Genomic DNA, 48,212 nt, shown 5'->3' with positions numbered 1-48,212 from the left:
CGACAGAACCCCTCAGCAAGGTTCATCGTTCCAGGTCAGGAAGGCACTTTCGCGTTTTCCGACCCAGCCAGCCGTACGCAAATGAAACGGCGAGGGTAGGCGCGTGATTCCGGCTGGGACAGCGAAGCGAAGGCGGCGAGGTAGACGGCCCGTTTGAGCTGCTTGTTGCCACGGCGCGAAGGGTGCTCGCCGTGGACGGACGACCCTGAGCTTCCTGGTCACCGGTGCCAGGCCGGCGTAGGCGGCAAGGTATCCGGGGGTGCGGAAGCTGCTGCCATCACCGACGTCGATGAGGATGACTCCAGCTCGCAGTTCAGGGCGTGGGTGAGGAGTTCATCGAACTGCGGGTGCTGGGTGGGCTCGCCACCGATGAGCTGCACCTTCTCGACGCCGATGTGAGCGGCCTCGGTGATGACCCGCGTCCAGTGCGCGGAACCGCCGGGCGAAGCGGGGGCGACTTCCGACGGTGCGGCACCGAGGGCCGCCGATCGGTGGGCGTGCCCCGGCCCGGTGCCGGGGCGCGCGTGATCAGTTGCTGAAGGCGCCCAGCTTCACCTTGTCGGGTGCGCAGGCCATGAAGGACGCCATCTCACCGCCCTCTCCCGCTCGCTTGACCTCCACGCTGCGGGTGTCGTCCAAGGGCAGGGCCACCTGCACCTCATGGGCCTCGAGGGCGCACTCTTCGCTGCCCGTGCCGTCGTTGTTGTGATCGATGTACTTGACGGTGGCCACGGCGGACTTCCCCGGTGCCACGTCGACGGCGTCCACGCCCGTACCCGTGTTGTCGATCTCGACGGTGGCGGGCTTGCCCGTGATGTCCTTCGCCATGAAGACCGTGACGCCGACAATGGTGCACGTCCTGGAACCGGTGTTGGTGACCCGAAGTTCGGCCTTGGCGTCCTGCCGATCGTTGCTGTGCTGGACGACCACGAAGCCCAGCTCCGTGTTCTTGGTGGTGCAGGACTCTGCGACCTCGGAGTCACCGGAGCCTCCGCCCGAGCCGTCCTCCTTGCCCGAACCGGTGTTGTTGCCCGAGCCGTTCTCCTTGCCCTGACCGCCGGTCTTGCCCTCCGACGAGGCAGCATCCGAGGACGAGGAACTCTCTCCGTTGTACGCGGCCTTGCCCTCCTCCGGCCCGCAGGCGGTGAGGCTGACAGCCGCCAGTAGTACGGCACCCGCGGTGATGGTGCCGGCGCGACGTCGCATGGGGGTTTCTCCCTACCGTTCGTTGGTCTCCGGGCCAGGCCCCTTCGCGTGCTGGTGGTGGGCATGACCACATCACGTAGGCAGGAGTGCGCCCCGGGGCTCTTGGTTGGGAGCGACCCGAGTCCTTCACCTAGGCTCCACCCGGCCCCGACCGTTCCGGCACACCGCACTGGGCACCTGGTGGGGCCGCCGGGCAGACAAGGGACATGCGCTCACGCGGCAGGGAACCGACGTCCGCTCCACCACCGTAGTGAGGGTGTGGAAGCACCGGATTCGCTCGGACCGCTGCCGACTGGTGGCCACTTGGGGACAGGAGCGGCCCTTCGGAGTGCCACGTTCGTTCGGCCGGATCCTGCTCGCCGACAGCATGGCGCCCTACGTACGGCGAGCGGTGGTCAACAGGGCCCGCTCGGTGCTGAGGCGGCGCCGAGTGGCCAACGTGTTCCGCCCGGAGCGGCCGCTGGGGCGCGGCATGCTCGCCGGGGCCGTGTCCTCGCGCGACACGCTCACCGAAGGACTTCGTTGGGGACGCGCCGGAGCCTCGCGCCGTCCGGTCACCGGCCATCGGCGGCCGGCGTTCGGGTCGCGGGCCCACATGTACTGCTGCTCGGGTTCGACCGTCATGCCGTAGTCGTAGAGATCGGGGGGCCCTGGGCGGTCCACTGGTCCCAGGCTTCTTCGAGTTCGTCGGCCAGGCGGCGGGGGCCGCCTTGGTAGGCCAGGGTGTGGCCGTCGCCGGCGGCGGACAGGGTCGCCCAGGACGTGGCGCCGTCGTGGAGCCAGGCGTTGATGCCGTCAGCGTCGGCCGCGGTGACGATGTCCACCTCGCAACGCTTCTTCAGCGGCTCCTCCCACGAACCGGCCCCTCCAGTCCGAGCTCACCAACTGCGGCCGGGAAACACAGCGGAAGCGCACGGAATCGCCTTGCCCGGCCGGACTCTGCAGGCCAGCCGCCGTCCCAGAGGTGACGGAGACGGCGCTGCGTCTGCGAGACAGGCAGCGGCGGCTGAGTGAAACCGCCAGTGCTGCGCCGGGCAGGAGTACGTACGGGCCGTGACCTACGCCGGTGCTCCAACACTGCTTCAGCTCTCGCGTTTTCGCGCTGGTCAGCGCAGCTGCCCCGTCCTCACCGCGGTCGATCCGGGCACGCTTGACCCAGCCGCGCAGGCTCTCCGGGCTCACCCCCAGATCCCTCGCGACCTCCGTGACCGTCTTGCTGGAGGAGCGGGCCAACGCGATCGCGTCCCGCTTGAACTCCTCCGAATGCCGCTTCGAGTACTGACTACTCAAGGGGAAGCTTCACTTGCAACGTTCCGCCTCGCTGCACACGCCGTGATCGGCGTCGAGCAGAAGGAGTTGGGAGAGGCCACCACGACGTGTACGGCGAATCTGACGGAGCGTACGGGCAATCTGCTGAACGGCTGACCCGGACGAGCTGTTCGCGGAAGGCGCGCCGCAGAACCGGCCGAGGCCGCACGCGTGGTCTGCCCCGTACGCACAGAGTCGGGCACCCGAACTGCAGGCATACACCCGGTTGCGACCTGGTCGAGCCATGGATCAGGTACTCGTGGCTCTCGACAGAGTGTCTGTTTCAAAGCGTAAGAATTTACAAGGTGTCTATGTTCCGGTGATCAACATGCGTGCACCATTGTCCGAGCTACCGCACCGCGGCCGGGTGTCGGCAGGACCCGATGTTGTTGGCTGCTCGAACTCTTGAAACAGCCCGGCCTAAGTTACCCGGAGGAAACTTGTCCCGCAAGAGTAGCGACTCAATGCCTCGTGAGTCTCTGATGCCGATGCACTGCCCGCGTACCACCGGACCACTCGGGCCGCCTTTCCTTACCGAACTGTCCACCGGGACTTCGGTCTGGGTTGTCCAGCGCCATGCGGACGTACGACAGGTGCTGTCCGATCCGCGGTTGAACCGGGCCCATCTCTTCTCCCCTGACGCGCCTGCGCTCACCGCCTACCCGAATCTGTTAGACAATCCCGACATTCTGATCAACCTCGACGGCTCCGAGCATCGACGGCTGCGCCGCACCGTGGGCAAAGCCTTCACGCCGCGAGCCATCAAACGCTGGCGTCCCTGGGTCTCCTCGGTGGTCGACGACCTGATTGACCAGCTCGCGCGGGAGGACCGACCGGTGGACCTCATCGCCGCTTTCGTCCGGGCGCTGCCCGTTGCGGTGTTCGGTCGGCTGATGGGGCTTGACGGACTCGACCGCGAGCGCCTGGCTTACTGGAGCGACCACGCTTTCGCCACCACGGCCTTCCCGTCACAGCAGGTGCAGGAGGCGATGATGGACTTCGCCACCTTCGGCGCAGACTTGGTGGCCCAGCGGCGCGCTGAGCCAGGCGAGGACCTGGTCAGCTCACTGGTCCAGGCTGCCGATGAAGATGAGGAATTGACGGAGCAACAAATTGTGTCGCTCGTCATCCTGTTGGTGGTGGCCGGACACGAGGTCACGACAACCGTCCTCAGTAATGCTCTGGTCTACCTGCTCACTGATGGCCGTGACACCTGGCGGGCGCTAGGCGCCGACGAGGGGCTGACACCGGCGGCTACCGATCAGCTGCTTCGTGGCATTTCGATCAGCGACCGGGACGTGCTTCCGGGGTTCATGCGCCGGGCGGTTGAGGATGTGGAGATCGGTGGAATTCTGATCCCGGCAGGGAGCATGGTTGCGGCGGACGCAGTGACGGCCAATCTGGATCCCGAGGTTTACCCGGAGGACTGGCGTACCCATCCCTTCAGCCCGCCTGACACTCCGCACCTTGCCTTCGGTGCCGGCCCGCACTACTGCCTGGGTGCCTGGCTGGCAAGGATGGAACTGGAGCTGGCACTGCATCGGCTGCCTCAGCGGCTACCTGAGCTGCGGCTGGCTGTGTCCACGCAGGAGATCGACTGGCGTTCGGGCCTGCTCACCCGTAGCCCCAAGACCTTGCCGGCTACCTGGTGAGGTGACGAGGGGGCGTCCTCACGTGCCCCGCAAGTTCTGAGCCGCCAGCCACTGCACTGATCACCGTCCGGTCGGGACGAAAGGCGCATTCTCGACCGTCCGTTGCAGCGAATCAGATCTCGCTTGGGCGCTTTGGCAGGCACCTGACGGGAGAGCGCTTCGCCAGGGGCGAGTACGACGACGGTTGGCGGCAACAGGGCGCTGCACCTGACACTCGCGTGATCGCCGCCTGCACCTTCGGCGGTTGTCCCGCAGTCCGAGAAGGCGCAGGCGGCGAAGCAGACCCGCAGGCTCACGCCTGGCCTTCGATACAAGGCCCGCAGGCTCACGCCTGGCCGTCGATACGTTGCAGGGGTCTCCCATAAGTCTGCAAACTCTGGGCGCGAATCGCCGTGCGCGCGCGGTCACGCGAGCGTGGAGGCGCGCGGGCATCGGCGCTGACCCCGGCCAGAACGAGGCCTTTCGTCGTCCGGTCAGGCACGTACCGCGTGCGCCTGTTTCGCGCATCGGATGATTCTCGAACTCACAGACGGTCGCGAGGGTTCTACGGACCTTTCCGCGTCAACACAAGCGCTCAATTTACGCAAGAATCAGGGCGTTTCGCACTCGCCCGTCAGGCTGGTTTCGACGGGGGATGAAACCAAGGCAAAGCAGGGTGGAGCGATCCTCCCGAAACGAAACGTTCCGCCCTGCCTATCAAGTCACGGCCGGATTCCTGATGCCATATGATGGGACTCACTAAATGACTCGCACCTTAGTCGAATCGCTGCTCACGCATGCTGCGCAACAGTCCGATCGCACCGCCTATCGGTTCCTCGTCACAGGAGACTGTGACGGCGAAATCCACGAGATGAGCTATGGGAAACTGGCTCTTCGTTCGCGGGCCATCGCGGCCTGGCTGCAGCAGCGTGGTCTTACCGGTGAACGCGCACTGCTCCTGTATCCGCCCGGCGTGGAATTCATTCCGGCGTTCATGGGCTGCCTGGCCGCCGGAGTCATCGCCGTGCCGGGAGTTCCTCCGCAGGGACGGGCGCAGAATCATCGGGCCTTGAACCGGATGAGGCGGCTGATCGCGGATGCCGACGCCAAGGTCATCCTGGGCAGCCAGGGGTTCATGGATATCGTGGAGCTTTTGGCACAGCAGGCGCCCGAGTTGGATGGGACCGTCCGTGTCGCCACCGAGGACATCTCCGAGGAGCAGGCGGGCTCCTGGCGGCAACCCGATCTCGCTGCGGACACCGTGGCGTTCCTCCAGTACACCTCCGGTTCCACCTCGGCCCCTCGGGGCGTGATGGTGACCCATGAGAACCTGGTGGACAACCAACGAGTCCTGACTGAGCGGATGGGACACACTCCCGACTCGCTTGCCGAATACGGCAACGAGCTGTTCGTCAGCTGGCTGCCTGTGTATCACGACATGGGTCTCATCGCGCCGGTCCTGAATACGATCCATCTCGGCGCGACGTCCACCCTGTTTGCCCCACTCCACTTCCTGCAGCAACCGCAGCGCTGGCTGACCACCATCAGTCGATTCCGGCCGCACACCAGCGGCGGCCCCAACTTCGCCTATGAGCTCTGCCTGAAGCACGCCACACCGGAGCTGCTCGACAGCCTGGACCTCAGCGCTTGGCGGGTCGCCTTCAACGGCGCCGAGCCGGTGCGCGCCGCCACGTTGCGGCGCTTCGCCGACACCTTCGCCCGGGCCGGTCTACGTCGAGAGGCCCTCTACCCTTGCTACGGCCTGGCCGAGGCCACCCTGATGGTCACCGGTGGCTGCGTGGACACCCCGCCGACGTTGCACACCGCCGCAGAGGGGGCACCGAATGCCGGGGAGGCGGACGCGGCCGCGGTGAGCTGCGGTCGTCCCGGCCCCGGTGTGACCCTCGCCATCGTCCACCCGGAAGGACAGCACGAGCTGCCCGAGGGGGAGGTCGGCGAGATATGGGTCGGCGGAGCGAGCGTCGCCAAGGGCTACTGGCGCAACATCGTCGCCACCCGCGAGATACTCCGCGCCCATTTGCCCGGCCACCAGGGCCGTTTCCTGCGCACGGGTGACTGCGGCTTCCTACGCGACGGCGAGCTGTACGTCACCGGGCGGCTGAAGGACCTCATCGTCATCGACGGCCGCAACCACTACCCGCAGGACCTGGAGCTCACCGCCGAACTGGCTCACCCGGCCCTGCGGCCTGGCTGCACCGCCGCGTTCTCTGTGGACGCCGGTGCAGAGGGCGAAGAGCCCGTCCTCGTCGCCGAGATCGTCCCGCAAGCCGCCGGTGAGACGGAGCGCATCACCGACCTGATCCGCAGTGCCGTCGGTGATTCCCACAGCTTGCCCCTGAACGATGTCGTCCTGGTGCATCCCGGCACCATTCCCAAGACCTCCAGCGGCAAGATTCAGCGCCATGCCACCCGGACGGCGTACCTCGAGGGCACCCTGTCCCTGGTCACCGCGCTCGGCGCGGGCTGACACCGCTGGCCGCGGACGCGACGGCAGCCCGGCCCCAGCTTGTGTCGAAACGTTCCGCCCCGCGCGCCGAACCGGGCGTACCCCGCACTTCGTCCTGCCGTGCACCCGATGCGCGGTACGGAGTCCAGCCTGATCCGAGTTCACGAGGACACCCGCCCTGATGCCTGCAAATGAGTCCCCGAAGAGCATGCTCCAGCCATCCCTCACGACCTCCGAGGACGTCCGGGCCTGGCTGGCGTCCGCCGTCGCCGAGGCAGCCCGCATCGATCCGACGTCCGTCGATCCGGACCGGCCGCTGGCCGAATTCGGCCTGGGGTCCCGACAGTTGGTCGCCATGGCCGCCGGACTCACCACGCACACCGGCCGCGACCTGGAGCCGTCCCTGCTCTTCAACCACCCCACCATCAACGCTGTTGCCCGGGCCGTCTTCGTCACACCACCGAGCGCGGCGCCGTCAACGGCCCCGACCGTGAAACGGGCCACCCCCGGGGACGAGGTGGCGATCATCTCCATGGCCTGCCGCTACCCCGGCGGCGCCGATGCCCCCGAGGGTCTGTGGCGGCTGCTGGCCGCGGGCGAGGACGCCACCCGCGAGCTACCGGTCGGCCGGTGGGACAGCGGGCTGTACGACCCCGACCCCGAAGCCACCGGCAAGGCGTACAGCCTGCGTGGGGGGTTCCTCGACGGCGGCATCGACCGCTTCGACGCGGCCTTCTTCGGCATCTCCCCGCGAGAGGCCGCCGCCATGGACCCCCAGCAGCGGCTCCTGTTGCAGATCGCCTGGGAGACCCTCGAACGCGCCGGGGTCCCCCCGGAGTCCCTCAACGGCAGCTCAACGGGCGTCTACCTCGGCATGTACGACAGCGGCTACCTCGCCTCCGCCTCGCTCGGTCAGCTCGACGGGCACATCGGAACCGGCTCGGCTGCCAGTGTCGCCTCCGGACGCATCGCCTACACCCTCGGCCTGCAGGGCCCCGCCGTCACCGTCGACACCGCCTGCTCCTCCTCGCTGGTCGCCCTCCACCTGGCCGCACGCGCGCTGGCGAGCGGGGAGTGCGATCTGGCCCTGGCCGGCGGCGCCACACTGCTCGTCACACCGCGCGGCCACGTGGAGTTCAGCAGACTGCGCGGACTCTCCCCCTCCGGCCGGTGCAGCCCCTTCTCCGCCGCGGCGGACGGCGTTGTATGGGCCGAGGGCTGCGGGCTCGTCGTGCTCAAGAGACTCGCGGACGCCCGCCGGGACGGCGACCGGATCCTGGCCGTCGTCAAGAGCTCGGCCATCAACCAGGACGGCCGCAGCCAGGGCCTCAGTGCCCCCAACGGCCCCGCTCAGGAACGGGTGCTGCGTGCCGCTTTGGACGCGGCTGGGCTCACTGCGCAGGACCTGGACTACGTCGAGGCGCATGGCACTGGTACCCCGCTCGGGGACCCCATCGAACTGCGCGCCCTTGCCAACGTGTTCGGGCCGAGTCGCCCGTCCGGCCGTCCGCTCGGCATCGGCTCCCTGAAGTCCAACATCGGCCACACCCAGGCGGCGGCCGGTATCGGTGGTGTCATCAAGACCGTCCTCGCCCTCGTCAACGAGTGCATACCGGCGTCCCTGCACGCCGACACTCTCACCGACCACCTGGACTGGACCGGCAGCGGACTGCAGGTGCTGGCCGACGCGGAAGTCTGGCCCCGCGGCACGGGCCGGGTGCGCCGAGCCGGTGTCAGCGCGTTCGGGATCAGCGGAACCAACGCCCACGTCATCCTGGAGGAGGCCCCCGAGCTCCCGGTCAACCCCGCCGCCTCCGCCGGCTTTCCAGCCCCCACCCTCTTCCTGCTGTCCGCCCGCAGTCTTCCCGCCCTCCAGGGGCAGGCCGCCCGGCTGCTCGACGCCCTCGAGGCGAGCCCGGAGCTGCCGCTCCCGGCGGTCGCCTCAACCCTGGCCCACCACCGCACCCACTTCGACCACCGGGCCGTCGTCCGGGCGGCCGACCGTCCCCGGCTGCTCGCCGCCCTGCGCGCCCTCGCCGACGGCCTGCCCGATCCCGAGCAGACGTCCGGTCCCCAACGGAGGGCACCCCTGGGCAAGGTGGCCTTCGTCTTCCCGGGACAGGGCGCCCAGTGGACGGGCATGGCTCGCGACCTGCTCGACTGCGACCCGGTGTTCGCCGAGGAGCTCGACCGCTGCGACGCCGCCCTGCGTCCGCTCACCGAGTGGTCCGTGGCCGCCGTGCTGCGCGGCGACGCCGACGCCCCCTCACTGGACCGCGTGGACGTCGTTCAGCCGGTGCTGTTCGCCGTCATGGTTTCCCTGGCCGCCGTCTGGCGGTCCCGGGGCGTCAGGCCCGACGCCGTGATCGGGCACAGCCAGGGCGAGGTCGCCGCGGCCTGCGTTGCCGGGGCGCTCAGCCTCAACGACGCGGCTGCCGTGGTGGCCCTGCGGAGCAAGGCCCTGACCGGGGTGTCCGGCAACGGCACTATGGCCGTGATCGCGTTGCCCCACACCGAGGTGGAGGCCCTGCTCGACGGTGGCGTTTCCGTCGCCGCAGTCAACAGCGGTCGAGCGACCGTGGTCGCGGGCCCCGTGGAACCCCTCCAGGTTCTTCTCGACGACCTGGAAGCGCGCCAGGTGTTCGTCCGCCGCCTCGACGTCGACTACGCCTCCCACAGCGCACAGGTCGAACCGGTGCGCGCCGAGATCCTCGATGAACTCGACGGCGTCACCACACGGTCGACGGACATCGCCTGGTACTCCACCGTCACCGCCGCACCGGTGACCGACGAGCTGGCCGCCGACTACTGGTACACCAATCTCCGCGAGACCGTCCGCTTCGCCCCCACCGTCGAGCGCATGCTCGCTGACGGCTACCGCTGCTTCGTCGAGCTCAGCCCGCACCCCTCCCTGCTCACCGCCCTGGGCACCACCGGCGAGGACACGGACCACGACCTTGTTGCCGTCGGGTCGCTGCGCCGCGACGAGGATGGCCCCGCCTGCCTGGCCCTGGCCGCCGTCGAACTTCACGTCAACGGACAACGGATCGACTGGCGTCGCCTGATCGCCGACGCCGACCCCGCCGACCTGCCGACCTATGCCTGGGACGAGCGGCGGCACTGGATCGAACCCGAGAGCGGCAGCGGCGACCCCGGCGTGTTCGACCGCGCCGCGCACCCGCTCCTCGGCATCCAGCTCCAGTCCGCCGACGAGACACGGTGGACCTTCCGCGGCGAGTGGTCCCCGGCCACCGCCGCCTGGCTGCCCGACCACACCGTCTTCGGCCGTACGGTGGTCTCCGGCACCACTCTGATGGAGATGTGCCGTGCCGCGCTCGCCGTGGCCCGCCCGGACGCCCCGGCCGACATCACCGACCTGCTTCTGCTCAGCCCGCTCGTGCTGCAGGATTCCGGCACCGTGGAGGTCTCCGTCGAGGTGGTCACGGCGGGCGCCGCTCTCGAGATCACCGTGCACAGCCGCCCACGCGGCCAGGACGGCACCAACTGGTCCCTGCACGCAACCGCCTCCGCGGCCGACTCCGGCCCGCTCACCGCCGACCGGCCCCCAGTGTGGCCCGAGAGTGCCGAAGAGGCCTGGACTGCACAGACATACGAGCGGCTCGCCGCGCTCGGACTCGGTTACGGGCCCGCCTTCCAAGGCGTGCGATCAGTGGTCCCGACCGGCGACGGCGAACTCCTCGCCCGCCTGTCCCTGCCGTCGACCGCCCGTGACGCGGCCGACCCCTACCCCCTGCACCCCGCCCTGGTGGACGCCGCCCTCCAGGTGACCGCCGCCTTCGACCTCCCTGACGGCCGCGCGCTGCTCCCCGTCGCCGTCGGCCGTTGCACGCTGCCCTCCGGCGGCGCCGCCGACCTCACCGCGCAGGTGCGGCGCACTGGCGGCTCCGCCACGGACCTCACCCTCGACGTGACCCTATGGGACGCCGACGGGCTCCCCGCCGGACGCCTGGAGGACGTGCGTCTGCGCGCCGCCGACTCGGCCGACCTGGACGCGGGCTCGGAAAACGCACATCACCTGTACGAGGTGGCCTGGACGGTCGTGGCCCCGGCCGGCGGCGGCGCACCGGACATCACCTGGGCCGTCACCGGCGACCCGGAGGACCCGCAGGTCGCGGCCGCGCTGCGCGGCCTTGGGCGTCGAGAGACGGCCACCGACGTGGTCGTACGGTTTTGGCCGCGCCCCGCGCCGGACGCCGACCCTGCAACCGTCGCGCACGAGCTGGCCGCCGAGGCGCTCGCCGAACTGCGGACGCTGATCGAGTTGTCGGGCGAGCAGGCGCCCGCCCGGACCGTCTGGGTGACCCGTGGCGCGATTGCCGCGACCGACGGGGACCCGGTGCCCGGCTACGCCCAGTCGGTGCTCTGGGGGCTGGTCCGCAGCGCCCGCGCAGAACATCCCGACCTCGGGCTGACACTGATCGACCTCGATGACACCGACCCCGTGTCCATCCTCAGGGCCAGCGCCGGACTCAGGGAGGAACCAGAACTCGCGGCTCGGGAAGGGGAGTTGTTCGCCCCGCGCCTGGCGCGCGCCGGTGCCGCGGACTCCCTTCGTGTCCCGGCCGGGGGCCAGTACGAGCTGACCGGGCCCCCCGGTGAGCCGAGCCTGAGTGCGGTGGAGTCCCGCGAGTTGGCGTCTGGCCAGGTACGGATCCAGGTGCACGCCCTGGCGGTCTCGGCACCCGGCAGCCCCGTCACGTGCGCCGGCGTTGTCTCAGAGGCCGCGGCCGACGTCACCGACCTCGTCTCCGGCACCCGGGTATTGGCAGTCACCGACAACGCTCCCGGCTCCGAAGCCGTCGCTGACGCGGAGAACCTCATCCCCCTCCTCAGCACGGCGGCCTTCACCGCAGTCGTGGCGGAGTTCATGAGCCCGGGCGCTCACGAACCGGTTCGCGCTCACGTCTTCCCCATCGTCGCCGCCCGCGCTGCGCTGCGCCGACGGGCCGCCGCCACCCGCCCGGTCGTGCTTGACCTCGTCGGGACTCCCGCCTTGGCCCCCACCGATGGGACCGTGCTGATAACCGGCGGTCTGGGTGCCGTCGGCCGGCACATCGCCCGTCTTCTGGCCGAGCACGGCGTTCCGAAACTACTGCTGGCGACACGCAAGGGCATCGAGGATCCACGCGCTGCCGAGACCGTCGCCGAACTGGCCGGACTCGGTGCCGAAACCACGGTTGTCGCTTGCGACATCGTCGATCCGGTCGCCGTCGCCGACATGCTCGCCCACGTTGACGGGGAGTTGCCGCTGCGTGGTGTTGTGCACTGCGCCGGGATCCTCGACGACGGGGTGATCGCAGAGCTGACACCGGAGCGGTTGGCGCGAGTCCTGCGCCCCAAGGTCGATGGCGCTGTGAACCTGCACCAGTCCACCGCGGACGCCCCGCTGGACCTGTTCCTGCTGGTCTCCTCGGCCGCCGGAGTCGTGGGCAACGTCGGCCAGGGGAACTATGCGGCTGCCAACGCTTTCCTCGACCAACTTGCCCACCATCGGCGAGCCCTGGGCCTGCCCGGCAGCTCCGTCTCCTTCGGCGCCTGGGCCGGAGAAGGTCTCGCCGTGGCGCACGGCGACCTGGACCGTATGGCGCGGCGCGGCCACCGCGCCCTCGCCCCGGATCAGGGCCGCGACCTCGTGGCCCTGACCCTGCGGCGGGACGCCCCCCATATGGTCGCCTGGGCCCTCGACCCTCCACGTCTTCGCACCAGTGAATTCGCCGGCACCGCTCTGTGGCGCTCGCTGCTGCCTGCGCCGCACCCCGCGGACCAGGGGGAGACCCTCGCCGACCGCCTGGCCCGGCTGCCCGAGCCGCAACGGGGCGAGCGCGTCCTGGCGTTGGTGCGCGACGAGGCCGCTCGCGCCATGGGCCTGCGCTCGGCCGATTCCGTACGCCCTGACCAGCCACTGCGAGACCTCGGCATGGGCTCCGTCACCGCCGTCGAACTGCGCAACCGCCTCGGCGCCCGCCTCGGCATCCGGCTACCGGCCACCCTCCTGTTCGACTACCCGACCGCGGCGCGGCTGGCCGACCATCTGCTGGCCAGCCGGCTGGGCCGCACGCCGGGGGCGTCACCCGAGGCGCGGCACCCCGCTTCCGCCGTCGCGCCCGCCACGGAGGAGCCGATCGCCATCGTGGCCATGGCCTGTCGGCTGCCCGGCGGGGTGACCGACCCGGAGGACCTGTGGCGGCTGGTCGCCGACGGCCGGGACGCCGTTGGCCCGTTCCCCGCCGGACGCTGGGACGTGGAGTCGCTGTACGACCACGACCCGGACGCCCTCGGCAAGTCCTACGCGCGTGAAGGCGGTTTCCTGGACGACATCGAGTCCTTCGACCCTGCATTCTTCGGCATCACCCCGAAGGAGGCGGCCGCCATGGACCCGCAACAGCGGCTGCTGCTGGAGACGGTATGGGAGGCGCTGGAGCGCGCCGGAATCGTTCCCGCGCGACTCGAGGGCAGCACCACCGGCGTGTACGTCGGCATGTTCGGTAGCGAATACCTGGCCGGCTCCCGACTCGACCAGATGGACGGCTACGTCGGCACCGGCTCGGCGCTCAGCGTCGCCTCGGGCCGTCTGGCGTACGCGCTCGGCCTGCACGGTCCGGCGCTCACCGTGGACACTGCCTGTTCGTCCTCGCTGGTCGCGACGCATCTGGCGGCCCAGGCGCTGCGCGCCGGCGAGTGCGACTTGGCGCTGGCCGGCGGGGTCACGCTGATGGTGACACCGCAGGTCTTCGTCGAGTTCAGCCGGCTGCGCGGCCTGTCCCCGACCGGCCGCTGCCGCTCCTTCTCCGACGATGCCGACGGTGCGATCTGGGCCGAGGGCGCGGGCATGCTCGTCCTCAAGCGACTGAGAGACGCCCGGCGCGACGGCGACGAGGTGCTGGCGGTGCTGCGCGGCACGGCGGTCAACCAGGACGGCCGCAGTCAGGGCCTGTCCGCGCCGAACGGACCCGCCCAGGAACAGGTCGTCCGGCGGGCACTGGAGCAGTCCGGCCTCGCACCGGCCGACATCGACTACGTGGAGGCGCACGGCACCGGCACGACCCTCGGCGATCCGGTCGAGGCGGGCGCCCTGGCCCGGGTCTTCGGCGATTCCCGCCCGCAGGGCCGGCCCCTCCACCTCGGCTCGCTCAAGTCCAACATCGGTCATGTGCAGGCCGCTTCGGGCGTGGCCGGGCTGATCAAGGTCGTGCAGTCGCTACGCCACCAGACCCTGCCGCGGACCCTGCACGTCGGCACACCCAGTCGGCACGTCGAGTGGGAGGGCAGCGGGTTGCGGCTGCTCCAGGAACCGGTCGCCTGGACGGCCACGGGGGAGCGGGTCCGGCGGGCTGGGGTCAGCGCGTTCGGCATCAGCGGGACCAACGCCCACGTCATCGTGGAGGAAGCGCCCTCCCAGCCGGACCCCGAGCCAGGTGAAAACCCTGACGGCAGGCAGCTGTTCGTGCTGTCCGCGCGCAGCGAGACCGCGCTGCGCGGGCAAGCGGCCCGGCTCGCCCGGTACGTTACCGCGGACACCGTGCTTCCCGACGTCGCCTACGCCCTGGCCCGGCACCGCAGCCACTTCGAGTGGCGCACAGCCCTCGTCGGAGGCGGCCGGGACGAACTGCTCTCCTCTCTCACGGACTTGGGCAGCGGACGCAAGCCCCTGACCGCGCCCCGCGAGGAGCAGCCCGGCAAGGTCGCCTTCGTGTTCGCCGGACACGGCGGCCAGTGGACCGGCATGGGACTGGAGCTGCTGTCCCACTCCGAGGCGTTCCGGGCGGAGCTCATCCGTATCGACGAGGCCGTCCGGCGGCACGCCGGCTGGTCACTGCTCGACACCCTGCGCGCGCCACAGGAGTCCTCCCCCCTTGCCCGTACCGAGTACCTCCAGCCGGTGCTGTTCGCCGTCAACGCGGCCCTGGCCGCCGCCTGGCGGGAGCTCGGCGTCACCCCGGACGCGGTCGTTGGCCACAGCCTCGGCGAGATTGCCGCCGCGTACAGTGCCGGTGCCCTGACCCTGGACGAGGCGGCAATCGCGGTCACCGGGCGTGCCGAGGCAGTGGTGCCGCTCGTCGGGCACGGCGGAATGCTCGCCGTGGAGCTGCCGCTCGCGGACGTCGAGGAACTGCTCGTGCCGTACGCGGGCCGGCTGTTCGTCGGCGCGGTCAACGGCCCCAGCGCCACGGCGGTCTCCGGCGAGGCCAACGCGCTCTCCGCACTGCGCGCCCAGCTGGAGGGGCGGGGAGTCCCCGCACGCGGCCTGACGACGCCGTTCGCCTCGCACACCCCGCTGATGGAACCGCTGCGCGCCGAGCTCCTCGACCGGTTCTCCCGCGTCCGGGGCACCCGCACACCGACTCCGATCTACTCGTCGGTACAGGCCGAGCCGGTATCCGGGGACTGTCTCGATGCCGGGTACTGGTTCGCCAACCTCCGGCAACCGGTCCGCTTCGCGGACACCATCCGCCGGATGCTGGACGACGGCTACCGCTACTTCGTGGAACTCAGCCCGCACCCCTCGCTCCTGTCATCGATCGAGGCGGTCGCGGCGCAGGCAGGGACCGACGCGATCGGCGTCGGCTCACTGTGCCGCGGACAGGACGGCGAGGACGTCCTCCTCGCCCGGGTGGGCGAGCTGTACTCGGCAGGGCACACGCCCGACTGGAAGGCGCTGTTTCCGCGCGGCCGTCGCGTGGACCTGCCCACCTACGCCTTCGCCCGCGAACCGCACTGGCTGGCACCCGTCCCCTCCGGTGCCACGAGCGGCTCCCCGCTTCTCGGCACCCATGTCCAGGCCAGCGACGAGCCTGGCCGGGACCTCTTCCAGACCGAGATCGACCTGAGCGACAGCCGCTTCGCCTACCTGGCCGACCACCAGGTCGCCGGCGAGGTCTGGCTGCCCGGCGCGGCCTTCCTGGACATGGTTCTGGAAGCCGCGGCCGCACTCGACGACAGCGGCCAGGCCGAACTGGCCGCCGTCCGTTTCCTGCAACCGCTGTGTCTGGACGCCGATCAGCCCGTACGGCTGCAGCTCGTCCTTCGGCCCGCCCAAGACGGCTTCCGGGACTTCACGGTCGCCTCGGCCACTGCCGGCGAACGAAGTCCAAAGTGGGAGAGACACGTCACCGGGCGAATCGTCGTCACCCCGGCAGCGGTCACGGACGACGGTCCGGCACTCGCCGAGCTGCGCGAGCGGTGCCCCGAACGCGTCGACCTGCCCGCCGTCTATTCCGCCCTCGCCGCCCTGGGCATCGACTACGGCTCAGCCTTCCGTGGCCTGCAGGAAGGCCACCGGGGCTCCGGCTCCGCGGTCGCCCGCCTCGCCGCCCGGCCGTCCGCCGGGCACCTGCTGCACCCCGCCACCCTGGACGCTTCATTCCACTCGGCCGCTCTGCCCGCCCAGGTTCCCGAGGGCCGGGCGTTCGTTCCGGCCCGGATTGGGCGGATACGGTTCACCGGTCTGCGCACCATGCCCGCCTGGGTCGGCTGTGACCTGCGCTCCGTGGACGGCGACACCGCGACTTTTGACCTGCGCCTGTGGGACGACAGTGGCCGAATCGTCCTCGAAGCGGAGGACTTCCGGCTCGCCGCGCTCTCCCCGCTGGACGGCGCGCTCTTCGAGACCCGCTGGCAGCGGCGACCCGAGGCCCAGGAGCCGGCCGGCGAGGGCGGCTGGCTGATCCTGGCGGACGAGACCGGAGTCGCCGACGACCTCGCCCACCGGCTCGACGACCTCGTGCCGTACGTCATCGCCCGCCGCGGGACGGCCTATGCCGTCGAGGAGCCCGGCCGGTACGTCCTGGACCCGGCCGACCCCGAACACCTCGCCCGGCTCCTCGACGAGGCCTTCGCGGATGCGCCACCCACGCGGGTCGTCCAGTTGTCCGCGCTCGACGCCCCGGCGATCGCCGAAGAGCGCGCCGCCGAGGAGGCGACGCGGCTGACCTGCCTGACCACCCTGCACCTCGTGCGGGCCCTCACCGACCGGCCGCAGGTCCCCTCGCCCCGCCTGTTCGTCGTCGTACGCGGGTGCCAGGCCGCGGGCGACAGCACCGCGGTCGCCCATCCCCAGCAGGCCCTCGCCTGGGGCTTCGGCCTCGCCGTTGCCCAGGAGCACCCGGAACTCGCGACCACGCTCGTCGACCTGCCCGCTGACGGCGGAACCGACGCGCTGTGGACGCAGTTGTGGCACGCGGACGACGAACGCCTGATCGCTCTGCGCGGCGACAAACGCCTCGTCCCGCGCCTGGCCAGCACCCGCCCGGACGACGGCGGACACCCCGAGCAGCCGGATGGTGTGCACCTGATCACCGGTGGCCTCGGCGGCCTCGGCCGGGTCGTCGCCGAACGGCTCGTGGGCCGGGGTGCCCGACGGCTCGCCCTGATGAGCCGGGGCACCCCCGATGCGGCCGCCACGGCCTGGATCCGGGATCTTGAGCAGCGCGGGGTCGCCGTGCACCTGGCCCGCGCCGATGTTGCGGACCGCGTGGGACTCACCGCCGCCCTGGACGCCGTACGCCGCGAGGCGGGCCCCGTCACCACGGTCGTCCACGCCGCCGGTGTCCTCGACGACGCCACCCTGGCAAACCTCACCGTGGAGAGCGTCCGGCGCGTCCTCGCCCCCAAGGTGCTCGGCACCGCCCTGCTCACCGAACTCGTCCCCGAAGCGGACAACCTCGTGCTGTTCGCCTCGGTCGCCGGTCTGCTGGGATCGGCGGGCCAGAGCACCTACTCGGCGGCCAACGCCTTTCTCGACGCCTGGGCACACCACCTGGCCCATTCCGGGCGCAGGGCACTCAGCCTGGACTGGGGTGCCTGGGCCAAAGTCGGCATGGTCGCCGACTCCGGCGCCCGGGCCGCCCAGACCAGCAGCTCCGGCCTCGTCGCCTTCTCCCCGCAGGACGGCGGCGAGCTGTTCGAGCGGGTGCTGCCCACCGGCCGCCGCCAGCTCGCGCCGATCGCCCTCGACTGGAACCTTCTCGCCAAGGACTCGGACGCCGTGCGCGGTCGGCCGCTCCTGGCCGACCTGGTGACCGTCCCGGCCGGCGGCGTGGACACCGACGACCTGGTGAGGAAGGTGTTCACCGCCGCCACCGAGGACGAGCGCGCCGAATGGCTGGAGGCCTACGTACGCGCCCGGGTCGGTGAGGTCTCCGGTGGTGCTGTGGACGTGCTCGCCACCACCGCACTGAAGGAACTCGGCCTGGACTCCCTGATGCTGGTCCGGCTGCGCAACGCCTTCGTACGGGAGTTGGGCGTCGAACTTCCGGTCACCGACATGTTCTCCGCCGCCGACATCCGCGCCCTCGCCCGCGCCTTGGCCGAGTCCCTGCCCAAGCGCACCGCGCCGGCCGAGCGGACGCCCGTCGCGGCGGCGGAGGACGTACCGGAGACCGACCTGCGGCCCGCCCCACGAGACGTCGTGCGACTCCTGCGCAGCGCCAAGCCGGGTATGCCCGACGCGGCCCACGGCGTCGGACTCGCCGTGCGGATCACGATACCCGTCACCCGCGAATCGCTCAGAGGCGTCATCGAGCGGCTCGTCGCCCGGCACGCGGCCCTGCGTACCGCGATCGTCACCGGCCCCGAGGGCGGACGGCAACTGCGCGTGGACCGGGAGCTGCCCGTGCCGCTGCTGCGGTGGACCGAGGACAGCGACCCGGACGCCGCCGAGCGGCTCCGTCTGCTGCTGGAGCCGCCCTTCGAACTCACCACGGCACCGCTGTGGCGGTTCGAACTGCTCAACGGCGGCCCCGAGGGGCAGATCCTGGTGCTCGGCGCCCACCACGCGGTCAGCGACCTGCAGTCACTGCTCCTCGTGGTCGCGGAGATCGACGCCGAACTGTCCGGCACAGTGCTCGACGGCACTGTCACCAACCGGGACATCGACCTGCTCGTCGAAGCCCAGCAGGGCGGTGGCGACGGCCCTGGCGACGACTGGCGCGCGGCCTTCCATGGCAGCGAACGTCTCGACCTCACGCTCGCCCGGCCACGCCCCGAGAACCGGACCTACCGGTCCGGCAGCGTGACCCTCCCCATCCCCGACGGCTTGACGGAACGCGTCTCGGCAGCGGCGAGCAGCCTCGCCGTCACGCCCGCCGCGTTCTGCCTAGGCACCCTCACCGTGCTGCTGGCCCGCAAGCGGGAGCGCGAGCGGTTCGTGCTCGCCGTGCCCGTGGACACCCGCATCCACGCCGACGCCTACGGCGCCGTGGGCTTCTTCGGAGTCCCCGTGCCCTTCCCTGCCCAGGCGGAGGCGGGGGAACGGGTCGCGGACGTGCTGCGCCGCACCGACGCCCGCCTGGGGAAGATCCTCGCCGAGGGCGCGATGTTCTCCGACGTCCTCGCCACGCTCGCCCGGCAGGGACTGCACCGGCCGAACGCACCGCTCGTCGAGGTCTACTTCAACTACGTCCGCTTCTCAGGCCGGTTGACGAACCTCGAAGTGCTGCCCGCGGGAGTCGGCCACACCGACCTCGACCTGATGATCACCATGACGCCGGACGCCGACACCCTCCGGCTCGACCACAACCTCGACATCCTGGACGCGGACACCGCGACCGAACTGGGAGAGGAGTTCCTGCGGTTGCTCGCGCACACCACCGAGGACGCCACCGAAGCCGTACGGGAGGCGCCCACCACCACCACCGCGTCCGCGGCATCCGTCGACGGCCTGCGTCTCGCCCTCGCCGCCACCTTTGCTCTCGGCAACCTGCCCCTGATGTGCGAGGCCGCGCTGGAGGAGGAACGGGCCACGGTCGCCGAGGCGCCGTACCACCAGGTGCTCGCCGCCCTCCAGGACCCCTCCGGAGTCCTCGCCTCTCCGGACACCACAGTGTCCGTCGTCCTGCTGCGGGCCGCCGACCTGGAACGCTTCGGCCCGGTGGACGACGCGTTGCTCGCGGAACTGCGCACCGCCTACCCGGCCGCGCTGAAGGCGCTGGCCGAGCGCACCCGCAAACCGCTGATCGTCGGCATCCTGACGACCGCCCGCAGCGAGAAGCGCCTCCTCGCCTGGGAGCGCGGCCTTGCCGCCGACCTGGCAGGGCTCGCGGGCGTCGCGGTGCTCGGCCCCGACGAGTGGACCCGATACCACACCGTCGAGGACCACTTCGACCAGCGCACCGAGCGGCTGGCCCATCTACCCTTCACGCCGGGCTTCCAGGCCGCGGTCGCGCTACGCCTCGCCGACGTGATCCGCGCGGTACGGCGACCCGCGCCCAAGGTGATCGCCGTCGACGGCGACGAGACCCTGTGGGGCGGAGTGGCCGGCGAGAACGGCCCGGAGGCGGTGGATCTCACCGGTCCCCGCGCCCTACTCGCCCGCAAGCTGCTGCAGTGGCGGGACGCGGGCGTGTTGCTGGCGCTGGTCAGCAACAACGACGAGGCTACGGTCCGTGCCGTCCTCGACCACCCGGACAGCTTGCTCAGGGCCGAGCACTTCAGTGTGCTCTCCGCCGCCTGGGGGCCCAAGCCGGATCGTCTCGCCGAGGCCGCCCGCACCCTCAACCTCGGCCTCGAGAGCTTCCTGTTCCTGGACGACAATCCGGCCGAGATCGCCAAGATGCGCTCGGCGTTTCCGCAGGTGCTCTCCGTGACCTGCCCGCCCGACACCGAACTCGATGCGTTCCTGCACCGGTTGTGGCCTCTTGTTCCTGCCGCGGCGACCGCCGAGGACGCCCTGCGGGCGCGGTTCTACGAGCAGGAGCGTGAGCGGGACGCCCTCAGTGCGGGCGCCGGTTTCGAGGAGTTCCTGACCAAGCTGGACCTCGAGGTCGACATCCGCGAGCTGACCGAGGCGAATGTCGAACGGTGCCACCAACTCGTGTGCCGCACCAACCAGTTCACCCTGCGCGCCCGCTCCGCCGACGGCGGTGACCTCACCCGGTGGCGGGAACAGGGCGAGGTGTGGACGGCGGCGGCACGGGACCGATTCGGGGACTACGGCCAGATCGCGCTGCTCGCGATCCGCGCCGAAGGCGATCAGCTCGACGTACTGGCCTGGCTGATGAGTTGCCGGGCGCTCGGCCGAGGCGTCGAGGAACGGCTGCTCGGCCGACTCGCCGACCGGGCCGAGGAACTGGGCTGTGTCAAAGTCCGGTTCACCGCGGAGCGTACCCCGCGCAACGCCCCCGCACGGCGGCTCCTCGCCGCACTCGGCGGCGGCGACCAGGACGCCGAGCGGCTCGACATCGTGGTCACCCCGGAACACCTGCGGACGTTCCGGTCCTGGGAGCAGCAGTGACCCGCCGTACGCGTCGGCTGACGGGGACGGCCGCAAGGAAGAGGACAGCGGACTACGTGAAGGGCTCTCATGCGTAACGTGAACGAGGAGTCGGCGAACGCCGGCCGGCGGACCACCGCCGAGACGATCGAACGGGGCGGCGGTGGACTGAGCGTCACCGATGTGCTGGCCAAGGTGCGCGCCGTGGGCACCTCCCCGGAAGCCACCTCCAACCCGGCGCCGGGCGTGGACGGCCTGGCGGCCGCCATCGCCGCCACGGCCGGCCGGCACCTACCGTCCGGACATCTGTCACCGGACGCCGACTTCTTCGACGCGGGTGGTACCTCCCTCGACGCGGTGGCGCTGGTCGCCGAACTGGAGGTCGAGCTCGGCGTCGAGGTCGACCTCGACGAGGTGTTCGCCGACGCCCGCCCGGTCAGCCTGGCCCGGCGGTGGCTGCCGCCGGCCGGGGGCACGGCGGCACCGGCAGGGACACCGGCCCCCGCCATGCCTCTTACACCCGCCACCGCACCGGCCGCGGTCCTCGCGACACCTCCCGTGCCTCTGGTGGCCGATCCGCCCGCCGCCCCCGCCGCCCTGCCCGTTCCGCCCACGCGCACCCCACCGGCCGTACGCCACACGCCGCACAGGGACGGCGACCCGCACTCCCACGCCCGTCAGGAGGACCTCGACCAGATCCTGGCCGACCTCGCCCTGGCCGACCGGCTGCCGTTCACGGATGTCCCCGAGCCGCTGCCGCCGCGCCGCGCTCTGCTGACCGGCGCGACCGGCTTCCTCGGCAGCCACATGCTGCTCGACCTGCTGCGGCACAGCGACGCCCATGTGTACTGCCTGGTCCGGGCGGCCGACGAGAAGACCGCGGCCGCCCGGCTCGGCGCCCAGCTGCGCAGCTACAAGCTGCCCTGGTCCTCGGAGGTCCGCCGCCGCATCACCGTGCTTCCCGGCGACATCCGCCGTCCACGCCTGGGACTCACCGACGAGCAGTGGCACACCCTCGCCCACGAACTCGACAGCATCGTCGGCGTGGCGGCCGCCGTGGACTTCCTGCGCGGTTACCCGTCACTGCGCGGCAGCAACGTCCTCGGCGCGCTCACCCTCGCCGAACTCGCTGCCACCGGCCGACCCAAGCCGCTGCACCACATCTCGTCCATAGCCGTGTTCAACGAGGTCGGCATCACCTCGATGGGCGAGGACGCCCCTCTCGCCCACGTCGACCGGCTCATCTCCGGCTACGACCAGTCCAAGTGGGCCGCTGAGGTTGCCCTGCGCCGCGCCCGCGACCATGGCTTGGTCGTCACCGCGCTCCGCCCGGGCGGTATCGGCGGCCACACCAGCACCGGCGCCCACAACCCGCAGGACCTCAGCAGCGGCCTGATTTCCGCCTTCGGCCGCTTCCGCACCGTACCGGCGTTCCGTTACCTCAACGCGGCCCCCGTGGACTGGGTCAGCCGAGTCGCGGTCGCCGCGATCTGCGCGCCCGACGCGTGGGGCTTCGACTACAACCTCACTGGCGTGCCCAACACTCTCCGCGACGTCGTGCGGGACATGGCCCTGGGCGGCATGCACGTACGCGTTCAGGACTGGGACGAGTGGCGCACCGACGCCCTGGCCCGCCTGGAGACCGAGCCGGTGCCTGAACTCGCCTTCCTGTCCCGGGTGCTGCAGAGCCCCACCGCGCTCAAGCTGTGTGAAGCAACCCTGACGGGCCCCGCTGCCGTCGGCGAACGCACCGACGCCCTGGTCGCGGCGCTGGGACTCACGCCCGCCGCCCGGTACGACGCCCAGGCCCAGATGAAGACCTTCGAGAAGCTCGCCGGCGCCGGCCTGGCCCGGCTGCCGCACAGGGACGACCAGCCCTACCTGTGGTTCTCCGAGACCACCGAGGGCGCCGTCGGACCGGTCGGAACCGTCGCCGAGACCCCCTGCTCGATGAAGCTCACCCTGTCCATAGCCAGCATGTACCAGTTGGTCAAGGAGCGCCGGGTGGACGTCACGGGCGAGGTGACCTGCACCGCTGTCCACTCCGCGCCGCTGACCGTGGAACGTGGTGACGTGTGGATACGTCCGGAGGAAGGCATCCCTCAGCAGCACGGCATGCGGCACCAGCTCCTGCGCTACCGGCTGGCCATGCGGGACAAGGACGGCGGCCTGTGGTGGCTGGAGGGCCGCAAGTACGCAAGGGCCCGCCGGGACCTGTGGCGGCAGACCCGCGCGCTCAGTGTGGAGATCGGCCGCGAGGGCGAGGCCGCGAGCCTGCGCGGCGAGGTCGTCGTACCCGCCGACTCCTATGTCCGCGACCAGATCGACGGAATCAGGGTCGACCCGCGCCTGACCAGTCAGGAGAAGCGGGCCGCCAAGCTGACATGGCTCGCCTGGTTCGGCCTGGAGATGGGCCGCGGCTTGATCGGCCCGTTCGCGCGGGCCGCCGCGGACCTGCTCGACCTGCGCCGCACCCCGACCCTCACGGAGCACAACCGATGATCTTCAGGACGACCCCTTCCCGGGCGGCCCGGTCGGCGCTCCGCAAGGTCCGTACGACCGCGGCGCTGCGTCCTCTGCGTCACCGTCTCGACCCCGAGCGGGTCGAGGAGATCCCGTTCTGCGCAAGTGACGGCGTCCGGCTCGGCCTTACCCGGGTCGGCACCGGCGACCCGACCCGGCCCGCAGTCCTCCTGCTGCACGGGCACACAGCGTCCGCCGACATGTTCCTGCTGCCCGAGACCCGCAACCTCGTCGACGTCCTTCTCGACGACGGCTACGAACCCTGGCTGCTGGACTGGCGGGGCAGCTCCCGGCTGCCGTACAACGAGACCGGCCGCCGATACACCTACGACGACGTGGCGCTGTACGACATACCCGAGGCCGTCTCCTACGTACGCGAGCGTATCGGTGATCGGCCGCTGTTCGTGGTCGCGCACTGCATCGGCTCGCTCACGCTGTCGCTGAGCATGGCTGCCGGACTGGTGCCCTCGCTGGCGGGTGTGGTCTCCCAAGGGGTCTTCCTCACACCGAAGCTGGCGGGCCGGACCTCGCTGCGGATGTCCGTGGCGGGGGAGTTGCTGAAGACGCGGATCGACCACATCCCGGTGGACTTTCGCAAGGTCGGCCTGTGGTCGAAGTACACCCCGCTGTTCGCGCTGGCCTCCCACAAGGCCATCTGTCCCGACCCGACCTGCCAAATCCTGCACCATTCGGCCTGGGGCACGGGCGCATCGCTGTTCGTTCACGAGAACCTCGCGGAGGCAACGCACGACCGGCTCGCCGATCTCCTCGGCCCTGCCCCACTGTGGATCCTGCCCCATCTGCGCCGGATCGAGCTGGCCCGCAGTGTGGTGCGCTGGCACGACACCGACCACCGCTACCGGGCCCTGCCGCCCAACGCACTGGACGCGGCTGACCGAATCGACACCCCCGTCCTGCTCATCTCCGGCAGCGAGAACGGGCTGTGGCTGGACTCGCAGAAGCTCTGCCACGACGTGCTGGCCCACCGTCAGCCGCAACTGGACGTCTCCTACAGCGAGATCCCCGGATACGGCCACCTGGACACCTTCCTGGGCCGTGGCGCCGCCGTGGACGTCTTCGGGCACATCCTCGAATTCCTCGGCGATCGCCGGTGACTGCGACCCCAGGTCACCACAACACATGCTGGCCCCAACGCGGTCCGGGGCCTACTGCACCAGCTCGGCGGGCGCCCCAACCGCCAGTCCCGGCCCCGAAGACCTCTTCGACGGCCTCACTCCGGTCACACTTCCCTGCGGCCAAAGAAAAGGACCCGACACCCATGGCCCCACAGCGTCAGGACCACGTACCGGCTGCCGTCCGCACGGTGACGGAAGCGCTTGCTCTGCGCAGCCTCAGACAGCCGGACCAGACCGCCTACGTGTATCTGCGGGACGGTGAGACACCCGACAGTGAACTCACCTACCGCCAACTGGAGTCGGATGCCCTCGCCCGGGCCGCCGCGCTGTCGGCCGCCGGGCTCGGCGTCGGCGACAGTGCCCTTCTGCTCTACCCGTCCGGCCTGGAATTCGTCCGCACCCTGCTGGGCTGCATGTACGCCAGGGTAGCCGCCGCCCCCGTACAGGTGCCCACCCGGCGCCGCGGCCTCGAGCGGCTGCGGCGGATCGCCGACGACGCCGGGACGCGCACGGTCCTGACCACCGGCACGATCAAAAGTGATCTGGAGGAGCGGTTCGCCGGTGTGCCGGAGCTGGCCGGGCTGCGAATCGTCGACACCGAGGCGCTGTCCGAAGAGACGGGCCGCTGGGACGGGCCCGCACCCGGCCCGCACGACGTGGCACTTCTCCAGTACACCTCGGGTTCCACCGGGCGCCCCAAGGCCGTGATGGTCTCGCATGCCAACTTCCTTCACAACGTGGCCGAGACCGAGGACATCTGGCCCACCGGACCGGACGGTGTCGTCGTCTCCTGGCTCCCCCTCTTCCACGACATGGGGATGCTCTTCGGGGTGCTTCTGCCGCTCTGCTCCGGCATACCGGCATACCTCATGGAACCCGCTGCCTTCATCCGTCGGCCGTTGCGCTGGCTCGAGGCGCTGTCCCGGTTTCGCGGCACCCACGCCGCTGCCCCCAGCTTCGCCTATGAACTGTGCGTGGCCGACCTGGCGGAGAAAGGGTCTCGCGGCATGCTGGACCTGTCCGCGTGGCGGGTCGCCGTGAACGGCGCCGAGCCGGTGCGTCACCGCTCCATCAAAGCTTTCACGGAGGCATTCACCGGCGCGGGCTTCGCACCGGAGGCGATGTGCCCCGGCTACGGGTTGGCCGAGAACACCCTCAAGGCCACGGCCTCCCCATCGAACAGGGTGCCGACGGTGCTGTGGCTCGGCACCGACGCGCTCCGTGAGGGCCGTGTGGAGCTGCACAAGGAGGGCGCGGCAGGGTCACAGCCGCTGATCGGCGTCGGGGGATCATCAGCCGCCACGCGGGTCCGGATCGTCGACCCGACCACCCACGCGACCTGCCCGGACGGGCGGGTCGGCGAGATCTGGATCAACGGCCCATGTGTGGCCCTCGGCTACCGAGGCCGCGACGAGGAGACCCGAGAGACCTTCGCAGCCGAGATGGCAGACGAGCCCGGCGACTCGTATCTGCGCACCGGCGACCTGGGGTTCGTGCACGACGGCGAACTCTTCGTGGCCGGCCGCCTGAAAGACGTCGTCATCCGCAACGGCCGCAATTTCTACCCCCAGGACATCGAACTGTCCGCCGAGAGCGCGACAGACGGGTTACGCCCCAACTGCGCCGCCGCGTTCTCCGTAGATGACGGCGTCACCGAGAGCCTCGTCGTTGTGATGGAGACGGACGGCAAGGTACTGCGCGAGAACGGCGCCGAACGGCTGCGCGAGGACGTACGCCGCGCCATCTTCGACGGGCAGCGGCTGCGTACGGACGAGGTCCTTCTCATCCGCCGCGGCGCGCTGCCCCGCACCACCAGTGGCAAGGTCCAGCGCAGCGCGTGCCGAGCGCAGTATCTGGCCGGCGAACTACCGGAAGCGGCCGCGCGCTGACACGCCACGTAGGTCGCGAAGAGAGCGAGGCGCATCACGCCTCCTGCCCGGTGGAGATCTTCGCGCTCTTTCGGGAGGCTACCCGGCGCGCGGCCCGCTCCCAAGAGGACCGTTCCGCTGGATGCGTCGTGGGCTCGTAGCGGCACAGCGGCTGGGTCGCGCGCAGCAGGGAACGCAGCTCCGGTAGGCCACCGTGGACGGCGCCGGCAGCGCGGGCCTGGACGAGAGCGTTGCCGAGTGCCGCCGCCTCGGCGGGTCCCGCGACAACGGGGAGCCCGCAGGCGTCGGCTGTGAGCCGGCACAGCAGCTCGTTGCGGCTGCCGCCGCCCACGACGTGGACCGTGTCGACGGACCTGCCGGACAGGCGCTGCGCGTCGGTGATCGCGGCGCGGTGGGCGAGGGCGAGGCTGTCGAGAATGCAGCGCACGGTCTCGGCACGGTCGCGGGGGACCGGCTCGCCCGCGCCGCGGCATGCGCCGGCGATGCGGGCAGGCATGTCGCCGGGGGCCAGGAAGACCGGGTCGTCGGCGTCCACCACGGAGCGCAGGGGTGTGGCGCGGGCGACTTCCCGGAGGAGGGGGGCCAGGGGCGGGTCGCTCCAGGCGCGCAGGCACTCCTGGAGGAGCCACAGGCCCATGATGTTGCGCAGGTAACGGACGGTGCCGTCCACGCCGAGTTCGTTGGTGAAGTTGGCGCGGCGGCTCTCCTCGGTGCGGACGGGGCCAGGGAGCTCCAGCCCGGCCAGGGACCAGGTGCCGCAGGAGATGTAGGCGAAGTCGCCGGTGGCGGCGGGGACGGCGACCACAGCGGAGGCGGTGTCGTGGGAGCCGACGGCGGTGACCGGGGTGGGGTCGTGCAGACCCGTGGCGTTCAGGACGTCCGGCAGCAGCGTCCCAGCCGACTCGCCCGGCCCGCGTAGCGACGGAAAGAGGGCGAGGTCGATGCCCAGAGCTTCGGCTATCGGCGTTGACCAGCTGCCCGTTCCGGGGTCGATGAGCTGGGTGGTGGAGGCGTTGGTCAGCTCCGTGCCAGGGATGCCGGTCAGCCAGTAGGTGATCAGGTCGGGGATCATCAGCAGCGTCGCGGCGCCGTTGGTCTGGGGGCTCTCGCGGGCCGCCACGAGCTGGAAGACCGTGTTGAACGGCAGATTCTGGATGCCGGTGGCCGCGTAGAGGTCCTTCTGCGGTATCAGGGCGAACACCTTCTGTGGTACGCCCTCCGTGCGGGAGTCGCGATAGTGGACCGGGTTGCCCAGCAGCGCGCCGTCGGCGTCCAGCAGGCCGTAGTCCACCGCCCAGGAGTCGATGCCAGCGCCGGTGACCGGGCCTGCCTTCCGCAGACCGTCCAGGACGCCCTGGTAGAGGGCGAGGATGTCCCAGTGCAGCGTGCCGCCGACGCGGACGGGGCGGTTGGGGAAGCGGTGGGCCTCGTCCAGGGCGAGCCAGCCGGGGGCGACCCGGACGACCATGACGCGCCCGCTGGACGCGCCCAGGTCTACAGCGGCGAAGGACTTCACGGAACCTCTCAGCGCAGGAAGGCCGCCGCCACGCCGGCGTCCACCGGGATGTGCAGCCCAGTGGTGTGTGTCAGGTTGCCGCTGGTCAGGGCGAAGACCGCGTTGGCGACGTGCTCCGGGAGGACCTCGCGCTTAAGCAGCGTGCGCTGGGCGTAGTACTCGCCGAGTCTCTCCTCGGGCACGCCATAGACTGCGGCTCGTTTCGCCCCCCATCCACCGGCGAAGATCCCGGAACCGCGGACCACGCCGTCGGGGTTGATCCCGTTGACGCGGATGCCGTGCTCGCCCAGTTCAGCGGCCAGCAGGCGGACCTGGTGGGCCTGGTCGGCCTTCGCTGCTCCGTAGGCGATGTTGTTCGGGCCGGCGAGGACGCCGTTCTTGGACGCGACGTAGACGATGTCGCCGCCGAGCCCCTGGGCGATCATGACGCGGGCGGCCTCACGGGAGACCAGGAATGAGCCGCGGGCCAGGACGTCGTGCTGGAGGTCCCAGTCACCGGCCGTGGTTTCCAGGAGGGGCTTGGAGATGGACAGGCCCGCGTTGTTGACCACGAGGTCCACGCCGCCGAAGGCGAGGGCCGCGGCCCGGAACGCCTCCGCGATTTGCTCCTCGTCCGTGACATCGGCGGTGACCGCCACCGCATTGTCCGGGCCGCCCAGTCCGTCCGCGACCGCCTGCGCGGCGCCGTCGTTGATGTCGGCAACGACGACGGCCGCGCCCTCGGCCGCCAGACGTTCGGCGATGGCCTTCCCGATCCCGGAGCCGGCCCCGGTGACCAGGGCGATCCTGGTGGCCAGAGGCTTGGGCGGCGGCATCCGCCGCAGTTTCGCCTCCTCCAGTGCCCAGTACTCGATGCGGAACTTCTCCGGCTCAGGAATGGGGGAGTAGCGCGAGATCGCCTCGGCCCCGCGCATGACATTGATCGCGTTGACGTAGAACTCGCCCGCGACCCGCGCCGTCTGCTTGTCCTTGCCGAACGAGAACATGCCCACGCCCGGAACGAGGACGATCGCCGGACCGGCGCCGCGCATCGGGGGCGAGTCCGGCTCGGCGTGCCGCTCGTAGTACGCGCGGTAGTCGTCGCGGTAGGCCGCGTAAAGCTCCTTCAGACGCTCCACCGCCTGCTCCAGCGGGGCATCGGCGGGCAGATCCAAGACCAGGGGGCGGATCTTCGTCCGGAGGAAGTGGTCCGGACAGGAGGTGCCGAGCGCGGCGAGGCGGGGGTGCTCGGCGCGGGAGAGGAAGTCCAGGACTTCAGGGGTGTCGGTGAAGTGGCCCACCTGGGGACTGTCGGTGGAGGCCAGGCCGCGGACGACCGGGGCCAGGGCTGCCGCGCGGGCGAAGCGCTCGGAGTCGGGCAGCGGATCATGGCCGTCGAGCAGGGGCCCAAAGGGGTCCTGCCTGCCCCGTTCGGTGATGAACGCCTCTGCCGTGCGGATGATGTCGAGAGAGTCAGCCTCGCATTTCTCCGACGTGGCGCCCCACGCGGTGATGCCGTGGCCGCCCAGGATGCAGCCGATGGCCTGGGGGTTGGCCCGCTTGACGGCGGCGATGTCCAGGCCCAGCTGGAACCCCGGACGCCGCCAGGGGATCCATACGACGCGGTCGCCGAAGCACTCCCGGGTCAGCGCCTCGCCGTCGGCGGCGGTGGCCAGGGCGATGCCGGAGTCCGGGTGGAGGTGGTCCACATGGGGGGCGTCCACCAGGCCGTGCATCGCGGTGTCGATGGAGGGGGCCGCGCCGCCCTTGCCGTGGGCGCAGTAGTCGAACGTGGCGATCATCTCGTCCTCGCGCTCCACGCCGGGGTAGACGGCGGACAGCGCGCGCAGGCGGTCCAGACGCAGGATGGCCAGGCCCTCCTCGGTGAGGGTGCCGAGGTCGCCGCCGGAGCCCTTGACCCACATCAGCTCCACCTCGGTGCCGGTGACCGGGTCGGTGGCGACCCCCTTGGCGGAGGAGTTGCCGCCCGCGTAGTTGGTGTTGCGGGGGTCGGCGCCCAGGCGGTGGGAGCGGTCCAGAAGGGTCGCGACGTCGGGGTGCGTGCCGGTGGTCATTTCTCTCACGCGTCCCAGCCGGCCTGCCGGCCGCCCACGCGCTCGTTGACGATCTTCCCCGCCCAGCCGGACTCCCGGTACGAGGCGAGCGGGTCCTGGCGGAGGTTCATCTCTTCGCGCAGTTCGGCGAGGAGGGGGCGCACGTCGGTGTCGTAGGCGTCCATCAGGACGGCGTTGGCGCCCAGGACGTCGCCCGCCTGCTGGGCCTTGGACAGCGCTCCGCTGTCCACGAGGAGGGCCTTTGCGGTGGCCGCCTGGATGTTCAGGACCGAACGGATGATCGCCGGGATCTTGGGCTCGATGTTGTGGCACTGGTCGAGCATGAAGACGATCTCGGAGTCCAGGCCGCCGGCTCGGACCACCTCGTACATGATCCGGAAGAGCTGGAACGGGTCAGCGGCGCCCACCATCAGGTCGTCGTCGGCGTAGAAGCGGGAGTTGAAGTCGAAGCCGCCGAGCTTGTCCTCGCGCAGGAGGATGGCGACGATGAACTCGATGTTCGTGCCGGGGGCGTGGTGCCCGGTGTCCACGACCACCTTGGCCTTGGGCCCCAGCTTGAGGCAGTGGGCGTAGGCGGTGCCCCAGTCCGGCACGTCCATGGTGTAGAAGGCCGGCTCGAACAGCTTGTACTCCAGCAGTATGTGCTGGTTGCCGCCGAGGCGCCCGTACACGGCCGCCAGGGCCTCGGCGAGGCGGTCCTGGCGGGCCCGGATGTCGTCCTGGCCGGGGTAGTTGGTGCCATCGGAGAACCACAGCTTGAGGTCGCGCGAGCCGGTGGCGTCCATGATGTCGACACACTCCAGGAGGTGGCCCAGGGCCTTGCGGCGCACGGCCGGGTCGGGGTTGGTGACCGAGCCGAGCATGTAGTCGTCGTCCTGGAAGACGTTTGAGTTGATGGCACCGAGGGTGAGGCCGAGGGCCTTGGCGTGGGCTGCCAGTTCGGCGTAGTCGTCCACCTTGTCCCAGGGGATGTGCAGGGCGACCGTGGGGGCGATGCCGGTGTGGGCGTGGACGCGGGCGGCGTCTTCGAGCTTCTCGTGCGGAGTGCGGGGCACGCCCTGCTGAGCGAAGACCTTGAAGCGGGTGCCGGAGTTCCCGTACGCCCAGGATGGCGTCTCGATGCGCTGCCGTTTCAGCGCGGCCTTCACGGCGGCCGGGTCGATCACGTCATCGCCTCTCTATGGTGAATCGTTTCACACCACAGATTAGGTCCATGCCCCGTGTGCGCATCAAGGGTGCCGATGGAATCGGTGCCCATCTTCCGCGCTGCGCAGTCGTGTTCGTCGAGCCTCACGTGGGCACCATTGACGCGTCCTCCGGCAGGGCCTAGCTTTCCCGGGCAGGTCCCTTGAAACCTTTCACGGAGCACCGTCATGTACCAGTCCGATTCGGACCCGGTCCTCGTCCTTGCGCTGCGCGGCGTGAGCAAGTCCTTCGGTGCGGTCCGGGCCCTCCAGGACGTCTCCCTACAACTCCACGCCGGTGAGGCCCACGCGCTGGCTGGCGAGAACGGCGCGGGAAAGTCCACCCTGATCAAGATCCTCGCCGGGGTACACCGTCCGGACACCGGGGAGGTGCTGCTGGCCGGGCGGCCGGTGGACTTCCACGGTCCCGGGGACGCGTGGGACGCAGGGATCGCGGTGGTCTACCAGGAACCCGCGTTGTTCCCCGACCTCTCCATCGCCGAGAACATCTTCATGGGCCGCCAGCCGAGGCGGTCACTGGGAAGGATCGACCGCAGGGCGGCGCGGGAGGCGACGGCGGCGCTGATGGGGCGCCTCGGCGTCGCCCTCAACCCTGACCGGCCCGCGCGCGGCCTGTCCATCGCCGACCAGCAGATCGTGGAGATCGCCAAGGCGCTCTCGTTCGACGCCAGGGTGCTGATCATGGACGAGCCCACCGCCGCGCTGAGTGGCAGCGAGGTGGCCCGGCTGTTCACGGTTGTAGAGGCGCTGCGAGCGGAGGGCGCGGCGGTGCTGTTCATTTCGCACCGGCTGGAGGAGATCTTCCGGCTGTGCCAGCGCGTGACGACGCTGCGGGACGGGCGGCGGGTGTCCAGCGACGCGATCGACCGGCTCAGCGTGGACACGCTGGTGCGACTCATGGTCGGGCGCGACCTCGACGAGCTGTACCCCAAGCAGGACACCCGGGTCGGCGAGGTCGCGCTCTCCGTACGCCGGCTGACCCGTGAGGGCGTCTTCCGCGACGTCACGTTCGACGTGAGGCATGGCGAGATCGTGGCGCTGGCCGGACTCGTGGGCGCGGGCCGCACGGAGGTTGTGCAGGCCGTCTTCGGAGTGGACCGCCCGGACGCGGGCGAGGTGCGGGTGAAGGGCAGGATCCTGCCGAAGGGGTCGCCGACCGCTGCTATGGACGCCGGGCTCGCGCTGGTGCCGGAGGACCGGCAGCAGCGTGGCCTGGTGATGGACCTCTCCATCGAACGCAACATCGGGCTGACCGGCCTCGACCAACTGGGCCGCAGCGGGCTGGTACGCAAGGCGCTGGAACGCGGGCGCGCCGCAGACTGGGCGGTGAAACTCCGGCTCAAGTACAGCCGGTTGTCGGACGCGGTGGGTGTCCTGTCGGGCGGCAACCAGCAGAAGGTCGTGCTCGCGAAGTGGCTTGCCACCGAGCCGGTCGTGCTGATCGTGGACGAGCCGACCCGGGGCATCGACGTAGGCACGAAGGCCGAGGTGCACCGCCTGCTGTCCTCGCTCGCCGCGCAGGGCCTCGCCGTCTTGATGATCTCCTCCGACCTGCCCGAGGTTCTGGGCATGGCCGACCGGGTGCTGGTCATGCACGAGGGCCGGCTGGTCGCGGAGATCCCACGCGCCGAGGCGACGGGGGAGTTGGTGATGGCAGCAGCCAGCGGAAAAAACGGATTCGGGGGGAAGGCGGCATGCGCGCGGAGCTGAATACGCCGGCGTGCGGGATTCTGCGCTGCGAGGCACGAGCGGAGCGGGGTCCCGTTCTCGGCGCAAAAAGCGAAGCGGAGTACGAGCAGAGGAGAGGGGCATGACGGCCACGCTCGAACAGCCCAAGGCGCCCACCGGCGCAGACGACCGCTCTGCGCGCTCGCTCATCGACGCCGTCTTCCGGGCCCGCGAGATCAGCATCGCGGGCGCGCTGGTGCTGCTCATCCTCGGTACCTGGCTGGTCAATCACAGCTTCCTCAGCGACCAGGGAATCAAGGACCTCCTGCTCAACGCCTCGATCCTGGTGCTCCTCGCGGTCGGGCAGTCCGTGGTGGTGATCACGAGGAACATCGACCTCTCGGTGGGCTCGCTGGTCGGGCTTTCCGCGTTCGCGTGCGGGAGGTTCGCCTCAGGGACCGACCGCAACGTCGTGCTGGTCCTGCTTCTCGGAATGGCGATCGGCGCCGTCTGCGGGCTGGTCAGCGGCTCGCTGGTGAGCTTCGGGCGGGTGCCCGCGCTCGTAGTCACCCTGGGAATGCTCTACATCATCCAGGGCGTCGACTACTGGTGGGCGCAGGGCGAGCAGATCAACGCCGTCAACGTGCCCGGCGGGGTCCTCGAACTCGGCAGCGGCAGCGTGCTGGGCATCCCATACCTGCCCCTGATCGCCGCCGTGGTGCTCGCCGCGGTCGCGTTCCATCTGCGCTCCTACCGCAGCGGGCGCGACCTGTACGCGATTGGCTCCAGCCCGGAGGGCGCCTGCCTCGCCGGGGTGCCGATCCGGCGACGGGTACTGGGCGCCTATCTGCTGTCCGGGGTGATCGCCGGATTCGCCGGCGCCCTGTGGCTGGCCCGGTTCGGCACCGTCGTCGCCGACAACGCTCGCGGCTGGGAGCTGACCGTCGTCAGCGCCGTCGTGGTGGGCGGGGTCTCGATCGTCGGCGGCGTCGGCACGGTGTGGGGCGCGGCGCTCGGAGCCATCCTTCTGACGACCATCGGCAGCGTCCTGGTCGTGCTGAAGGTCAACCCCTTCTGGGAGGACGCCGTCGCCGGAGCGCTGCTGCTCGCGGCCATCAGCGTCGACCGGATCGTGAACTTGCGCTTCACCAGCGCGCTGAGGAAGAGGAGGGCCCGCCATGACCCCTGACATCGTCGGGTCGAAGGCCGCCTCGGAGAGGGGGGCGGGCCCGGGGCTCGCACGATTCCTGCGATGGGACGCCGCGGTGGGCGTGCTCGTCGTCGCCGTCTTCTGCGTCGGCGCCGGAACCACCTCGGACTTCGCCGGCACCGGCAATCTCTCCTTCGTCCTCAACGACATCGCCGAGGTCGCGATCATCGCCCTGCCGATGACGCTCCTGGTCGTCGCCGGGCAGATTGACCTGTCCGTGGCGTCGATGCTCGGCCTGTCCAGTTCGCTGGTGGGCACACTGTGGGACGCCGGATGGGCCTTCGAGACAATCGTCCCGCTGGTGTTGGTCGTCGGCACCGTTGGCGGCATGCTCAACGGATGGCTGGTGACGAAGGTCGGCCTGCCCCCGCTCGCCGTCACCATCGGCACGCTCACGCTCTTCCGCGGACTGGCGTCGGTGGCCCTGGGCAGCAAGGCGGTCACCGACTTCCCGCAGAGCTACGCCAAGTGGGCCACGGACAAAGTCCCCGGTACCTTCATCCCGTACCCCATCGCGCTGTTCGTCGTGCTTGGAGCGGTCACGGGCCTGGTCCTGCACGCCACCTGGATCGGCCGGTCCTTGTTCGCCATCGGCGCGCAGGAGGACGTCGCCTACTTCGCCGGCATCCGCGTCAAGCGGATCAAGCTCGTGCTCTTCTCCGTAACCGGGCTGTTCTCCGCCTTCGCCGGGGTGGTGTACACGCTGCGTTACGGCAGCGCCCGCGCCGACAACGGCTTTGGCCTGGAGATGGTCGTCGTCGCCTCCGTGCTCCTCGGCGGCATCGACTTCGAGGGCGGCAAGGGCACGCTCGGCGGCGCGGTGGCCGGGCTGCTGCTGATCGGCTTGCTCAGGAACCTGCTCACCCTCAACGACGTTGCCAACGAGATCCAGGTGATCGTCACCGGGCTGCTCCTCGTGACCTCCGTGCTCGCCCCGCGCGTGATCGCCGGTGCCATCGAACGACGGCACCGGCGCAACGCGACGGCGGCGACCACATCAACATCCGTCCAGGACCTTCCAGAGCCTGAACGGTGACCCGTACCCGTACCTGAAAGAGGTCCGACATGCACACCAGAACCACCGCCAGGCGGCGCGCCGCCATGGCGCTGGTGGCGGCCTGTACCCTCGCCGTCACCGTGGCCGGCTGCGGCGGTACCACCAAGGTCGACACCAAGTCGGAGTCGACGGACAAGGGCTCCGACAGCAAGGCCGATCCCAACGCTCCGCTGAAGAAGGGGCTCAGGATCGCCTTCCTGCCCAAGCAGATCAACAACCCATACGAGGTCATCGTCGACAAGGCCGGTATCGACGCCGCCCAGGAGTACGGCGGCACGGCCAAGGAAGTCGGCCCGTCCGACGCCAGCGCGTCGTCGCAGGTCAGCTATATCAATACGCTGATACGGCAGAAGCAGGACGCCATCCTGATCGCGGCCAACGACCCGAACGCCGTCTGCGGCCCCCTCAAGCAGGCCATGTCCAGGGACATCAAGGTGGTCTCCTACGACTCCGACACGGCCAAGGACTGCCGGCAGGTGTACATCAACCAGGCCGGCTCGGAGGAAATCGGCCGCAGCCTGATCAGGAACCTGGGCAAGCAGCTCGACTACAAGGGCGACATCGCCATCCTGTCGGCGACCCAGAACGCGACGAACCAGAACACCTGGATCCAGTTTATGAAGGACGAGCTGAAAAAGCCCAAGTACAGGAACATGAAACTGGTCAAGACCGCATACGGGGACGACGACGACCAGAAGTCCTTCCAGCAGACGCAGGGCCTGCTCCAGGCGTACCCGAAGCTGAAGGGCATCATCTCGCCGACCACCGTCGGCATCGCCGCGGCGGCCCGCTACATCAGTGGCTCCTCCTACAGGGGCAAGGTCGTGATCAACGGCCTTGGCACGCCCAACCAGATGCGCAACTACGTCAAGGACGGCACCGTCGAGCAGTTCTCGCTGTGGGACCCGGGCAAGCTCGGCTACCTGGCCTCCTACGCCGCCGCAGCCCTGTCGTCAGGGCAGATCACCGGCGTGGAGGGCGAGAAGTTCAATGCGGGCAAGCTCGGCGACTACACCATCGGCAAGGACGGCGAGATCATCCTCGGCCCGCCGACGGTCTTCGACAAGTCCAACATCGACAAGTTCAACTTCTGACGGTGCCCGGTGGGCCAGCTTCCCCGGCGGGGCTGGTGACCGCCGGAACGGAGACGGAGCAGAAGGTGCAGCGTGTCTGTTTCCTGCTGAAGATCCGCCGAACGTCTGGCGGAGTATCGCGAGCGCCACGCGGCGGTGTGGCCGGAGATGCTTGCCGCCCTGTCGGCAGCCGGATGGCACAACTACTCCCTCTTTCTGCGCGAGGACGGGCTGCTCGTCGGCTACCTGGAGACCGGCGACTTCGACGCCGCGCAGAAGGCCATGGCCGAGACGGAGGTCAACGCCCGCTGGCAGGCGCAGATGGCGCCGTTCTTCGAGGAACTGGAGGGGGCCGGGCCCGACGAGGCCATGCGCCCGCTGAGTGAGGTCTTCCATCAGGGAGGTGGGCAACGACGCACGGACCGGCAGGAGTTCGAAGACGGACGGTGCTCCACGCAGGAGCCGCCGCCGGGCTCGCCGCGCCCCTCGTCCCCTGCACGGCAAGCGGCCACCCCGCCCAGACCCCGGTCACGACGGGATGCTGTCGTACCTGTACCAGCAGCGGTCCACAGGAACGCCCCATCGCCTATCCGGGTGATCGACTTCCATCTGTCGAGCTGACCCCGGGCTGAACCAGAAACGAGGACACCATGGCTGGTGTAGCCGCCCGCATTCCCGCCACCGCTCGCAGGCCCAGGGTCGGCCTGGTCGCCGGCGGCCTCGGCGCGTACTGGCCTCAGTTCCCCGATCTGCTGCCCCAGCTCCGGCGGTCCTCCGCACGGGTGGCGGAGCGGATGGCGGAGTTCGACGCGGAGGTCGTCGACGTGGGCTTCATCTCCGATGCTCAAGAAGGCGCGGCGGCCGCGGAGACGCTGCGCAAGGCTGGCTGCGACATCATCGTCGGCTTCCTGACCACCTACATGACCGCGACGATGCTGGTGCCGATCGCGCAGTGCTCCGGCGTGCCCGTGCTGCTGATCAACCTCCAGCCCACCGAGGCGATGGACCACGCCTCGTTCGACACCGGCCAGTGGCTCGCCTACTGTGGCGCCTGCCCGCTGCCCGAGATGGCGAACACCTTCGAGCGCTGCGGCATCCCGTTCCGCTCGGTGTCCGGACATCTGGAGGACGCGCGTGCCTGGACCCGCATCGGCCGCTGGATCCGCGCGGCGGGTGTGCGGGCCGTGCTGCGCAATGGCCGGCACGGATTGATGGGCCACCTCTACCCCGGGATGTACGACGTCTCCACTGACCTGACCATGGTCACCGCAAACGGCGGGGGGCATGTGGAGGTACTGGAGTTCGACGATCTGCGGGTGCGGGTGGAGGGGGTCACCGAGGCGGAGGTCGCGGACAAGCTCGCCGAGACCAGGGAGCTGTTCGAGCTGGCCGACTCCGTGGCTGAGGAGGACCTGGCTTGGGCGGCGAAGGTGTCCGCGGGCCTGGACCGCCTCGTCGCCGACTTCGACCTGGACTCGCTGGCCTACCACCACCGCGGCCTGGGCGGAGAGGTCCACGAGCGCCTCGGCGCGGGCATGATCCTCGGAGCATCACTGCTCACCGCCCGCGGCGTCCCTTCCTGCGGGGAGTACGAGCTGCGCACGTCGCTGGCCATGCTGATCGCCGACCGGCTCGGCGCCGGGGGCTCGTTCGCCGAGCTCCAGGCGCTCAACTTCCGCGACGGCGTGGTCGAGATGGGCCACGACGGGCCCGGCCATCTGGCGATCAGCGAGCGCAAGCCGCTGCTGCGGGGACTCGGCGCCTACCACGGCAAGCGCGGCTGGGGTGTGTCGGTGGAGTTCAACGTCCGGCACGGCCCCGTGACCTTGGTTGGCATCGGGCAGACCAGGGACGGGCGCTATCGTCTGATCGCCGCAGAGGGCGAGGTCGTGGGCGGTCCGTTGCTTGCCATCGGCAACACCACCTCCCGCGTCGACTTCGGCCGTGACCCGGGGGAGTGGACCGACGAGTGGAGCGCCAGCGGCGTCGGCCACCACTGGGCGCTCGCCACCGGGCATTTGGTGCCGGTGCTGCGCTGCGTGGCGGATCTGAGTGAGATGAACTTGGTGGAGCGCTGAACCGGCCGTCGGGTGCGGGCCCCCAGGCGCTGTCACGGATCCAGGGACAGAGATGGATAAAGTTCGAAGCACGGGAGGGGGCGGCAACCGGTGGGTGGAATGGTCAGCATCAAGGACGTGGCCCGTCAGGCCGGGGTCTCCGTCGGCACCGTCTCCAATGTGATCAACCGTCCCGACACGGTCTCCGAGGTCACCCGCACCAGGGTCCTCTCCGCGATCGACCGCCTGGGCTATGTGCGCAGCGAGTCCGCGCGGCAGCTGCGCGCCGGGCGCAGCCGGATCATGGCGCTGCTGGTGCTGGACATGGGCAACCCGTTCTTCGTGGACGTGGCCCGCGGCGCCGAGCGGGCCGCGCGGGCGGCGGGGCTCGGCGTGATGGTCTGCAACAGCGGCGAGAGCCCGAGCGAGGAGGCCGACTACCTGGCGCTCTTCGCGGAGCAGCGGGTGCGCGGGGTGATGGTCACCCCGGCGGACGTGACGGGCCGCAACCTGGCCGCGTTCCGCCGCCACGGCATCCCGTTGGTCTTCGCCGACCGGGTGGCGCCGAGCCAGGAGGGCTGCTCGGTGTCGGTCGACGATGTCATGGGCGGCACGCTGGCCGTGCGCCATCTCGTGGCGGGCGGCCACCGCAGGATCGCCTACGTTGCCGGCCCCATGCACCTGCCGCAGTGTCGCGACCGGCACACGGGCGCGCTACGGGCAGCGGCGGAGGCGGGTTTGCCAGCGGAGAGCGTCACCCTGGTGGAGGCCGAGCACCTTGACGTGCAGGCGGGCCGCGACGCGGGCGCCCGCCTACTCGGCCTCCCCGACCGGCCGAGCGCCGTCTTCTGCGCCAACGACCTGATCGCGCTCGGAGTCCTCCAGGCCATGTACGCGGCGGGGGTACGCGTCCCGGACGAGGTATCGATCGTGGGCTACGACGACATCGAGTTTGCTGCGGCCGCTACGGTGCCGCTGACGTCGGTGCGGCAGCCGGCGTTCCGCATCGGGAGTACGGCGGCCAGGCTGCTGATCGAGGAGACGGGCGACGCGGCGGGCGCTCACGAGCATCAGAAGATCGTCTTCAGGCCGGAGCTAGTGGTCCGCGCCTCGAGCCTGCCCCGGGCGGGCCCTCCGCTCCTGGGGCCTGGCGCCTAGCTTGTCCTACCTTCCAAGCGTGAGTCTGAGGCGGTCATTCGTAAGATCGTCGGGCCCAGGGGTTCTGGGTGTGGCTGTGAGCTTGTCGCCGTTGGATGGCTCAAAGAACTTGGCCGCCCGGAGCCCCGTAACGACTCGACCGCTTATTGGGATACGCGACTTGATCGCTGTGTAGGACAACGTCGGCGAGGTCGTCTGCGGGATCGATCTGTAGCGACAAGCTGGCGGAGGTGACCGTGCCCCAGATCTGGGCCGGAGTGGACATCGGCAAGGACCATCACCACTGTGTGGTGCTCGATCAGCGAGGGGATCGCCCCCTCTCTCGCCGTGTCCTCAACGATGAGTCGGCCCTGCTGGAGCTGATCTCAGACGTCCTCGCACTGTCCGAGGACACCTTGTGGGCGGTGGACATCAACCACGTGGTGCCGCTCTGCTCATCTGCCTCCTGCTCAGCCACGATCAGCCGATGGTTTACATCACCGGCTTGGCCGTGCATCAGGCCTCGACCGCCTACCGCGGCCAGGGCAAGACGGACGAGACGGACGCCTTCGTCATTGCCGACCAGGCGCGCATGCGCCAGGACCTCGGCTTCCTTCGCCCTGGCGATGAGATAGCAGTTGACCTGCGTACTCTGACCGCTCGACGCCTGGATCTGGTCAACGATCGGGCCCGCCAGACCAACCTTCTGCGTGCCCAACTGATGGAATTCTCCCCGGCGTTGGAGCGTGCACTGAATCTGAGCAAGAAGGGCCCGGTCGTCCTGCTGACCGGTTACCAGGTGCGGCATCGATACGCCGCCGCGGACCCAAGCGGATCGGAACCCGGCTGAAGAACCGCAGGGTGAAGAACGCTGCAACGCTCGCCGAGACCATCGTTGAGGCGGCCAAGTCCCAGCACACCGCACTTCCCGGTGAGACTCTCGCGGCCGCCATGGTGGCCCGGATCGCCAAAGGCGTACTGGCCATAGATGAGGAGATCGCCGAACTCGACGCGCTCGTCGAGGCCCGCTTCCACGAGCACCGTCACGCCGCCGTGATCTGCAGTCTGCCCGGCATGGGCACCCTTCTCGGCGCCGAGTTCATCGCCGCCACCGGCGGAGACATGGAGGCCTTCGGCACGGCCGACCGCCTGGCCTCCTTCGCCGGCCTCTCACCCGTGCCACGGGACTCCGGCCGCGTCAACGGGAACATGCGCCGTCCGCGCCGCTACCACCGCGGCCTACTCCGAGCCTTCTACCTTTCCGCCATGGCCAGCCTGAGAACCTGCACCGCCTCGCAGGCCTACTACGGACGTAAGCGGAACGAGGGGAAGGGGCACAAACAGGCCTTGCTCGCTCTGGCCCGTCGACGGGCCAACGTCTTGTGGGCCATGATCCGCGACGGAGCGTGTTATGACGTACTACCAACCGTCACGACAGCGGCTTGACATCGTCATTGGGAAGTTCTTTATCTTCCGGCCTCGAATGGTGTCTCGAACTGAGTCGCTCACCTGGGGATTCGCCGGACGTGGGGGGCGGCCCTCGTCTGATCATGTGCTCCGACCAAGGTGCACGTGACCAAGACGAAGGCCGCGAGGGTGAGTCTGCTGCCTGATGCTGTCGAGAGGGAAGCGTTCGCGGAAGCGTCACGCTTCCGGGGCGAGTTCTACGTGAGGGTCCCCTCGTACCGTGGAGTCCGTGATACCAGGGGGAGCAGAGGTTCATGGGGTCCAAGCAACAGAAGTACGACGCCGAGTTCCGTGAGGGTGCTCTACGCATCGTGATCGAGACGGGCAAGCCGATCCTGGAGGTAGCCGAGGACCTCGGTGTGCATCCGGGGACGCTGCACAGCTGGGTCTCACGCTGGAGGAATGATCGACCCACCAATCATCCCTGAGCGCCGGAGCGGTGAAGTTGTCCTCGAAATCAGGCTCACGGGCCGGAGGTTCGGGAAGACGAGCGACATTGGCCATCATGACACCATCCTGACTGACGACGGCCCTGCACGGCGCCGCAAGCGCCGTCCCGGACGGTGCGCCATCCTCCTGCATCACGAGCGCTCATCGTGCTTGCTCCGCTGCATCGCAGATGACCGTTGCCAGGTCCGCTGAGGCCTTCGCCATTGTCCTGACTACGCCGACCCGAGCAAAGTTCCGATGCCCCGCGCGACCGCGCAGGCGTGGGACCGGGTCCACCCACGGCTGACCCACCGAGCCGCCTGGCTGGAGCATGAAGGTGAACTCCAGCTGATCGAGGTACGTTGATTCGGCTGGAGGTCGAGCACCTATCGAAGGACCGGGCGGCGCCGGCGGTGTGGTTGTGGTCCTCGAAGACCGGCGCCCACGACGCGGACGTCGACCGGTCCTGGCAGGCGTTCCTGCCGCGCTTCGACCTGGAGCACACCTTCCGCCTGTTCAAGCAGACTCTGGGCTGGACCAGGCCCCGGTTACGGGTACCCCAGGCGGCCGACCGGTCGACGTGGCTGGGTCATCGCCGCCTACACCCAGCTTCGGCTCGCCCGTCCGATCACCCGCGACCTGCGACACCCGTGGGAGAAGCCGACAGCACCACACCGGCTGACGCCCGCGCGGGTCCGGTTGACGTTTCGGAACCTCCGCCAGCTCCCCGCATGCCGCGGCCCACTCGAACGACAAGTGGGTCAAGCACATCGGGGCTCAGCTCAACTCCATCGAATCGACCCTCGACCTGATCAACAGTTCCTGACAACTCGTGGGGGTCGCCCGGCCAATGGCCGAGCGACCCCCACGTTGCGAGGCCCCTGATGAGCAATGTGCACCCTCTGCTTGAGACGACTCCGCACCTCATTCTGAAACGATCAGTAAGGGCGTGCAGATCTTTAACTCGTGGCTTTCCGCTCGGTGGTTCGTTGGTCTGGCATGAGCGGGTTAGTAGGGCAACGGGACGTGCTGGCAGCCAAGTTCAGGGCGATTCTGCCGCATCTCGACGAGCGACAGCGTCGCCTGTTGATAGGAGCAGAAGCCCAGTTCCTCGGCCACGGCGGGATCAGAGCGGTCGCTCGTGCCGCTGGTGTCCGTGATGCCACTGTGTCTGCCGGAATGCGGGAACTCGAGTCCGGAGAGGCCCCGTTGGGACGCATCCGCCGGCCCGGAGGTGGCCGCAAACGCGTCGTCGATCTGAACCCAGCCGTTCGGGAGGTACTCCTCACGCTGGTCGAGCCCGACGTCCGCGGAGATCCGATGTCGCCGCTGCGCTGGACGACCAAATCCACCCGCAAGCTCGCCGAGCAGCTGACCCGGCAGGGCCACAAGATCTCCGCGGACACAGTGGGCGACCTCCTGCGCGAGGAGGGCTTCAGCCTGCAAAGCAACGCGAAGACCCTGGAAGGCAAGCAGCACCCCGACCGGGACGCACAGTTCCACTACCTCAACGAGCAGGCCCTGAGCCATCAGGACAGCGGGGCTCCGGTGATTAGCGTGGACACGAAGAAGAAGGAACTGGTCGGTCCCTTCAAGAACAACGGCCGCGAATGGGAGCCGAGAGGCGAGCCAGTGCGGGTCGACACCCACGACTTCCCCGACCGCGAACTGGGCAGGGCGGTGCCCTACGGCATCGACGACGTCGTCGCGAACACTGGCTGGGTCAACGTGGGCACCGACCACGACACCGCCGCTTTCGCCGTCGAATCCATCCGGCGCTGGTGGAACGGCGCCGGGCGGGCTGCCTATCCAACGGCTGGTCGGCTGCTGATCACGGCCGATGCGGGCGGCTCCAACGGGTATCGCACCCGCACCTGGAAGACCGAACTCGCCCGGTTCGCCGCCGAGGCCGGACTGACGATCACCGTCTGCCACCTGCCTCCCGGAACATCGAAGTGGAACCGAATCGAGCACCGGCTGTTCTCCCACATCACCATGAACTGGCGCGGAAGGCCCCTGACCAGCCACGAAGTCATCGTCGAGAGCATCGCCGCGACCACCACCAAGACCGGCCTGACCGTGCACGCCGAACTCGACACCAACCCCTATCCCACCGGCATCCAGGTCAGCGACGACGAGATCGCCGCTCTGCCGATCACCCGGCACCGCTTCCACGGCGACTGGAACTACACCCTCCACCCCCAGCATCCGCTGGACGCGACGCCGACCAGCAGCACGTCAGGCCAGACGTTGGCGAGCGGGCCGCACCGCCTCACACCGTATTCGCTGCAGGACCCTGAGCTGACCGGCATGACCCGCAAACAGCTCAGAGAGCTCATCGACGCGCTGACTCCTGCACTGGAGGTTCAACGCGAGCGAGTGCTCCGCACACGCCGCGGTCACGAGCGCCTTGTCGCCCCCGGTACAGGCGCCAAAGCCAAGCTGACCCCAGCCGAGCGGATCCTGGCCACCGTGCTCCACCTGCGCAAACTCGCCACCATGGACCTCCTCGGCCAACTCTTCGGCGTCACCGCCATGACCATCAGCCGTGCGAAGCAGGAAGTCAGCCCACTCCTAGAAGCACACGGCCACCACATCAACACCTCAACCGCCCGCCTCCGCACACCAGCCGACGTCGCGGCGTTCCTCGCTTCCGACCCCACCCAAACCAAGGTCAAAAAGACGAGTTAAAGATCTGCACGCCCTAAGAACGTCCCTTCAGGTCCGGCAAGGTCTGCTTTATCGGCTGATGGTGCCGATGTTGGTTGAGCGGTCGGTGGCAGTGCACCCGGTGGTGCTGCGGGAGCCGGTGGCGTTGAGGGTGAGGCTGTTGGGGTTGCGGCAGTTGTTGTTCTGTCGGCCTTCCTGCGCGATGTTCTGCTGGCGCACATCGGCACCTGTGCTGGAACCGCCTCCCGCTCGGGCGCCGCCACTCTTGGTGTGAGTGTGCCTATTGAAGGAGGCGTCCTTGTTCCCGCAACGCGCCCGCACCCGGTCACCGACCACAGTGAGCGTCGAGCCTGCATTGAGGTTGTTGCAGTTGTTGTTCTGCTGGCCTTCCTGTGCGATGTTCTGCTGAAACACGCCGCCGACTGTTGCGCTGCCGCCTTCGGCTCTGGCGCCGCCTCCCTTGATATGGATGTGCTTGCTGAATGAGGAGTCCTTGTTCCTGCAACGCACCCCCAGCCGGCCACTGTCCACGGTGAGGACCGAGAAGTTGAGGTTGTTGCAGGTGTTGTTCTGCAGGCCTTCCTGCGCGATGTTCTGCTGGGCCACGCCGGCGCCTGCGCTGCCGCCTTCGGCGTGTGCGCCGCCGCCCTTAACGAGAGCGTGCTTGGTGAACGAGAGGTCCTGACCAGTACAGTAGCCAACCACCCGGCCCCCGGTCACTGCGAGAGTGCCAAAGCCTTCGTTGGGGTCGCTGCAGGTGTTGTTCTGTTTGCCGCGTTGGGCGGTGTTCTGCTGAGCCAGGCTTCTGGCTGGAGGCCGTTTCTCCGTTGAGAACGATTAGTGCCAACTAGGAATGCAGGGCCATTTCTTAGAAGCCGTATCTCAACCGATCTTGGAACGTGTGGATCGAACGGAGTTCCTGGTCGGGTGATCTTCCGGCGGTACGCGCATGAAGGCAGGGCCTCCTGGTAGCTCGGGGGTGCGACCCCATTCCGAGCGGTTCCCGGAGGCCCTGTTGTCGTTGTTGTACGCGCCCGAGCCCGTTGACTTCAACTCGCCCGCTGTGTCGTGCGATTGTCTCGCGCACGTGTACGGCAACGCGGCCGATCATCCCGATCGGGTGCGCCGGTATCCGTCGGACATGACGGACGCGGAGTGGGCGGCCGTGCGGCCGTTGTTGCCGGTGCCGGCCTGGCTTTCGGGGCGGGGCGGACGGCCCGAGGGCTACTGCCACCGGCAGCTGCTGGACGCGGTCCGCTATCTGGTCGCGGGCGGGATCTCGTGGCGGGCGCTGCCCGCGGACTTCCCCGATTGGGGCCGGGTTTACGCCTTCTTCCGCCGCTGGCGCGAGCATGGGTTGATCGCCGAGTTCCACGACCGGCTGCGCGGGAAGGTCCGTGAACGCGAGGGCCGCGAGGCCGAGCCCACGGCGGGGATCATCGACGCGCAGTCGGTGCGGGCCGCCGCGACGGTGCCGGCCTCCTCCCGCGGCTACGACGGCGGGAAGAAAGTACCCGGGCGAAAGCGGCACATCGTGACCGACACCCTCGGTCTGCTCCTGGTCGTCGCGGTCACCGCCGCGAACATCGGCGACCGCGACGCCGCGGCGGGCCTGCTGACCCGGTTGCGCCGCCTGCACCGCGACATCACCCTCCTCTGGGCCGACGGCGGCTACACCGGCGGCCTCGTCGGCTGGTGCCGGGACAAACTCTCTCTGACGTTGGAGATCGTCAAGCGCACCGACGACATGACAGGGTTCGTGGTGCTGCCCAGGCGGTGGGTGGCAGAGCGCACGTTCGCGTGGTTGATGAACTCCCGCCGTCTGGCGCGGGACTACGAGACCCTGCCCGCCACCAGCGAGGCGATGATCCGGTGGTCGATGGTCACGCGGATGAGCCGGCGTCTGGCCCGGCCACGGGCCGCCGGCCGGCACTGAATGCCCCCGATGCCTCCAGGAGAAGCCACCCGCGCTCCGCCAGGCGCCGGGCTTTCGACCGCAGCCCCTCGACCTTCGCCGGCGTCGCCCCAAGGCCCAGCTCCACCGCGATCTCCTTGGCTCGAAGCGGCCCCTGCCCCGTGGATCGCTGCTGTTCCAGCACGCCCAGAATCCGCTGATAGTCCGGCGCCAGAACCGTCACCGGCAGCCCCTCCCGCCAGGGCGGCACCGTCGAGCCCGACACCGGCGCGAGCGACGGCGCGGCTTCCTCCTCCGCCTCGGTCGTGGTCACGGCAGTGGACTCGGCCGCAGCAACTGCCAAGGCCTCGAGCAGTTCCTCCCGCGCGATCACCCGCCGGTCCAGCTCGATCTCCGCGGCCTCCAACACCGCAGCCAACCGCGCGACTTCCTCCCGCAAGCCCTCCACCCGCACGCGAGCAGCCGCCTCTCGCTCCTCCAGCATTCCCAGCACCGACGCCACCGCGCACCCCTCGACCATGAAGCGGACACAAGACGTCGCGATGCCTCCCTCAACCCGAGCGAAACCATGCCTGACCAGCAGGAATCAAGGGATCACGTTCGGTTGAGATACGGCTTCTTAGACCGTGTCCTACATGGTCGGTTGGCAGTTGTGCCGGACATGGGGAGTGGACGGTGGGGATGGATCGTTCCGGACGGCTTGTGGGAGATCGCGAAGCCGTTGCTGCCGCCGGTGCGGGTGCGGCCGCAAGGGGGCGGGGTCGCGAACATCGATGATGAGGCGGTCTTCGCCGCAATCATCTATGTGCTGGTCAGCGGCTGCGCCTGGCGAGCACTGCCGCCGTGCTTCGAAGCGTCGAAGTCGACCGTGCATCGTCGGTTTGCCATCTGGTCTCGGGCGGGAGTCTGGGGACGCCTGAATCAGAAGGTGCTGCAGCTCCTGGACGAGCAGAACTTGGTCGATCTGTCCCGTGCGGTCCTCGACTCCGCGCACGTGAGGGCCAAGAAAGGGGCGAACTTGCAGGTCCGAGCCCTCTGGACCGGGGTAAGCCCGGTTCCAAGATGCACGTCCTGTCCGACGCGAACGGACTGCCGCTACGCGTCGGACTCTCCGCGGCCAACACCCACGACAGCCAGGCCCCGAAGCCGATGCTGTCCCATTTCCACATGGGACACGAATCCCACGCGACTGAATCCAAGCCTCAGCGCCTCCACGCCGACAAGGCGTACGAAGTGCCTCACCTGTGTCGATGGTTATTGGGCAAGCGCATCGGCGTCCGGATCGCCCGCAAAGGGGGACTGCTGCAGGGTTGGGTGACACCTGACCTGGCTTGCTGAGAGGCGGCCTGGAAGGATGTTGCAGTGCCCAAGCCGTATCCGAAGGAGTTCCGCGAGGACGTTGTGCGGGTCGCGCGTAACCGCGAGCGCGGCGTCACGCTGGAACAGATCGCTTCCGACTTCGGGGTCCACCCGATCACGCTGTCGAAGTGGCTGCGCCGTACCGACACCGACGAGGGCGCCAGGCCCGCAACGACGTCGGGTGAGTCGGCGGAGCTGCGCGAGGCCCGCAAACGGATCCGGCTGCTGGAGCAGGAGAACGAGGTGCTCAGGAGGGCCGCGGCCTATCTGTCGCAGGCGAACCTGCCGGCAAAGTGATGTACCCGCTCGTCCGCGAGCTGGCCGCCGCCGATGCCCCTCACCGGGTGCCGGTGGCGGTGACGTGCCGGGTGCTCGGGCTGGCCCGCCAGCCCTACTACCGGTGGCTGGCCTGCCCGGTCACCGATGCCGAACTTGGCGAGGCGTATCGGGCCAACGCGCTGTTCGACGCTCACTGTGACGATCCCGAGTTCGGTCACCGGTTCCTGCTCGACGAGGCCCGCGCAGCCGGTGAGTCGATGGCCGAGCGGACCGCCTGGCGCATCTGCCGGGACAACGGCTGGCCAAGACCGGGCCGCCCGTCCACGATGACCGAGTGCGCCGCCACTTCTCCGCCGACGGGCCCAACCGGCTGTGGCTCACGGACATCACCGAGACCCCACCGGCGAGGGCAAGCTATATCTGTGCGCCGTCAAGGACGCCTTCTCGGGCCGCATTGTGGGCTACTCCATCGACTCCTGGATGCAGTCCCGCCTCGCCGTGGCCGCCCTGGAGTCCGCCGTCGCCCACCGCGGCCAGGTGGCCCGATGCGTAGTGCATTTCGGACCGCGGCTCGCAGTTCCGGTCCCGGAAGTTCGTCTCCGCTCTCGTCCGCCACGAAATAACGTGCCTGTATGTCTTTCGTCAAGCGAGGCGTGGGGTTCTGGGTTCGTAGAAGGTGCCGTCGCGGAGCATCGCGAACAGCACGCTGATGCGGCGGCGGGCCAG

25 protein-coding genes and 7 pseudogenes are annotated in these 48,212 nt (G+C 69.7%); 23 read left to right on the top strand and 9 right to left on the bottom strand.

Annotated elements, in window-relative coordinates; all coding sequences use genetic code 11:
- Positions 1–95 precede the first annotated feature (95 nt).
- Positions 96–270, bottom strand: a pseudogene (locus AB0M26_RS27040) (transposase); the annotation flags it as partial.
- Positions 271–320: 50 nt separating this feature from the next.
- Here AB0M26_RS27040 and AB0M26_RS27035 point away from each other — a divergent pair.
- Positions 321–539 carry a hypothetical protein gene (locus AB0M26_RS27035; RefSeq protein WP_365264873.1) on the top strand — a complete coding sequence of 73 codons (219 nt, stop codon included), beginning with the start codon at positions 321–323 and terminating at the stop codon, positions 537–539.
- Here AB0M26_RS27035 and AB0M26_RS27030 read toward each other — a convergent pair.
- Positions 529–1,206: a DUF4232 domain-containing protein gene (locus tag AB0M26_RS27030; RefSeq protein ID WP_365264871.1), complete on the bottom strand. Its 678-nt coding sequence runs from the start codon at positions 1,204–1,206 to the stop codon at positions 529–531. The genes AB0M26_RS27035 and AB0M26_RS27030 overlap by 11 nt on opposite strands.
- A gap of 328 nt (positions 1,207–1,534) precedes the next feature.
- Between AB0M26_RS27030 and AB0M26_RS27025 the strand changes: the two genes are divergently transcribed.
- Positions 1,535–1,837, top strand: coding sequence for a hypothetical protein (locus AB0M26_RS27025; RefSeq protein ID WP_365264869.1), 303 nt, complete (start codon positions 1,535–1,537; stop codon positions 1,835–1,837).
- Here AB0M26_RS27025 and AB0M26_RS27020 read toward each other — a convergent pair.
- Both AB0M26_RS27020 and AB0M26_RS27015 read right to left on the bottom strand, forming a co-directional pair.
- A complete protein-coding gene (locus AB0M26_RS27020) occupies positions 1,827–2,030 on the bottom strand; it encodes a hypothetical protein (RefSeq protein ID WP_365264867.1) in 204 nt (67 codons plus the stop codon). The two genes, AB0M26_RS27025 and AB0M26_RS27020, sit on opposite strands and share 11 nt — an antisense overlap.
- On the bottom strand, positions 2,002–2,496 hold the full coding sequence (locus tag AB0M26_RS27015) for a transposase (RefSeq protein WP_365264865.1): 495 nt from the start codon (positions 2,494–2,496) through the stop codon (positions 2,002–2,004). The genes AB0M26_RS27020 and AB0M26_RS27015 overlap by 29 nt, the downstream gene beginning before the upstream one ends.
- Before the next feature lie 482 nt (positions 2,497–2,978).
- Between AB0M26_RS27015 and AB0M26_RS27010 the strand changes: the two genes are divergently transcribed.
- From AB0M26_RS27010 to AB0M26_RS26985, 6 genes are all read left to right on the top strand, one after another.
- Entirely contained in the window at positions 2,979–4,166 is a 1,188-nt protein-coding gene (locus AB0M26_RS27010) for a cytochrome P450 (protein WP_365264863.1), read from the top strand.
- Positions 4,167–4,908: 742 nt separating this feature from the next.
- Positions 4,909–6,633 carry a fatty acyl-AMP ligase gene (locus AB0M26_RS27005; RefSeq protein WP_365264861.1) on the top strand — a complete coding sequence of 575 codons (1,725 nt, stop codon included), beginning with the start codon at positions 4,909–4,911 and terminating at the stop codon, positions 6,631–6,633.
- A 160-nt stretch (positions 6,634–6,793) separates the two neighbouring features.
- Positions 6,794–20,863, top strand: a complete 14,070-nt coding sequence (locus AB0M26_RS27000; RefSeq protein WP_365264859.1) for an SDR family NAD(P)-dependent oxidoreductase — start codon at positions 6,794–6,796, stop codon at positions 20,861–20,863.
- Positions 20,864–20,932: 69 nt separating this feature from the next.
- Positions 20,933–23,344, top strand: coding sequence for a thioester reductase domain-containing protein (locus AB0M26_RS26995; protein ID WP_365264857.1), 2,412 nt, complete (start codon positions 20,933–20,935; stop codon positions 23,342–23,344).
- On the top strand, positions 23,341–24,480 hold the full coding sequence (locus tag AB0M26_RS26990; protein WP_365264855.1) for an alpha/beta fold hydrolase: 1,140 nt from the start codon (positions 23,341–23,343) through the stop codon (positions 24,478–24,480). Before AB0M26_RS26995 ends, AB0M26_RS26990 begins: the two co-directional genes overlap by 4 nt.
- Before the next feature lie 164 nt (positions 24,481–24,644).
- Positions 24,645–26,390: a fatty acyl-AMP ligase gene (locus tag AB0M26_RS26985; RefSeq protein ID WP_365264853.1), complete on the top strand. Its 1,746-nt coding sequence runs from the start codon at positions 24,645–24,647 to the stop codon at positions 26,388–26,390.
- Between the two features lie 34 nt (positions 26,391–26,424).
- On the opposite strand, the gene AB0M26_RS26980 is transcribed toward AB0M26_RS26985, so the two are convergent.
- Genes AB0M26_RS26980 through rhaI form a run of 3 tightly spaced genes read right to left on the bottom strand, consistent with a single transcriptional unit; the run spans position 26,425 to position 31,126 of the window.
- Entirely contained in the window at positions 26,425–27,906 is a 1,482-nt protein-coding gene (locus tag AB0M26_RS26980; RefSeq protein WP_365264851.1) for a rhamnulokinase family protein, read from the bottom strand.
- 8 nt (positions 27,907–27,914) lie between these two features.
- Complete coding sequence (locus tag AB0M26_RS26975; protein ID WP_365264850.1) at positions 27,915–29,960, bottom strand: bifunctional aldolase/short-chain dehydrogenase; 2,046 nt, start codon at positions 29,958–29,960, stop codon at positions 27,915–27,917.
- A 5-nt stretch (positions 29,961–29,965) separates the two neighbouring features.
- Entirely contained in the window at positions 29,966–31,126 is a 1,161-nt protein-coding gene (gene rhaI, locus AB0M26_RS26970; protein ID WP_365264848.1) for an L-rhamnose isomerase, read from the bottom strand.
- Between the two features lie 207 nt (positions 31,127–31,333).
- On the opposite strand from rhaI, the gene AB0M26_RS26965 reads away from it, so the two are divergent.
- The 12 genes and pseudogenes from AB0M26_RS26965 (at position 31,334) to AB0M26_RS26910 (ending at position 43,954) form a co-directional block, all read left to right on the top strand.
- On the top strand, positions 31,334–32,875 hold the full coding sequence (locus AB0M26_RS26965) for a sugar ABC transporter ATP-binding protein (RefSeq protein WP_365264846.1): 1,542 nt from the start codon (positions 31,334–31,336) through the stop codon (positions 32,873–32,875).
- A 100-nt stretch (positions 32,876–32,975) separates the two neighbouring features.
- Complete coding sequence (locus AB0M26_RS26960) at positions 32,976–34,022, top strand: ABC transporter permease (protein WP_365264844.1); 1,047 nt, start codon at positions 32,976–32,978, stop codon at positions 34,020–34,022.
- Positions 34,012–35,079 (top strand): ABC transporter permease, encoded by a 1,068-nt coding sequence (locus tag AB0M26_RS26955; RefSeq protein ID WP_365264842.1) that lies wholly within the window; start codon positions 34,012–34,014, stop codon positions 35,077–35,079. The genes AB0M26_RS26960 and AB0M26_RS26955 overlap by 11 nt, the downstream gene beginning before the upstream one ends.
- 29 nt (positions 35,080–35,108) lie before the next feature.
- Positions 35,109–36,194, top strand: coding sequence for a rhamnose ABC transporter substrate-binding protein (gene rhaS / locus AB0M26_RS26950; protein ID WP_365264840.1), 1,086 nt, complete (start codon positions 35,109–35,111; stop codon positions 36,192–36,194).
- 65 nt (positions 36,195–36,259) lie between these two features.
- A pseudogene (locus AB0M26_RS26945) lies at positions 36,260–36,569 on the top strand (L-rhamnose mutarotase); the annotation flags it as partial.
- Positions 36,570–36,823: 254 nt separating this feature from the next.
- Positions 36,824–38,251, top strand: coding sequence for an L-fucose/L-arabinose isomerase family protein (locus tag AB0M26_RS26940; RefSeq protein WP_365264838.1), 1,428 nt, complete (start codon positions 36,824–36,826; stop codon positions 38,249–38,251).
- Positions 38,252–38,350: 99 nt separating this feature from the next.
- Complete coding sequence (locus AB0M26_RS26935) at positions 38,351–39,388, top strand: LacI family DNA-binding transcriptional regulator (RefSeq protein ID WP_365264836.1); 1,038 nt, start codon at positions 38,351–38,353, stop codon at positions 39,386–39,388.
- 230 nt (positions 39,389–39,618) lie between these two features.
- Positions 39,619–40,813: pseudogene (locus AB0M26_RS26930) on the top strand (IS110 family transposase).
- A 275-nt stretch (positions 40,814–41,088) separates the two neighbouring features.
- Positions 41,089–41,262, top strand: coding sequence for a transposase (locus AB0M26_RS26925; protein WP_365264834.1), 174 nt, complete (start codon positions 41,089–41,091; stop codon positions 41,260–41,262).
- Between the two features lie 268 nt (positions 41,263–41,530).
- Positions 41,531–41,983: pseudogene (locus AB0M26_RS26920) on the top strand (transposase); the annotation flags it as partial.
- 4 nt (positions 41,984–41,987) lie between these two features.
- Positions 41,988–42,089: pseudogene (locus AB0M26_RS26915) on the top strand (RacP protein); the annotation flags it as partial.
- A gap of 173 nt (positions 42,090–42,262) precedes the next feature.
- Positions 42,263–43,954 (top strand): ISAzo13 family transposase, encoded by a 1,692-nt coding sequence (locus tag AB0M26_RS26910; RefSeq protein WP_365264874.1) that lies wholly within the window; start codon positions 42,263–42,265, stop codon positions 43,952–43,954.
- A gap of 48 nt (positions 43,955–44,002) precedes the next feature.
- Here the strand turns inward: AB0M26_RS26910 and AB0M26_RS26905 are convergent, their stop codons facing one another.
- Entirely contained in the window at positions 44,003–44,653 is a 651-nt protein-coding gene (locus AB0M26_RS26905) for a hypothetical protein (RefSeq protein ID WP_365264833.1), read from the bottom strand.
- A gap of 421 nt (positions 44,654–45,074) precedes the next feature.
- Here AB0M26_RS26905 and AB0M26_RS26900 point away from each other — a divergent pair, with 421 nt between their 5' ends.
- Positions 45,075–45,869, top strand: coding sequence for an IS5 family transposase (locus AB0M26_RS26900; protein WP_365264831.1), 795 nt, complete (start codon positions 45,075–45,077; stop codon positions 45,867–45,869).
- Here AB0M26_RS26900 and AB0M26_RS26895 read toward each other — a convergent pair.
- The gene (locus AB0M26_RS26895) at positions 45,817–46,368 is read right to left on the bottom strand and encodes a hypothetical protein (protein WP_365264829.1); all 552 of its coding nucleotides are present in this window, start codon (positions 46,366–46,368) and stop codon (positions 45,817–45,819) included. The two genes, AB0M26_RS26900 and AB0M26_RS26895, sit on opposite strands and share 53 nt — an antisense overlap.
- Positions 46,369–46,509: 141 nt before the next feature.
- Here AB0M26_RS26895 and AB0M26_RS26890 point away from each other — a divergent pair.
- Positions 46,510–47,144, top strand: a pseudogene (locus AB0M26_RS26890) (IS5 family transposase); the annotation flags it as partial.
- Between the two features lie 66 nt (positions 47,145–47,210).
- Positions 47,211–48,111, top strand: a pseudogene (locus tag AB0M26_RS26885) (IS3 family transposase); the annotation flags it as partial.
- Between the last annotated feature and the right edge of the window lie 101 nt (positions 48,112–48,212).

The organism is Streptomyces sp. NPDC051776, from assembly GCF_040681345.1.
Lineage (GTDB): Bacteria > Actinomycetota > Actinomycetes > Streptomycetales > Streptomycetaceae > Streptomyces.
The sequence above is the reverse complement of the archived record's forward strand: the minus strand, read 5'-3'. Positions and strand labels throughout refer to the sequence as shown.

What these genes read in the sequence shown, in the direction of transcription:
- AB0M26_RS27000 (WP_365264859.1), top strand. Translation starts at nt 6,794, where the DNA reads ATGCCTGCAAATGAGTCCCCGAAGAGCATGCTCCAGCCATCCCTCACG.
- AB0M26_RS26990 (WP_365264855.1), top strand. Translation starts at nt 23,341, where the DNA reads ATGATCTTCAGGACGACCCCTTCCCGGGCGGCCCGGTCGGCGCTCCGC.
- AB0M26_RS26965 (WP_365264846.1), top strand. Translation starts at nt 31,334, where the DNA reads ATGTACCAGTCCGATTCGGACCCGGTCCTCGTCCTTGCGCTGCGCGGC.
- AB0M26_RS27030 (WP_365264871.1), bottom strand. Translation starts at nt 1,206, where the DNA reads ATGCGACGTCGCGCCGGCACCATCACCGCGGGTGCCGTACTACTGGCG.
- AB0M26_RS26995 (WP_365264857.1), top strand. Translation starts at nt 20,933, where the DNA reads ATGCGTAACGTGAACGAGGAGTCGGCGAACGCCGGCCGGCGGACCACC.
- AB0M26_RS26910 (WP_365264874.1), top strand. Translation starts at nt 42,263, where the DNA reads ATGAGCGGGTTAGTAGGGCAACGGGACGTGCTGGCAGCCAAGTTCAGG.
- AB0M26_RS26900 (WP_365264831.1), top strand. Translation starts at nt 45,075, where the DNA reads ATGACGGACGCGGAGTGGGCGGCCGTGCGGCCGTTGTTGCCGGTGCCG.
- AB0M26_RS27005 (WP_365264861.1), top strand. Translation starts at nt 4,909, where the DNA reads ATGACTCGCACCTTAGTCGAATCGCTGCTCACGCATGCTGCGCAACAG.
- AB0M26_RS26935 (WP_365264836.1), top strand. Translation starts at nt 38,351, where the DNA reads ATGGTCAGCATCAAGGACGTGGCCCGTCAGGCCGGGGTCTCCGTCGGC.
- AB0M26_RS27010 (WP_365264863.1), top strand. Translation starts at nt 2,979, where the DNA reads ATGCCTCGTGAGTCTCTGATGCCGATGCACTGCCCGCGTACCACCGGA.
- AB0M26_RS26925 (WP_365264834.1), top strand. Translation starts at nt 41,089, where the DNA reads ATGGGGTCCAAGCAACAGAAGTACGACGCCGAGTTCCGTGAGGGTGCT.
- AB0M26_RS26955 (WP_365264842.1), top strand. Translation starts at nt 34,012, where the DNA reads ATGACCCCTGACATCGTCGGGTCGAAGGCCGCCTCGGAGAGGGGGGCG.
- AB0M26_RS26975 (WP_365264850.1), bottom strand. Translation starts at nt 29,960, where the DNA reads ATGACCACCGGCACGCACCCCGACGTCGCGACCCTTCTGGACCGCTCC.
- AB0M26_RS26895 (WP_365264829.1), bottom strand. Translation starts at nt 46,368, where the DNA reads ATGGTCGAGGGGTGCGCGGTGGCGTCGGTGCTGGGAATGCTGGAGGAG.
- rhaS (WP_365264840.1), top strand. Translation starts at nt 35,109, where the DNA reads ATGCACACCAGAACCACCGCCAGGCGGCGCGCCGCCATGGCGCTGGTG.
- AB0M26_RS26960 (WP_365264844.1), top strand. Translation starts at nt 32,976, where the DNA reads ATGACGGCCACGCTCGAACAGCCCAAGGCGCCCACCGGCGCAGACGAC.
- AB0M26_RS26940 (WP_365264838.1), top strand. Translation starts at nt 36,824, where the DNA reads ATGGCTGGTGTAGCCGCCCGCATTCCCGCCACCGCTCGCAGGCCCAGG.
- AB0M26_RS26985 (WP_365264853.1), top strand. Translation starts at nt 24,645, where the DNA reads ATGGCCCCACAGCGTCAGGACCACGTACCGGCTGCCGTCCGCACGGTG.